The organism is Candidatus Pseudomonas phytovorans (assembly GCA_029202525.1).
GTDB classification, from domain to species: Bacteria; Pseudomonadota; Gammaproteobacteria; order Pseudomonadales; family Pseudomonadaceae; genus Aquipseudomonas; species Aquipseudomonas phytovorans.
In genome coordinates this window covers 2,029,689-2,087,359 of record CP119325.1, presented here as the reverse complement: position 1 = coordinate 2,087,359, position 57,671 = coordinate 2,029,689, and the positions used below count along the sequence as shown (strand labels likewise).

Sequence of the window (57,671 nt, the reverse complement as noted above, 5' to 3'; positions counted from 1 at the left end):
CAGCGGCCTTTTTCTTACATCAGCGACGACGCGGTTGGCGCTTGCGCTGTTCTTCATCAGTCGGAATCGGTACCGGCTGCAAAGGTGGTGGAATCAGCCCCAAGGCAACAGCCAGGTCGTGGAGCCAGTTGAACAGTGGTTTATTCATAGTCGCCCCCTTTACGGGTCAGCCTCACGGCAAATCAATTCTGCGATGTTTCATACAGATCATAGCCCGATGTCCTGTACAACGCATGCCTCTACTCTTACAGATAAGGGCCATTTTGACCCGGATCAAGCCGTAGCGGCGCATTCCGACGACTGGTTAATCGTTTCGCTTTGTTGCAGGTCGATCCACGCCTGCAGATTCGCCCCACGCATGCCCTGGCGCCACATCAACCAGGTGACGGCCTGATCGAACGGGGCCTGCAGCCGGTGCACCCTTACCTGATTGCGCCCAGGCAGGCTGTCGAGCATCGATTGAGCCATCATCGCCACGCCTGCGCCAGCGATCACACAGGCCAGCATGCTTTGATACGACTCGATCTCCATGACCCGGCCCATTGGCGTGTGGGCATGGGCATACCACGCCTCCAGGCGCATGCGGTACGAGCAGCCCTGGCGGAAGGTGAACACCGCCTTGCCCGCCACGTCCCTGGCGGTGTGCACCGCCGGGTGCTCGGGGCTGGTAATCAGCACCAGTTGCTCATCGCACAGCGGCACGCCATCCAGCCCGGCCAGGTTCAGCGGGCCGTCCACAAGGGCCGCGTCCAGCTTGTGACCAAGAAGGCCTTCGATCAGCTCGCCGCTGGGGGCTGCGCGCACCTGCAGGTTCACCGCCGGGTAGGCCTGGTGATAACGCGCCAGCAACGCTGGCAAATGCGTCGCGGCAGTGGAATACATGGTGCCCAGTACGAAGTCCCCGGCTGGCTGGCCGCCACGCACCGCAGCCAATGCTTCGTCGCGCAGGGCCGACATACGGCTGGCGTAGTCCAGAAGCACCTTGCCGGCAGGCGACAGTTGCAGGCGTTGGCGTTCGCGCAAGAACAGCTCGACACCCAGTTGCTCCTCGAGCTGGCGCAAGCGCGTCGACAAGTTTGACGGCACCCGATGCAGGCGTTCTGCAGCGCGGGTGATAGACCCTTCCTCGGCTACAGCCTGGAAAATACGCAGCTGGCTGAACTCCACAACATTCTCCAAAACAGAACAACTTGATCATCATTATTCAATTTTATTGAAAATGAAACAGCCCTACCCTGCCAGTCATCGCTTGGTTCTGCGCAGGAGACCTATCATGTCGCCCCTCATTCAACTGCTGGCCAGCGCCGTGGCGCTGATGATGGCCATGGGCATCGGCCGATTCGCCCTCACCCCGCAACTGCCACAACTGATCGCCGAAGGGCAGTTCGACCTGACGGTCGCCGGGCTGGTCGCGGCCGCCAACTATCTGGGTTATTTCATTGGCGCGGTCGACGCCATGTTCGCCCGCTCACCCGGCCAGGTGCGCCTGCGCCTGCATGGCGGGTTATGGCTGTGCGTACTGCTGACCCTGGCCTCATGGGCCGCCGATGGTTTCTGGAGCCACCTGCTGCTGCGCTTTGGCACCGGCGTGGCCAGTGCCTGGGTGCTGGTGATGATCACCAGCCTCAGCCAGCAGGTGGCCAACGCCCACAACCGCCAACGGCTGGGTGCCCTGGTGTTTGCAGGGCCCGGCCTGGGCATCGCCGTGACGGGGCTGTTGGCACTGGTGGCGCATCTGGCTGGGCTGGGCTCGGCAGCGCTGTGGCTGATCTATGCCGTGGCAGCGCTGTTGATGCTGCTGGCCGTCCGCCCTTGGTTGCCACGCGCACTGCAAGCGGCCCCAACCCCGTCGCCGGCGCGTCAGGGCCAGACCCGCAACATTGGCATTGGCCGCCTGGGGCTGGTGTACGCGCTGTACGGCGTGGGTTACATCCTGCCAGCCACCTTCCTGTCGCAGATGGCCAACCAGCAGTTCCGCGGGCAGTGGCTGGCCGACCTGTTCTGGCCGGCGTTTGGCCTGGCGGCAGCGCTGGGGGTGCTGCTGGTAAGCCTGCGGCGCGGCGGCCGCACCTCGGCATGGCTGACCGCCACCCTGTGGTTGCAAGGGCTGGGTGTGCTGGCCTGCCTGATGGGCGGGGGTGTAGGGCTGGCGTTGGGCGTGGTGCTCTGCGGTGGACCGTTCCTGGCCTGCATGCAATTGGTGATGCAGCGCTCACGGGAACTGGCGCCGCATGCCACACAGCGCAATGCCGGGATGCTGACTGCGTGCTTTGCCCTGGGGCAGTTGAGCGGGCCGTTGCTGGCTACGGTCAGCAGCCACTTCAGCGGCGGGCTGCATCCGGCGCTGATGCTGGCGGCGGGTGGGCTGCTGCTGGCCGGGGGGCTGGTGCAATTGGTGGGTAATGTACAGCAAGGCAGTGCCTGTCAGGCCGGGGTTTCATCCTGAATCCAGGTTGCCTGTACCGGCCTCTTCGCGGGCGTGCCCGCGAAGAGGCCGGTACAGGCAAAAACATCAGCCTACATACCTGCGCAATTGCCGCTTCACCCAAGGCTCGGCACTCACCAGGATCACCCCCAGCAGCACCATCAGCGCTCCGATCACGAAATTGAAGCTTAATGGCTCATCCAGCAGCAGCACCCCAAAGGTCACCCCGAACAGCGGAGTAATGAACGAGAACACCGCGAGGTTCGACGCCAGGTATTTGCGCAACAGCCAGAACCAGGTCAGGTAACTGACGAACGACACCACAATCCCCTGGAACAGCACACTGCCCATCGCCAGCGGCGTCAACGACACCGCGCCGATCTGCCCGCTAAGCAACGCAATCAGCAACAAGCCGGCAAAGCCGACCGCCAGTTGATAGAACAAGGTCAAGGTTGCCGGTGCTTCCGACAGCCGCGAGCAGCGCACCACAACGGTGGTCGCGCCCCAGGCCAGCCCGGCGATCACGCCAAAGGCATCGCCCAGCAGCATGCGGCCATCCATCTGCTCGAACGACATGCCGCCGGCAAACGCCATGGCAATGCCACCGAATGCCAACAGAATCCCCAGCCACTGCAACAACCGCAGGCGCTCGCTGGGCAGCCGGAAATGCAGGCCCAATGCCGTGAACACCGGTGCGGTATAGAGGAACACAGACATGTGCGCCGCCGACGTCAGCTTCAGTCCCTCGGCGATGAACAGGAACTCCACGCCGAACAGACCGCCAGCGAGCAACCCGGCACGCCAGGTGTTGCCAACTTGCTCCCAGCCACCGCGCCAACACAGCATCAGTGCCACCAGTACGGCGGCGATGCCATTGCGCAGCGCTGCCTGCATCACTGGCGCGATATCGACGGCGGCGGTTTTGATCAGCACCTGCTGGCAACCCCAGATCAGGCACAGCCCCAGCATCACCTGAAAGGCGAAGGCGTCAGGGTTCTTGCGGACCGCACTCATAGGCGGGCCTCTGGGGTGATCGAAGGCATGGGCATAGGCTCGGCAGTATTCAGAAGCTACCGATTATCGGGTTTGCGTACCCGATCTTGCCAGCCTCAAAACGACCTCAAGCGATCTGCGCCTTGGAAGACACCTGCTCGAAGGTGGCTTCATCCAGCGCATCCGCCTGTTCGTCCAGCACCTGGCGCGGGTGCTCGAAGCCCGGGATGCTGCTGTCGATCAGGCTCAGCAAGCGTAAACCGCGCTCGGTCAGCACGAAGTTCTCGCCATTGCCGCCCTCTTCTTCAGGCCGGCTTTCGATGAAACCCCGCTTGAAAAGCAGCTTTTCGTACTCGCAGGCATGGGTTTTCAGATGGTCCAGATCGCCCACCGGCTCACCCTTGGCGGCCTGCGCCGCGGCGTGCTGTTCGGCATAGGGGCGTGGCGTAAAACTATGACCGGCGCCGTTCTGCACCTCGTGCAGCAAGCGTTCGATCAGGTCCCAGTCGTAGGCGATGCTCATGGTGATGGGCTCCAGCTGTGGACGGAAGGGGTACACAGGTTGGGACCCGCTGATGAAGGGTGATGTTCCGAAAGATATTGGTGGGTGAAGTCAGCGGGCCTGAAGCCAATGAAACGGCAATAGGCAGAAACCAGTTGCTGGCACGCCAGCTGTAGTTTATAAACTACATTCACTCGATGAAGAAAATCGAATCCAGCAGTTTCAGACATTGGGTGACCGGCCTCCGGGACGTTACCGCCAGAGCCCGAATCATTTCTCGTATCAACCGGTTGATGGAGGGCCTACCTGGCGACGTGTCCCCGGTTGGCCACGGCATCAGTGAGCTCAGGGTTCACTATGGGCCTGGTTACCCGGTGTATTTCCATCAGGCAGGCAGCACATTCGTCATTCTGCTTTGCGGCGGCGACAAAAGCGGCCAACAGCGAGACATCAAGGCAGCCCACCAGATTCTGCGTTCGTGGAGGATGCAAAATGACTGAAACTTTCTCTGAATTCGATCCCGCTGAATACCTCACAACCCCAGAAGCGATCGCGCTGTTCATGACCGACGCCCTCGAGACCGGGGATGCCAGCTACGTAGCCAAAGCCGTCGGCGTGGTCGCACGCGCCAAAGGAATGAGCGAGTTGGCAAAGGAAACGGGCCTGTCCCGTGAACAGCTCTACAGGTCTTTCAGCGAGCACGGCAATCCGACCCTGAAATCGTTCTTGACCGTGATGAAAGCACTGGGGATAGACATGACGGCGCGGCCGCATCTCGCTGGCTGATCATCGGTTTCGTCCATCGGTCGCGCGCGCTGAACTCCCCCGAACTTTCGGCCATCCACAGCGCATAGCAACCGCTGGAGGTAGAAAGGATGAAACCGCTACTGCCCATTACTTGCGCCATTGCGCTGACCTGCGCCCTGCCCGCTTGGGCCTGCACACCGGAAGAAGCCACGCAGAAACGTGAAGAACTGGCCGCACTGGTAACCCAGTTGACCGAACAGAACCCGCAGAAGGCCAAGGAGATCAATGACGAGCTTCAGGGGATGGATCTGGAGACAGCGAGCAAGGACCTGCCCGATAAGTGCCAGTTGATTGACCAGCGGATCAAGGAGCTGAAAACAGCGGAGAAGAAGGCTGAGTGATGGGTTGTCTGTAATGGCCCTATCGCCGGCAAGCCAGCGATAGGGCCTTGATAACTACTTATTCAGCAGCAGGCTTGCGCTTTTTCAGCGGCGCCAGGCCGTCGGCGCTGGCCAGTGGTGCATTGGCTCTCGGTTTGGCAGTCGGCTTGCGCTTGGCGGCGGTTTTCTTATCGCCGGTCTTCTTGTCGACCTTCTTCTTTTTGGCGCCGACAGCCTTGCCCGACGCTTTCACCTTCTTAGGCCCGTTGTAAGTACCTTTCACTTCCTTGATCACACGGCGCTCGAACTGCTGCTTGAGGTAGCGTTCGATGCTCGACATCAGGTTCCAGTCGTTGTGGGTGATCAGCGAGATCGCCAGGCCTTCGCCACCGGCACGGCCAGTGCGGCCCACACGGTGCACGTACTCGTCACCGCTACGGGGCATGTCGAAGTTGATCACCAGGTCCAGGCCGTCGATGTCCAGGCCGCGAGCCGCCACGTCGGTAGCCACCAGCACCTTGGAGCTGCCCTGCTTGAAGCGCTCGATGGCCAGCTTGCGGTCCTTCTGGTCCTTCTCGCCGTGCAGCACGAAAGCCTTCACGTCCTTGGCCACCAGGTGACCGTAGATGCGGTCGGCCATGGCGCGGGTGTTGGTGAAGATGATCGCCTTGTCGAAGGTTTCATTGGCCAGCAACCACTGCGCGATGTGCTCTTTGTGCTGGTCGTGGTCGGCAGTGATGATCTGCTGGCGGGTGCCTTCGGCCAGCTGCGAGACGCTGTTGAGCATCAGGTGCTCAGGGTCTTTCAGCACCTTGCCGATGATGTCGCGCAGGGCCGCGCCACCGGTGGTGGCAGAGAACAGCAGGGTCTGTTCGCGGTTCTCGCACTCCTTGCACAGGCGCTCCATGTCTTCGGCAAAGCCCATGTCGAGCATGCGGTCGGCTTCGTCGAGAATCAGCACTTGCACGTGGGACAGGTCCAGGTTGCCAGCGTTGAGCTGCTCAAGCAGGCGGCCCGGGGTGCCGATCAGCACGTCCGGTACCTTGCGCAGCATGGCGGCCTGTTCCTTGAAGTCTTCGCCGCCGGTGACCAGGCCTGCCTTGATGTAGGTGAACTGCGAGAACAGCTCCACCTGCTTCAAGGTCTGCTGGGCCAGCTCGCGGGTCGGCAGCAGGATCAGCGCACGGATCTCGACGCGCCCGCCTTTGAGGTCAACCAGGCGGTTGAGCAGCGGCAGCACGAAGGCCGCCGTTTTGCCACTGCCGGTCTGCGCGGTCACACGCAGGTCGCGCCCTTGCAGGGCCAGGGGGATGGCCGCGGCCTGCACCGGGGTCGGCTCGACGAATTTAAGCTCGGCCACGGCTTTAAGCAGGCGTTCATGCAGGGCGAATTGGGAGAACACGGAGGTAACCTCAGGCAAGTGCGGGAAATTCAGTTGCATAGGGTAACGTTTTCTGCCGCCGGAGCCGAATTTCTTTTGGCGGGACTGTCCTAAATTTTGTGTTCGGGCATAACATGACGAAAAAGGTGCAGGTATGCCCACAAAGAAAATGCCCGGCAACGTAATATGGTTAACTGGCCTGTCCGGCTCTGGCAAGTCCTCCCTGGCCACTGCGCTGGCATTGCGCCTCGAAGCCCTGGGCCACCCCTGCTACATCCTGGACGGCGATATCCTGCGCAACGGCCTGAATGCCGACCTGGGCTTCTCTCCCACCGACCGCCACGAAAACATTCGCCGTACCGGCGAAGTGGCCGCCCTGTTCGCCGATGCCGGGCTTATCTGCATCGCCGCGCTGATCTCGCCCTACCGCGCCGACCGCGCAACCGCACGTCGGGCGTGCAAGACCGGGTTCCACGAGGTTTACGTCAAAGCCGACCTGGCCACCTGCGAGGCACGCGACCCCAAAGGGCTGTACCGAAGGGCACGCGCAGGAGAGATCAAGGCGTTCACCGGGATCGATGCGCCCTATGAGGTGCCAGAACAGCCTGACCTGGTAGTGGACACCGGCCGTATCAGCCTTCAAGCGTCGCTGGCGCAGCTGCTGGGCTACGTGCTGGAGCAGGTACTGCCCCAGCACGCTTGAGCCGTGCGGTCAGGAGCCCGGCGCGATCTCACCGCGCTGCCAGCGGGCTTCGCTGCTGCTCAGCGCCTGGGCAATGTCAGTCAGCTCGCCAGACGGCAGGGTTTCCGGCAGCGGGTCGAGGCCGGCGCTGGCGAACACCTGGCCGTAGCTGTTACGCAGTTCGGCGTATGCCAGGTCGCGGCGCAGGTCGGCTTGCAAGGCGTTCAGCTCGCCCTGGATCAGCTCCAGCTCGCCAATGCCTTGAGCCTGATGGCGGTTGCGCAACTGCTCGACAATCTGCTGGTCGAGCGCAACCATTTGCTGGCTGGTGGCAAACTGGCGGCGGGCTTCACTGTAGTTGGCATTGGCCACGTACAGTTGCGCCAGGATTGCCATCGACATCGCCTGACGACGCGCTTCGACCACCTGCTCTCCGGCCTTGGCCACATCGATGGAGGCCGGGCCGGACAACACGTTGAACAGGTTCCAGGTGACCTTCACGCCGTAATCGGCCCAGTGCTGGTTGGTCAGGAAGCTGTTGCTGTCGTAGTGGCCACCGGCGGAAAACTCAAGGCCCGGCAGCATGCGCAGCATCGACTTGCGCACCTCGGCCGCGCTAATGCGCGCCTGGTAATCCTGCTCGCGCAGTTCCGGGCGGGCGGCCAAGGCTTGTTGCTCCAGTGTGTCCAGGCCAACCTTGAGCTCCGGCACGCTGTAGTCGTCGTTGCTGGCCAGCGTCAGCTCGGTGCCTGGCGGCAGGTTGATCAGTGCGCCCAGCTCGGTCTTGGCCAGCGACAATGCGCGGCGTTGCTCTTCCAGCTGGCGGGTGGCTTCGATCAGCGATCGCTGGTAGTTCAACGCCTGGATCTGGTCACCGATGCGCTGTTCGCCCATACGCTGGCTGTTGTCACGGGCCTGTTCGACCCGCACCATCAGGGTATCGATCTGCTTGAGCAGGCGTTCGGCGGCGACTGCGCGCCAGTAGGCCGAGCGGACGTCCTGAATGATGGTCTGCACCACCTTGCGCCGGCGCTCCTGCACGATCAGGCGCTGGTCACCCTGCTGCTTGGCGCTGACATAGCTGACACCAAAGTCCAGCACGTTCCAGACCATGGTCAGGTCAGCGACGTCACGGTCGCGGTCCTGAGAGGTGGAGGGTTCCAACGACTGGGTGTTGGTCAGCACGCTGCGGCTGCTGGCGGCGTTGGTGTTGCTGCGCCCTGCGTAGCCTGCGGACATTGCCATGCGTGGCAACATATCGAAGGTGGCCAGGTCGACCTGGCGCTGCGCCAGCGCTTCTTCCATCACCTTCAGGCGTGCTTCCAGGTTGTACTTCACCGCCCGGGCCATCGCCTGATGCAGGGTCAACGGCCCTTGTAGTGCCTCCTGGCCTTTGAACATGCTCGACAGATCGTCCCGCGCGCGCTGCTCGCTGACGCTGCGTTCGATCGGTTGGGTCTTGACTGCACACCCCGTCACAGCCAGTGCCAGCATGCTTATCGCAAATATCCTTGATGCTTTATTCATCCCTGCCGCCCCCTGGTACGGCCTATTGATTTCTACTGTCCTGTTGTCATGCTTGCCGAGGGCTCACGCCTCGGTCCTGGCTGCTTCGATCTGCCCCAGCGCCAATTCCAGATTCCTGGCGTGGCGCTGCTCACTGTCCTTGAAGGCCTGCAATTGCTGGCCCAGGGTTGGTGCCCCAGACAGCGCCCTGCCGGCAGCGCCGTCAATGCTCGTTTGCGGCGGTTTACCACCGGTCAGCTCATTCGGGCCGCCATCGCCCGGTATCGTCTTGACGAAAATATTGGCCAGGGTACTGCCGCCGAACACATTGGCCTCGCCGCCACCGAAACCGAAGTGGCTCGCACCGGAGTCGTTGTCGATGCCGCCTTGCTGCCCGGCGAATACCTGGGCCAGGTAGCTGGGCGCCAAGCCGCCACTTCGAATGAAAATGCTGCCGAGCGGCGGCAGGTTGCCACCGACGCTTGGTACGTCGAACAGCGGTGCGGGCAGCAGCGGCGACTGGAACGGCGCCAGTGCAGGCCCAGGTACCGCCACAACCGGCACACCCTGGGCGGCAAAGCCTGGCTGGGCACTCGTGTATGCGCGGAACAAGGGGTCGCCATCGGTGGACTGCAACGCCCTGCCCTGGCCAACGAACCCGCCTTGCAGCACATTGCCGGCAACATCGCTGATGCCCGTGCCACTGGCCTTCAAGGCCAGTGCCAGGCTGCCGGTGCCGGCCACACCGGCGACATTGACCTGCCAGGTTCGGCCATCGATCTGTACCAGAGACTGCAGGCTGCCGACGGCATTGCCGGTGGCGACCAGTTCGAAATCGCCCAAGTCGACGCCGCGCACATTTTCACTGAAGGTGACGGTGAACGATTGGCTGGCGGAGCCGGCAACCGGTGCCGGCACGATCGACTCGACACTCGGCAGGCGGGTGTCAACAACCACCCCTCGGCTGTCGCCGACGGCGTTGAGCCCAGGGTTCAGGGCATTGCCCGTGGCGTCGCGCAAGGCGGCACCGTTGGCGGCAAGGCCTACCACCTGAATACCATCGGCATCGTTGTCGCCCGCCTGGATGCGGTACTGGAACACCAGTGTGGGTGTGCCAGACCCTGCCACGAAATCGGCGAAGACGGTACGCCCGCCGATATCCAGCGCCAGACGCGGGGCGCCATCGACAATAACGGCCTCGCTGGTGTTGACCACGAAGGTCAGGGTGTCGCCCGCGTTGTACGGTACCCCGACCGGCACACTGACGCTGCTGACCGTCGGCACGTCGCGATCGATGCTGTACACCGGCCCCGTCAGGCCACCGCCAAGCAAGTTGCCGCCCACATCGCTGATGCCCGTGCCACTGGCGTTGAGATTCAGGCCCAACGTACCGGTACCGCTTACGTTATTGACGGTAATTTCATACACGCCATCGCTGACCAGACGCACACCACTCAGCACGCCGCTGGCGGTACCGCTGAGGGCCAGGCTGAAGTCGGACAGGTCCACGCCATTGACGCGCTCGCTGAAAGTAACGGTGAAGCGCACGCTCTGAGCGTTGCTTGGCGACGGATCGAGGGTGACGATGCCAATGGCCGTCGGTACCTGAGTGTCGATCAGCACATGGCCGGTATCGGCAATGCCGTTCAAGGTCAGGTCCATGGCGTTGCCCTGGGCGTCGCGCAAGGTCGCGCCATTGGCCTGCAACCCGGTCACGCTGATGCCTTTGCTGTCGTTGTCGCCGGCCTGGATGATGTACTGGAACACCAGGGTAGGCGTGCCGGCCCCCGCCGTGAGCTCCGCGAACACCGTGCGCCCGCCTACGTCCAGTACCAGTCGGGGCGTACCGTTGACCTCGACGGCCTCGCTGGCGTTGACCACGAACACCAGGGCATCGCCGGCGTTGTAAGTCACTCCGGCGACAGGCACACCCACGCTGGTCACGCTTGGCGCACGGGTATCAATCAGGTAGTCGTTGGACTGCACGGTACTGTCGCCATGGTTGCCCGCGGCGTCGGTAAGCGTGCGGGTGTCGAGGGTAATCCGGTTACCGCTGCTTTGGTTGCCGGCCACCGGGGTCAGCACTGCCGTCCAGGTCACACCACCATCGGCGGTTTGCAGCCCGCTGAGGCTTGCGTTGCTGACGATCAGGTCGCTCACTGACAGGTTGCTGACGGCTTCGCTGAACGTGATGGTTGCAGTGCCCGTCTGGCCGGCAATGAGGTTGCCAGTGACAGTAATCTGCGCGGTGGGGCGCTGAGTGTCGATAGCAAAGTTGTTGGAGTCGGTGGTGCCGACGCCGGCGTTGCCAGACTGCGCGCCTACTATACCGGTGTTGTCCAAGGTGATGATGTTGGTCCCATCTTGAACATCGCTCGCCGGGGTAAAGGTGGCGGTCCAGGTGACGCCGCCATCCGCGCTGCTGACCGCGCTCAAGGTACCGTTGGCAAGGGTGAGGTCGGCATTGCTGAAGCCACTTACCGCCTCGCTGAAGGTGATGGTCACCTGGCTGCTTTCACCCGCGCGCAGCGCCGGGTCGGCAACGATGATGGTGGCGGTTGGCACCACGGTGTTGACCGAGAAGTTGGCCGAGTCGGTGGTGCCGACGCCGACGTTGCCAACCTGATCGGCAACACCGCTGTTGGCCAGCGTGACCAGGTTGTTGGTGGCCCGCACGTTGGCAGCTGGGGTCAGGGTCGCGATCCAGACGATGCCGTCGACACTGCTGAGGTTGCTCAAGGTACCGTTGGTTACGCTCAGGTCTTCCAGGCCAAAACCGCTCACCGCTTCGCTGAAGGTGATGGTCACCGTGGCGGTTTCGCCCACCGTAAGGTCGGTGTCGCTGACGCTGATGGTCGCCGTTGGGCGCTGGGTGTCGATGGCGTAGTTGTTGGACTCGGTGGTGCCGGTGCCGGCGTTGCCGGCCTGGTCGCTCACGCCCGCGTTGTTCAAGGTGATGACGTTGCCGGTATCGCTGATGTTGCCGCTCGGCTTCAGGGTCGCGGTCCAGGTGATGCCGCCGTCGGCGCTGCTCAACCCGCTGATTACGCCATTGGCCACGTTCAGGTCGAGGGTGGTGAAGCCGGTCACCGCCTCGCTGAAGGTAATGGTCACCAGGCTGGTCTGGCCGATGCTCAGGCTGCTGTTGGCGACCACGATGGTCGCCGTTGGGCGTTGAGTATCGATGGCGAAGGTGTTCGAGTCGGTAGTGGCGCTACCGCTGTTGCCCGCCTGATCGGTCACACCGGCGTTGTTCAAGGTGATGACGTTGGCCACATCCTGAACATCGTTCGCCGGGGTGAAAGTCGCAGTCCAGACGACACCGTCGGCACTGCTGAGGTTGCTCAGGGTGCCGCTGGCTACGCTCAGGTCTTCCAGGCCAAAGCCGCTCACTGCCTCGCTGAAGGTGATGGTCACCGTGGCGGTTTCGCCCACCGTAAGGTTGGTGTCGCTGACGCTGATGGTCGCCGTTGGGCGCTGGGTGTCGATGGCGTAGTTGTTGGAGTCGGTGGTACCGGTGCCGGCGTTGCCAGCCTGGTCGCTCACGCCCGCGTTGTTCAGCGTGATGACGTTGCTGGTATCGCTGATGCTGCCGCTCGGCGTCAGGATTGCGGTCCAGGTGATGCCACCGTCGGCGCTGCTCAACCCGCTGACGACACCGTTGGCCACGCTCAGGTCTTCCAGGCCGAAACCGCTCACCGCCTCGCTGAAGGTAATGGTCACCAGGCTGGTCTGGCCGATGCCCAGGCTGCTGTTCGCAACCACGACCGTCGCGGTTGGGCGCTGCGTGTCGATGGTGTAGGTGTTCGAGCTGGTAGTGCCGCTACCGCTGTTGCCCGCGTGATCGGTCACCCCGGTGTTGTTCAAGGTGATGACGCTCGCCGCATCCTGAACATCGTTCGCTGGGGTGAAAGTCGCAGTCCAGACGATGCCGTCGGCACTGCTGAGGTTACTCAGCGTACCGTTGGTTACGCTCAGGTCTTCCAGGCCGAAACCGCTCACCGCCTCGCTGAAGGTAATGGTCACCAGACTGGTCTGGCCGATGCTCAGGCTGCTGTTGGCGACCACGATGGTCGCCGTTGGGCGTTGAGTATCGATGGCGAAGGTGTTCGAGTCGGTAGTGGCGCTACCGCTATTGCCCGCCTGATCGGTCACACCGGCGTTGTTCAAGGTGATGACGTTGGCCACATCCTGAACATCGCTCGCTGGCGTGAAGGTCGCAGTCCAGACGATGCCGTCGACACTGCTGAGGTTGCTCAGGGTACCGTTGGTTACGTTCAGGTCTTCCAGGCCAAAACCGCTCACCGTTTCGCTGAAGGTGATGGTCACCGTGGCGGTTTCGCCCACCGTAAGGTCGGTGTCGCTGACGCTGATGGTCGCCGTTGGGCGCTGGGTATCAATGGCGTAGTTGTTGGACTCGGTGGTGCCGGTCCCGGCGTTGCCAGCCTGGTCGCTCACGCCCGCGTTGTTCAAGGTGATGACGTTGCTGGTGTCGCTGATCTCCTCGCTCGGCGTCAGGGTCGCGGTCCAGGTGATGCCGCCGTCGGCGCTGCTCAACCCGCTGACCACGCCATTGGCCACGTTCAGGTCGAGGGTGGTGAAGCCGCTCACCACTTCGCTGAAGGTTATGGTCACCAGGCTGGTCTGGCCAATGTTCAGGCTGTTGTTCGCAACCACGATGGTGGCGGTCGGACGCAACGTGTCGATGGCGAAGTTGTTGGAATCGGTAGTGCCGACCCCGGCGTTGCCAGACAGCGCCCCTACGACACCGGTGTTGTCCAAGGTGATGACGTTGGTCACATCCTGAACATCGCTGGCAGGGGTGAAGGTGGCGGTCCAGGTAATGCCACCGTCCACGCTGCTGACCGTGCTCAACGTACCGTTGGCAATGCTCAGGTCAGCATTGCTGAAGCCACCTACCGCCTCGCTGAAGGTGATGGTCACCTGGCTGCTTTCACCCGCGCGCAGCGCCGGGTCGGCAACGATGATGGTAGCCGTCGGCACCATGGTGTTGACCGTGAAGTTGGCCGAGTCGGTAGTGCCGACGCCGACGTTGCCAACCTGATCGGCAACACCGCTGTTAGCCAGTGTGACCAGGTTGCTGGTGGCCCGCACGTTGGCAGCCGGGGTCAGGGTCGCGATCCAGACGATGCCGTCGACACTGCTGAGGTTGCTCAGAGTGCCGTTGGTTACGCTCAGGTCTTCCAGGCCAAAATCGCTCACCGCCTCGCTGAAGGTGATGGTGACCGTGGCGGTTTCGCCCACCGTGAGGTCGGTGTCGCTGAGGCTGATGGTCGCCGTTGGGCGCTGGGTATCGACGGCGTAGTTGTTGGACTCGGTGATGCCGGTGCCGGTGTTGCCGGCCTGGTCGCTTACGCCCGCGTTGTTCAAGGTGATGACGTTGCTGGTATCGCTGATGTTGCCGCTCGGCGTCAGCGTGGCCGTCCAGGTGACGCCGCCATCGGCACTGCTCAAGCCGCTCACCACGCCGTTGGCCACGTTCAGGTCGAGGGTGGTGAAGCCGCTCACCGCCTCGCTGAAGGTGATGATCACCTGGCTGGTCTGACCGATGCTCAGGCTGTTGCTCGCAACCACGATGGTGGCGGACGGGCGCTGAGTGTCGATGGCATAGTTGTTGGAGTCGGTAGTGCCGGTGCCGGCGTTGCCGGCCTGGTCCGTCACACCGGTGTTGTTCAACGTGATGACGTTGCTGGTATCGCTGATATTCCCGCTCGGCGTCAGTGTCGCGGTCCAGGTGATGCCGCCGTCGGCGCTGCTCAACCCGCTGACGACGCCGTTGGCCACGCTCAGGTCTTCCAGGCCGAAACCGCTCACCGCCTCGCTGAAGGTAATGGTCACCAGACTGGTCTGGCCAATGCTCAGGCTATTGTTCGCAACCACGATAGTGGCAGTCGGGCGCAGCGTGTCGATGGCGTAAGTGTACGAGTCGGTAGTGCCGCTACCGCTGTTGCCCGCCTGGTCGGTCACACCGCTGTTGTTCAAGGTGATGACGTTGGCCACATCCTGAACATCGCTCGCTGGGGTGAAGGTCGCAGTCCAGACGATACCGTCAGCACTGCTGAGGTTGCTCAGGGTACCGTTGGTTACGCTCAGGTCTTCCAGGCCAAAATCGCTCACCGCCTCGCTGAAGGTGATGGTCACCGTGGCGGTTTCACCGACGGTCAGGGCGGTGTCGCTGAGGCTGATGGTCGCCGTTGGGCGCTGGGTATCGATGGCGTAGTTGTTGGACTCGGTGATGCCGGTGCCGGTGTTGCCGGCCTGGTCGCTCACGCCCGCGTTGTTCAAGGTGATGACGTTGCTGGTATCGCTGATGTTGCCGCTCGGTGTCAGCGTGGCCGTCCAGGTGACGCCGCCGTCGGCGCTGCTCAACCCGCTGACCACGCCGTTGGCCACGTTCAGGTCGAGGGTGGTGAAGCCCGTCACCGCTTCGCTGAAGGTGATGGTCACCTGGCTGGTCTGGCCGATGCTCAGGCTGCTGTTGGCAACCACGATGGTGGCGGTCGGGCGCAGCGTGTCGATGGCGAAGTTGTTGGAATCGGTAGTGCCGACGCCGGCATTGCCGGCCTGGTCCGTCACACCGGTGTTGTTCAACGTGATGACGTTGCTGGTATCGCTGATATTCCCGCTCGGCGTCAGTGTCGCGGTCCAGGTGATGCCGCCGTCGGCGCTGCTCAACCCGCTGATTACGCCATTGGCCACGCTCAGGTCTTCCAGGCCGAAACCGCTCACCGCCTCGCTGAAGGTAATGGTCACCAGACTGGTCTGGCCAATGCTCAGGCTGCTGTTGGCGACCACGATGGTCGCCGTTGGGCGGTGAGTATCGATGGCGAAGGTGTTCGAGTCGGTAGTGCCGCTACCGCTATTGCCCGCCTGGTCGCTCACACCGGCGTTGTTCAAGGTGATGACGTTGGCCACATCCTGAACATCGCTCGCTGGGGTGAAGGTCGCAGTCCAGACGATACCGTCAGCACTGCTGAGGTTGCTCAGGGTACCGTTGGTTACGCTCAGGTCTTCCAGGCCAAAATCGCTTACCGCCTCGCTGAAGGTGATGGTGACCGTGGCGGTTTCACCGACGGTCAGGGCGGTGTCGCTGAGGCTGATGGTCGCCGTTGGGCGCTGGGTATCGACGGCGTAGTTGTTGGACTCGGTGATGCCGGTGCCGGTATTGCCGGCCTGGTCGCTCACGCCCGCGTTGTTCAAGGTGATGACGTTGCTGGTATCGCTGATGTCCCCGCCCGGCGTCAGGGTCGCGGTCCAGGTAACGCCACCGTCGGCGCTGCTCAAGCCGCTCACCACGCCATTGGCCACGTTCAGGTCGAGGGTGGTGAAGCCGCTCACTGCTTCACTGAAGGTGATGGTCACCAGGCTGGTCTGGCCGATGCTCAGGCTATTGTTGGCGACCACGATAGTGGCGGTCGGGCGCAGCGTGTCGATGGCGTAATTGTTGGAGTCGGTGGTACCCGTACCTGGGTTGCCGGAGCTCGCCCCTACCACGCCGCTGTTGTCCAGGGTGATGACGTTGGTCACATCCTGAACATCGCTGTCGGGGGTAAAGGTAGCGGTCCAGGTGACGCCGCCATCCGCGCTGCTGACCGCGCTCAAGGTACCGTTGGCAAGGGTGAGGTCGGCATTGCTGAAGCCACTTACCGCCTCGCTGAAGGTGATGGTCACCTGGCTGCTTTCACCCGCGCGCAGCGACGGGTCTGCAACGATGATGGTGGCGGTTGGCACCACGGTGTTGACCGAGAAGTTGGCCGAGTCGGTGGTGCCGACGCCGACGTTGCCAATCTGATCGGCAACACCGTAGTTGGCCAGCGTCACCAGGTTGTTGGTGGCCCGCACGTTGGCAGCTGGGGTCAGGGTCGCGATCCAGACGATGCCGTCGACACTGCTGAGGTTGCTCAAGGTACCGTTGGTTACGCTCAGGTCCTCCAGGCCAAAACCGCTCACCGCTTCGTTGAAAGTGATGGTGACCGTGGCGGTTTCGCCCACGGTAAGGTCGGTGTCGCTGACGCTGATGGTCGCCGTTGGGCGCTGGGTATCGATGGCGTAGTTGTTGGACTCGGTGATGCCGGTGCCAGTGTTGCCGGCCTGGTCGCTCACGCCAGCATTGTTAAAGGTGATGACATTGCTGGTATCGCTGGTGTTGCCGCTTGGCGTCAAGGTCGCGGTCCAGGTGAGGCCACCGTCCAAGCTGCTCAACCCGCTGAGCACGCCATTGGCCACGTTCAGGTCGAGGGTGGAGAAGCCGGTCACCGCTTCGCTGAAGGTGATGGTCACCAGGCTGGTCTGGCCGATGCTCAGGCTGTTGTTGGCGACCACGATGGTAGCGGTCGGGCGCAACGTGTCGATCGCGTAATTGTTGGAATCGGTGGTGCCCGTACCTGGGTTGCCGGAGCTCGCCCCTACCACGCCGCTGTTGTCCAGGGTGATGACGTTGGTCACATCCTGAACATCGCTGTCGGGGGTAAAGGTAGCGGTCCAGGTGACGCCGCCATCCGCGCTGCTGACCGCGCTCAAGGTACCGTTGGCAAGGGTGAGGTCGGCATTGCTGAAGCCACTTACCGCCTCGCTGAAGGTGATGGTCACCTGGCTGCTTTCACCCGCGCGCAGCGACGGGTCGGCAACGATGATGGTGGCGGTTGGCACCACGGTGTTGACCGAGAAGTTGGCCGAGTCGGTGGTGCCGACGCCGACGTTGCCAATCTGATCGGCAACACCGTAGTTGGCCAGCGTCACCAGGTTGTTGGTGGCCCGCACGTTGGCAGCTGGGGTCAGGGTCGCGATCCAGACGATGCCGTCGACACTGCTGAGGTTGCTCAAGGTACCGTTGGTTACGCTCAGGTCCTCCAGGCCAAAACCGCTCACCGCTTCGTTGAAAGTGATGGTGACCGTGGCGGTTTCGCCCACGGTAAGGTCGGTGTCGCTGACGCTGATGGTCGCCGTTGGGCGCTGGGTATCGATGGCGTAGTTGTTGGACTCGGTGATGCCGGTGCCAGTGTTGCCGGCCTGGTCGCTCACGCCAGCATTGTTAAAGGTGATGACATTGCTGGTATCGCTGGTGTTGCCGCTTGGCGTCAAGGTCGCGGTCCAGGTGAGGCCACCGTCCAAGCTGCTCAACCCGCTGAGCACGCCATTGGCCACGTTCAGGTCGAGGGTGGAGAAGCCGGTCACCGCTTCGCTGAAGGTGATGGTCACCAGGCTGGTCTGGCCGATGCTCAGGCTGTTGTTGGCGACCACGATGGTAGCGGTCGGGCGCAACGTGTCGATCGCGTAATTGTTGGAATCGGTGGTGCCCGTACCTGGGTTGCCGGAGCTCGCCCCTACCACGCCGCTGTTGTCCAGGGTGATGACGTTGGTCAGGTCCTGCACATCGCTGTCGGGGGTGAAGGTGGCGGTCCAGGTAATGCCACCGTCCCCGCTGCTCAACCCGCTCACCACGCCGTTGGCGACGTTTAGATCAAGGAGGGTAAAACCGCTCACCGCCTCGCTGAAGGTGATGGTCACCAGGCTGGTTTCGCCTGCGCGCAGCGCCGTGTCGGCAACGAAGAGGGTGGCGGTAGGCTGCCGGGTATTGACGGAATAGACGTTCGACAGGGACAGGCCACTGCCGGTATTGCCCACCTGATCGACCACACCGGTGTTGTTCAACATCACGATGTTGCCATTGGCCTGAACGTTCACGTCCGGGGTCAGGGTGGCAGTCCAGGTGACGCCGCCATCGGCGCTGCTGAGGTTGCTCAAGGCACCGCTGATCGCCGACAGGTCAGTCAGGGTGAAGCCCGTCACCGCCTCGCTGAAGGTGATGGTGACCGTGGTGGTTTCGCCGGCCGTCAGGTCGGTATCGCTGACAACGACGGTCGCCGTTGGGCGCTGGGTATCGATGGCGTAGTTGTTGGACTCGGTGATGCCGGTGCCAGCGTTGCCGGCCTGGTCGCTCACGCCAGCATTGTTCAAGGTGATGACGTTGCTGGTGTCGCTGATGTCCCCGCTCGGCGTCAGGGTCGCGGTCCAGGTAACGCCGCCGTCGGCGCTGCTCAACCCGCTGACCACGCCGTTGGCCACGTTCAGGTCGAGGGTGGTGAAGCCGGTCACCGCTTCGCTGAAGGTGATGGTCACCTGGCTGGTCTGGCCGATGCTCAGGCTGCTGTTGGCAACTACAATGGTGGCGGTCGGGCGCAGCGTGTCGATGGCGAAGTTGTTGGAATCGGTGGTGCCGGTGCCGGTGTTACCCGCCTGATCCACCACACCCGTATTGTTCAACGTGATGAGGTTGCTGGTGTCACTGATGCTGCTGTCCGGTGTCAGAGTCGCGGTCCAGACGATCTGGTCGGAAGTGCTCAGGCCACTCAAGGTACCGTTCTGCACGCTCAGGTCGGCAAGGTCAAAGCCGCTGACCGCCTCGCTGAAAGTAATGGTGACCAGCGAAGTCTCACCCACGATCAAAGTACTGTCGGCCACCACGATAGTGGCGGTTGGGCGCTGGGTGTCGATGACGTAGTTGTTGGAGTCGGTGGTGCCCGAGCCGGCGTTGCCTGCCAAGTCGATCACGCCAGAGCTGTCCAGGGTGATCACGTTGCTGGTATCGCTGATACCGTTGGTCGGGGTAAAGGTCCCGGTCCAGGTGATACCACCGTCCGAACTGCTCAACCCGCTCACCACGCCGTTTTCCACGTTCAGGTCGAAGGTGGTGAAGCCGCTCACCGGCTCGCTGAAGGTGATGGTTACCTGCGAAGTCTCACCAACGGCCAAGACACTGTCGGCCACCACGATAGTCGCGGTTGGGCGCTGGGTATCGATGGCGTAGTTGTTCGAGTCGGTAGTGCCGCTGCCGGCATTACCTGCTGCATCGAACACCCCACTGTTGTCCAGGGTAATCAGGTTGGTGGTGTCGCTGATGCCGCTGGTCGGGGTGAAGGTCGCGGTCCAGGTAATGCCACCATCGGCACTGCTCACGGCGCTCAAGGTGCCGTTTTCAATGGTCAGATCAGCATTGTCGAAGCCGGTCACGGCCTCACTGAAGGTAATGGTCACCGTGGCGGTATCGCCAATTTTCAACGTCGTATCGCTAATGCTGATGGTGGCGGTTGGCGGCACGGTTTCGCGCACGGCGACCACCACCGAGGCGGCGCTGGAAGTGCCCCCGTCGCCATCGTTGACGGTAATCGTCAGCCCACGGCTGACCTGGCCGATGCCATTGCTGGCGTTGCTGTTGTCGTAAGTGACGCTGCGCACCAGCGCCTGTACGGCGGTAACGGTGGCATTGGCGTTGAAGGTGACGACCAGGTTGGCCCCGCCAGTACCGCCGGCAACCGTACCGATGGTCACGCCAGCGTAGGTCACGTCGGTGCCAGACACGCTGATCTGGCCGGCACTGCGGATGCCCAGTATGTCTTCTCCGGTCACGCCATTGCTGCTGATCTCGACCGTCAGGTTGCCACCGGCAAAATCGACGGAGTCGATGTCGCTGACCGTGGCATTGCCACCCGCATCGATCAACACGGCACCGCCGCCCTGGGTGAAGGTCAGGCTGTCACCGTTGAGGTTGCCGATCACCGGCGCGCTATTGGGAGGCACTACCACCACCGAGGCGGTGCGGTTAGTGCTGCCCATGTCGTCATTGACACTGACCGCCACGCTTCGCGCACCTGCGGTATAGCTACCAGTGGAGTTGGCGTACGCCACCGAGGCGAGCACGGTGTTGTAGTTCCCCAGGGTGGAGACGCCGCTCAGCGTGAGCACAGCAGTACCCGACCCGCTCACGGTGATGCCGTAGCTGGCCGCCAGGGCGATCTGCGCAGTGCTCAGCGACAGCGTTTCGTTGGCGCCATCCGCGATGCCCGTAAGGTTCAACGTGGCGCCGCTCACTTGGGTATCGCCATCGGTCTGGGTAATGCTGATGTTGGGCATGATCGCCACCGGCGTACCGGTGAAGTCGACGCTGCTGTTGTTGCCGCCCGTGCCGGTGTCCAGGTCGACCACCGGGGGCGCCGAATACAGCACCTCGTAGGCACCAATGTCCACGGCGCCGCCCCGTGGCCGCTCGAAACCGCGCAGGTCAGTGGTGGGCGCCCCGCCAAGGGTGCCTTGGTCGATAGCGTTGGTGGCGCTGGCGGCCAGGCGATAATCGCCCCCAGCCGCATTGACGAAGTTGACCGTGGAGCCGATCACGTTGGTGATACTGGCGTAGCCGGTACCGGCGCCACTGTTGGTGGCTGCATCGGCGGCCGCACCGTTGACGGTATTGCCAGTAAGAATGCTGTTTTGCACCGTCACCGTGCCAGCAGCGCCTACGGCCCAACCCAGGCCAGCCGAGTTGATGGTGCCGCTCGCGGCGGTGAAGGTGTTGTTGGCGATGGTGCTGTTGATGATGCGCACCGTGCCACCGGAGTTGGTCACCACGATCACCGAGCCAGCCGCTACCGTGGTACCCGCACTCAACGTACCGCTGTTGTTGTAGATCGCCACGTTCTCCAGCACGTGGTTGTTGGGACCACCCAGGCGAACCAGCGAAGACATGGCCGAGGTGCCGACCACAGTGGTGCTGTTGTCATGGATCGTGGTGTTACGCACGATCAGCGTGGAACCTGAAGTCGTCGCCGAGTTGATCGCCGTGCCGGCATTGTTCTGGAAGTTCGAGTCCTCGATGGTGACCGAGCCCGAGTTGGCGCGAACAGCACCATTGGCGAGGTTGCCAGAGAAATAGCGGAAGTCCAGGTTGCGCAAGGTCAGCACACCACCGGCGTTGCTTTGCAGGCCGGCAGACTCTGCCGCATCGCGCGTACCGTTGTTGTTGACGTCGCCGCTGAGGATGATGTCGCCCTGGCCGTCCCCGTCGACATCGCCATTGATGGTAATGTCGCTGGTGACCAGCAGTGCGGAGGCGCTGGACCAGCGAATGGTCTGCCCTTTGAGCGACTCATGGAAGACGATGATATCGCTGCCGCTGCCCGCAGCGGAGCCGTCCACCGACGCGTTGGTATTGGCCGCCTGGATGGCCTCGGCCAGCGAAACCTTGCCATTGACCGCCAGTGAGGAGGCATCGGTGTCGGTGACGGTAATGGTCGCCAGCGAGGTATCGAAGGCCGACAAGTCGCCGCGCTGCACGCCCACGCCACTGGCCACCACACCGGATACGGTTTCCAGTTCCCAGTCCTCGCCCGCGCGATTGCCGGTGGAATCCGAAGAAGCGCCTACATCGGCACCGCTGAGCCGCGCCACTTCGCTGACGAACAGCGCACCCTCGCTGCCGGCCCCCGTATTACAGGCGAAAAAGCGAATGTCGCCACCGTCCACCAGGCTGGCGCCAATGCGCGCAAGGTCCGCGCTATGGCTGGCCAGTTGATCGGCCCAGATGGCGTTGCCCGCCAGGTACACGTAGCCACTGTCGCCGTGGCTGATGATATCGATAGAGGCCACATCGCTGCGGCCATCAAGGTAATCGGCAATCTGCTTGAAGCCGTCCTTGCCACTTTCCAGCACCACCACCTCGACCCCTTCGGGGAGGCCGGCGATGAGCTTCTGGTAGTCGCTGACGGCAGAGTCGATGAACACCACCTCGTGGCTGCCGGCCGCCGTGGTGGCCGGTGCGGTGCCGGGGGCTGCCTCCTGCGCCGCTTCATGGGTCGCAGTGTCTTGCGTGTTGGCCGCATCGTTGGCCGTGCTGGTGTCTTTGCTGGTGGCGGCTGCCGCTTCTGCGGCCTGGGCGCCCTGGTCGGCCACGATGGCCACCGAGGCGTCGAACATCATACGCGGCTCCAAGGCCTGGATAAGGCTCGGCCGGCTCACGGAAACGGTGGGTTTTTCGTTCTGCGGGGTTCGTTTCCAGAATGCCATGTCGACCTCGTTCAGCCTTGGGGCTGGTTGATCCTGCAACTGCGCCAATGACTAGCGGCGCGTCCTTGTTGTGAGTGCTGAACGCATTGCGGGGCGCCTGCCGGCTCCCCGCGATGGTTTGTAGCGCCCGCTGTTTTTCAGTTGCGGCTTGGGTAATAGCCCTCAACGCAAATGATGAAGTTCAGACCCAGGTAAGGGTTTTGCACCGAGAACGGTTGCGAGGCACCCACAACGTTCGCGTTGACCGCGGCAGTGGTGACGTTGAAAGGCTTTAGCGTGGTGGTGGACGGATCGCTGGAGTAAACGTCAATAACGGAGCCCACGCCCCCCGAGTCGTTGGTCTTGGCAAGTACCGCGCCAGTAGACGGCGCACTGGCGTTGCCAATGCCCTCTACTGCAGGAATGGCGACCGGGAAGGTCTGACCAGGGATTTGCACAGCATGTGAAGGCAGGTTCAAGGCATTCAATTGCTGGGTGTAGGCGCCGTCCTTATCCCCCGGATCCACAGGAGTTTGCCCCAACCCAGGGCCAAGGCCGGTCCCAAGCGGCAAGCGACCACGCAAATCAGGCAAGGCGAAAGTATTCTGCCCATCGCCACCGTAAGTCGTACCCAGAATCGAGAACAGCGCGGTGTAAGTCCTCAGGTTCAAGATCTGCCCCTGACACAACATCCAGCCACGCGGTGCGAAGTTGCCCGCGAACATCCGAATTTCACCCAGGAAACCTTCAGCCATTTACTACTCTCCCATGAGGACAGACAGGGTGGGCCGGTGGCCCACGGACTTTGTTGGCATTGCAGTAGCAAGCGCCGGGCGGCGCATTGTCAGGTACAGGCCATCATCGACGATGACCTGGAAGCCGCTGCGCTGATAAAGGCGCAGGGCTGGGTTGTAAGCGGTCACTTGCAAGCCGGCGCTGAGGCCCTGCTGGTCGGCACGCGACAGCCACTGGCCAATCAGCCGAGCGCCAATGCCCTGGCCTTGCCAGGCGGGCAGCAAGGTGATGTCGACGATTTGCAGGTGGCTGTCGGACCAGTGCAGGTAGGCACGGCCGATGCGTTCGCTGGCGGTTTCGATGATGGAGAAGCAGGCGTCGGGGAAGTGCGCCTGGTAGTGCATGTGCTGAGCGCGGAACTGCTGATCGAGGAAGGTTTCGATCGTGGCCTGATCCCAAGGCGCCATGGCCATTTCAGCAGCCCGGCTAGTGCCATACAAGGCACGCAAGAACGCCAGGTCAGCGTCCACCATGGGACGAAGAAGCACCTCGGGGCTCGCCATCGGATTACGCTTCCCTGCATAAGTTACCCCATGGTGAGGGGCGCACATCCATGCGAATATTCCTGCCAGATGGCGTGCAGCCTAGCCGAAGAACAAGGCAAATCGCCACCACCTTGTAGGACAATCTTCGGCTTTTTTTCAAACGGGTGTTCGAGGCTTTTTGACACCCGTTTCTATGCAGTTTGCAAGCGTATGGATTCCAAGGCGTTGTACGCCTCCGAGGCCCACTGCCGCACGCCATCGCGTGCTTCATCGCTGGCCTGCTCGCGCTTTCGCTGGCTGTCGCCAGTGAAGTTCATCCCCGGCTGCTTGGCATCGAAGGCCGCCACTTCGCGCAACTTGGGCTCATCACCGGGTTGCACGCCAAACTCAGGCGCGAGCCGGCCCCAGATGGCATCGGGCAATTCGGTGTAGTTGACGGCAATGCCGCCATGTTGCTGGCACAGCACCAGGCCCGCCTTGAGGATCTCGCCTATCATCCGGCAGCTGTACTCCACCACGCCCATTGCCTGGGCGTCGGGCAACAAGGTATCGAGCCGGGACGGGCCAAGCAGGCCCGGCACCCGATGCATACCCGCCTGGCGCAATTGCGAGACGACGATTTCCAGCGGGTCGCGGTACAGGAACAGCTTCGGCACCTGGGGATACAGCTCGGCCAGCAAGGGCGCCTCAAAAACGCTCCAGGCATCGAGCTTGATCACCAGTTGCCGCTCATCGCCCTGCCGCCGCTGGCCATAAGCCGACATCAACGCGCTTACTGCATCGGCCTGCCAGGCCGTAGCACCTGGGTCTTGCAAGGGGGCGCGCAGCAGGTTGTCCAGCGGGGGCGGCTCCGACAGCACGATGTTGTGCGCCTGGCTGGCGAGCAACTGCGCGATCAGGGTCGAGCCACATCGTGAGGCATGAAACACCAGCGCCGATGGCGCAAGGCCCGGGCTGCGTGCCTGCCAGTCGAGCAGCGCCTGGATATCGGTGTCACGCCGCAGCGCCTGGTTGAATGGCAGGCGCAGGGCCCGGTCGACATCGTCGCGCAGAAACGGCAGGGTCAGACGCTGCTGGCCGAACCAGCACCAGTCCACACGCCACTCGCCTTCACGCTGCCAGAGGCGAATGGGTAGCCAACCCTGGAAGTCGGCTGGGGCATTCAGGCTCGCCATTGATCGCTCCACGCTCGCTTGCCCTGGCGCATGGCGCTCAGGACTTCTGCCTCGGTAAATACCAGACCCTGGGCCACGCCAAGGCCGATGGCCTCGGCCACGAATGCACTCGGTGCCTCAAGCCGTTGCAGGCGTGCGGCCAGTGCAGGGTCTTGCGCCACCAGCAAGCGAAACTGCTCGAACGCCTGCCCCGCCTTGCCCAGGCGCAATGCCGGGGTTTGCCCACGCCCTTGCTCGATCAGGCCAAGCAACCAGGCATCGGCAATGCAATCGAGCACCAGATGCACGCGCTCGCCAGGCCCGGGGTTACTTACCCGGTGTGGGCGCGACAGGTCGATGAACCAACACTCCCCCGGGCCCATGGGCACCTGCAGGCCGTCGACCAGAAATTCCACACCGGGCGGGCTCAGCAACGGTACATGCAGGCGCAGGCAACCACCGGGCCGGCCCAGGTCGGGGTCGCGGTGCTCGTGAATCTGCGCGCCCGCACCCAGGCGCAGCAAGCGCGCCGCCTGCAGCGATGCCAGGAAGGGCGCCAGCACGGCTTGCCACGCCGCCTCTTGCTGCCACCAGCTCAAGTGGACTGCCGCCCCTTGGCCCGGCGCCAGCGGCAACAGCGCATCCTCGCTGGTAACCAGGGCTACGCCACTCCATTCGCCCTGGTGATTGCTGCTGTTGAAATGGGCCAGCCAGCTTTCTGCAGTCACCCGCTGCAATGCCTGCAGCAAGCCCTCCAAGTCGATGGCCAGCGGTAACCGGGCACAGCGCGGCAGCTTCACATCGGACATGTCCACTCCTTCTGGTGCGGGTTCTAGAATCCACTCTCACGAATGCCCAGCGCGGCCAGTCGACGCCAGGCCGCGCCCAGCAGTGACTCACGGTCACCCTCGAGCACCACCACCCCGCGCACCGGCTGCGGCACATCAGCTGATCCAGTCAGTGGTACCAGGTGCACACCGTACTGGGCCTGGAGCGGTTCGGCGCGCTGCTGGCCATCACGGCGCACGGCAATCGGGCCATGGCGATCAGAGGCCAGTGCCTCCTGCTCCAGGTAAGCCACACCGGTGGCATCCACCTGCTGCACACGCACCGCCAGCGCCGACCGGGCCGGGTCATCGGCAATGAAGCGGCCCTCGCTGCCTGCCGCGACCCGCCACAAATCAGCCTCGGCCAAGTAGCCGCGCAAGCGCAGCCCAGGCTCCACGATACGCCCCAGTGTCTGCGCCGGATTCAGCCACTGCCCCGCCGCGAGCCCAGGGGGCAGATCGCGAAGCACGCCTGTCCGTGGTGCACGCAGCAGCAGGCGCTCACGCCGTGCGGCGAGCCCGCGGTACTCGGCCACCGCCTCGGCCAATTGCTGTTCGATCACCCCGGCATCGCTGGCGGTGGCGCTTCGTCCGGACTGGCGACGCAACAGCAACTGCAGTATTTCGATTTCACGCCGGACGATGGCCTGACGTGAATCCAGGTCCGGCGACTCCAGCTCCAGCAGCAGCTGGCCTTGACTGACGGGCTGGCCATCCTGCACCTGCAGGCTTTTCAAGCGCGCCGCCACGGGGGCATGCAAGGCACTCACCCGCGACGCCTCGAGCATCGCCGGCACCTCCACTGCGCCGCGCCACGGCACCACCAGCAGCATCAGCAACAACAGCAGGCCGATGCCCAGGCGCATGGCCTTGAGAGGTTGTGCCTGAGCGCGTCGCTGCCACCAATGTTGCAGTTCCTTCCACACGGGCAAACCGATGAACCACACCAGCTCAACCACCATCAGGAAAATGCCGAGCACTTTGAAGAACAAGTGGTACACCGCCAGGGCGATGCCGAAAAACAATACCGCGCGCCAGATCCACGCGCCGTACCCCCACAGCAACAGGCGCCGGCGCATCGGCGGCGACCAGGCCTCGGGCACCGGCTCACCATAACCGAACAGCGCCTCGCGCAGGCGCCAGCGGCATAAGGCGAAGGCGCGCTGCTGCAGGTTTTCGACACTCCACAGGTCGCTGATCAGGAAGTAGCCGTCAAAGCGCATGAACGGGTTGAGGTTGACCAGCAAGGTAGTGATCCAGGTGGCGCTGGCCAGCATGAACGCCGCTGTGCGCAATGGCCCATCGGGCAGCAGCGACCAGGCCAGCAGCGCCAGCACCGCCAACACAAGTTCGGCGAATACCCCCCCCGCATCGATCAACAGCCGCGAACGCCGGTCGCTGACGCGCCAGGCATCACTGACATCGGTGTAGAACATCGGCAACATCACCATGAATGCCAGGCCCATGCTCTGCACCCGGCAGCCGGCGCGTTTGGCCATGTAGGCATGGCCAAACTCATGAAAAAGCTTGGCAAAGGCCAGTGCCAGACCGAAGGCAAGCATGCCGCCAAAGCTGAACAGGTGCGGAAAGGTGGCAATGAAGCGCGACCAGTCGCGCATGACCAGAAACAGCCCAAGCACCAACAATACTGGCAAACCGATACGCAGCAGCCAGCCACCGTGGCGCTCCAGCACCGGCCAGGTACGGTTGAGAAAGGCGTCCGGGCGCCACAACGGAATGCGAAAGAACAAATACTGGTGCAGGGCCTTCTTCCAGATGCCCTGCCGCGTGGCGGCGGCCTTGCTGGCATAGCTCTGGCGCTGGAGAGGGTCCTGGGCGCTCAGCAAGTCATGGTGGCCCAAAAAGGCCAGCAGCTCGTCCAGTGCCTCGGCATCCAGCGCCAGGCCCGGTTCGGCATTGGCGGCATCCAGCACCTGCTGCGGCTCGCCCAGTTGCCAGTGGCGCAGCAAGCGCACGGCGGCGGCCCCCAGCTTGAAATAGCGGCCACGCAACGGGTCGGCCAAGGTCCATTGTGCAGTCCCATCGAGGGCCGCCGCCGCCGGCGACAGCTGCAAGTCTTCACGCAGCGCCGGCAACATCAGAAGCCCAGCCCTTGGCGCATGGCCGCCAGTGGCCGGCGCAACAGGTAATAGGCCAGCGGCGCACGCTCGCCATAGAGCTTGGCAGTGCCGCGCAAGCCGATGCGCGGCGGCTCGTCAACGAAGGCCGCATCCAGCCGATAGGCCAACTGCCCAGCGGCGGTGGCTTGAGCTTCGTATGCAGCACGCTCGAGCTTGGCGTCGTGCCGATGCAGCGGGTCGCTGTCCAGGAACAATGCCACTTCGGCCCCCGGTTGCAGGGCAACGGCATCGCCGACCGGCAGCTCCATGCGCAGGTCGGCCTTGGTTGGGTCAGCCAGCTGCATCAGGCGCTCGCCGGTCTGCACAGGCTTGCCGGTCCAGCGCTCGGCGTCGGCGAACACCGCAATGCCGGCGCGTTCGGCGTGGATTTCGCTGCGGGCCAGCAACTGGCGGGCATAGTCGAGTTCGGCGCGTTTCTGTTCGACCCGCGCGGCCAGCAAATCAAGGCGCGCGCCGGAGTCGGCATCAGAAAAGGCGCGCTGGGTGCTGGCCTTGAGCTCTGCCTCGGCCACCCCCAGCGTGCGCTCGGCTACATCGGCCTGGGCCTTGAGTGTGGTGGCGTCGAAGCGCACCAGTAGGTCACCCGCCGCCACTGTCTGGTTGGGCTTGACCAGAAACTCGGCGATGACACCATCCAGCGGAGCCGCCACCACCCAACCGCCACGTGGCACTACTTCGGCGGGCGCCAGTGCCGACTGGCGTACGGGAATCAACAGCAACAGCAGCGCCGCGGCGAGCACTGCAAACAACCGCCGCCGTGGCCAGCGCAAGCGCCAGGGGCGGACAGGGTTCAGGGCCTGCCAGGCATGTGCGTAGGTTTCGCCCAGTTGAGCCAGCAGGGCCTGCTCGGCCGGGTTGAAGGCATGCTCACGGGCCAGCCACAAGCCACCAAAGGCCTCGCCCTGGCGATTGTGCAGGGGCAGCCAGAACGCCTGCCCTGCCGACAGTTCCTGCCAATCAGCGAGCGCCTGGGCGTCCAGCAGGCTCGGCTCGACCGGCGCAGCCTGGCCGGCGACACCCGCCGCCTGCAGCTTGCTTGCGGCGCGCTCGACGAATGCCACGAACGGCGCGTTGGCCTCGACCACGCTGATACCGGTCAACGCCTGCACCTTGCCGGTTATCAGCAAGGCGGCATGGCGAAAGCCGAACAGCGCCTGGCCATCATTGACCATGGAATACGCCAGTTGCTCGGTGCTGCCAGCCTGCCGAGCCTGGCGCTCCAGCCCAAGAAACAGCGCAAAGGCACGCTCCGCGACACCGTTAATGGCAGCGGTCATGGCTGTTCCGGGAAGGTGGCCGTGCCGCTCATGCCGGCCAACAGGCCGCGGGCGTCACTCGGCAGCTCGCCGATCAGCAGCAGCGTCTGGCTACCTTCATCGATGCGCGCGCCCACCCGCTTGACCTTGGCACCCAGCGGCTGGCCGGTCTCATCGGGGGTGAACTGGAAGGTTTGCCCCGGTTTGAGCCGGGCGAGCCAGCGCGATGGCACCAGCAGCTGGATTTCCAGCGAACGGTTGTCCACCACTTCCAGCAGGGGCGCGCCGTTGGCGACGCTTTCGTGGGGTTGGGCACGGCGTTGCACAACCCGGCCATCGAAGGGCGCGGTGACCACGCAGCGTTTGACTTGCACCTGGTACACCTGGGCTTCAGCCTGGGCCTGGGCCTGCTTGGCATCGGCCAACGACACCTCGAACTGCCCCACCGACTTGAGCGCAGCCAGTTGGCGATTGTGGTTGAGTTCCTCGCGGGCAGCGCGCACCGAGGCCTGGGCAGCATTGAGCTGGGCCTGATAGGCCGAGCAGTCGAAGCGCGCCAGGGTGCTGCCTTTCTTGAAGTCTTCGCCGTCGGTGTAAGGCATCTCGACGATGCGCCCCGCCAGCTCACTGGCCAGCATCGCCTGATCGCGGGCGCGCAGCACGCCACGGGCATTGTTGCCGTTGCCTGCATTGCCCAGGCTTGGCGTATCAAGCAAAGGGTCGCCAGGCACCTCACTGCCCCACGCCAGCGGCAGATGCAGCACAGTCAAGACCAGCGCCAGTCGGATTCCGCGACACATATCCCACACTCCCTTGCAAGCTAAGTGGCCGGAGTGTACGTAAAAAGTGATGGCACGGATATATCACGCCAGCGCAAGAAGTTCAGTCGCATCGGGAAACGGTTTCTGCCGCCGTAGCCGAATTTCTTTTGGCAACTTTGTCGCCATCCGCGCTCTAATGGCACTTCGTTTCGCAACAAGACTGTACGCAACCCCATGGATATACAAAGAATCTGGCGTGACTCCCTCGACCTGTGGGGCACCCTCGACCAACACCCGATGCTGCACGCCGCCATTGGCCTGGCGGTGCTGCTACTGATTTCCCTGGTACTCGGCCGCCTGGCGCGCTTCCTGATGCTGCATGGCGCGCGCCTGCTGGCTCGCCAACCGGCACTGAAGTGGCTGGACGACCTGCGCCACAACAAGGTGTTCCACCGCCTGGCGCAGACCACGCCATCGCTGGTGCTCCAGTTCGGCCTGAAACTGGTACCGGAGCTGTCCGACACGGCCCAGCACTTCCTCGGCAACGTTGCCCTGGCCTTTACCCTGCTGTTCATGACCATGGCGCTGTCATGCCTGCTGGATGCCCTGCTCGACATCTACGCCCGCACCGAACACGCCCGCACCCGCTCCATCAAGGGCTATGTGCAACTGGCCAAGATGATGCTGTGGATCTTCGCCTCCATCGTCATCGTCGCCACCCTGATCGACCGCTCGCCGTTGCTGCTGCTGTCGGGCCTGGGTGCCATGTCGGCGGTGCTGCTGTTGGTGTACAAAGACACCCTGCTGTCGTTCGTTGCCAGCGTGCAGCTCACCAGCAACGACATGCTGCATGTGGGTGACTGGATCGAAATGCCGCAGGTGGGTGCCGATGGCGACGTGGTGGACATCACCCTGCACACGGTGAAGGTACAGAATTTCGACAAGACCATTGTCTCGATCCCCACCTGGCGCCTGATGAGCGAGTCGTTCCGCAACTACCGCGGCATGCAGCAGTCCGGTGGCCGGCGGATCAAGCGCAGCCTGTTCATCGATGCAGCCGGGGTACGTTTCCTCACCCGCGATGAAGAACAGCGCCTGACCCAGGTGAGCCTGCTGGGCGACTACCTGGCCAGCAAGCGCCAGGAGCTGCAGAACTGGAACGAAGCGCTGGGCCCGGTGGCCGAGCTGTCGGCCAACCGCCGCAAGCTGACCAATATCGGCACTTTCCGCGCGTTTGCCCTGGCCTACCTGAAGAACCACCCCAACGTGCACCCCAACATGACCTGCATGGTGCGGCAGATGCAGACCACGGCCGAGGGTGTGCCGCTGGAGATCTACTGCTTCACCACCACCACGGTATGGGCGGAGTATGAGCGGATTCAGGGGGATATTTTCGACTACCTGCTGGCGGTGTTGCCGGAGTTCGGGTTGAGCCTGTATCAGCAGCCGAGTGGCAATGACATGCGGGTGGGGTTGGCGGGGCGGGTTGTGGAGCCGGTATCGCGGCGGCTTGAAGAGCTGAGTGAGGCTTGAGATTGCCGGGGCTGCTTTGCAGCCTCTTCGCGGGGCAAGCCCGCTCCCACAGGTTCAGCGTCTGCGCGGTCATTGTGGGAGCGGGCTTGCCCCGCGAAGAGGCCCTCAGCTACCCCGCGTAACCCAGCAGGTACAACAACCCGGTCAAGGTCACCAATGAGGCCACGGTCGACAACAGAATGGTCCGCGAAATCAGCCCCGCCTCGCGGTTGTAATACTCTGCCAGCATGAACGGCCCGGTCCCGGTCGGCAGCGCCGCCAGCAGCACCGCCGACGCCGCCCACATGGTCGGCAAGCTGAACACCTTAAACGCCAGCACCCAGGTCAGCGCTGGCTGCCCTACCAACTTCATGGCCACCAACGGCCACGGGCTGGCCTGCGACCCTGTACGTTTTTCAGCCAGAAATGCACCCAGCGATATCAGCGCACAAGGCGTGGTCGCCAGCGCCAGCATGTCGAGAAAGTGCATCATCGGTTCCGCCAGGCCCAACCCGGACACCGCCCAGGCAGCGCCTGCCAGTGGTGAAATCACCAACGGGTTCTTCGCCAGCGCCTTGCTCACCAGCAATATGGCGCGGCCAATGTGCCGCTCCTCTTGTAGCCCGACTTCGATCAGCGTCAGGGAAATGGCAAACACCAGGCACACCACGATCAACGATGAGATCAATGCTGGCTGCAAACCCGCCTGGCCGAACAGCAGCAGACACAACGGAATGCCTATATAGCCGGTATTGGCATACCCCGCACTGAGCCCGTCGATGCTCGACGCCACCAGGCCATGGCCAGTGTTCAGGCGCCACAGCAAGGTGACCACGAACATGGCCAGGGCGCCCGTACCAAAGGCCACGATGAAGCCGGGGTGCCAGATTTCGCTCCAGGTGGCGGTGGCCGTCACCTTGAACAGCAACGCCGGCAGGCACAGCCACACCACCATCTTGTTGATTTCGGCGGCGGCCTTGTCGCCCAGCTTGTTGGTTTTGCGGCACAGATAGCCAACCAGGATCAGGGCGAAGATCGGCGCAACAATGACGAAGATGGTGTGCATGTCAGGCCTTGCCGGCCAGCGGCGTCTGCGCGCGTGCGCCCAACCGGCTCAGCCACACCGACGCGAGGATGATCGCACCGCCGATGAACAGCCGGCCCAGCGGCTCGTGCTGATTCCAGATCAGCAGGTTCAGCAGCAGCCCCACCGGTACATGCAGGTTGTTCATCACCGCCAGCGTGCCGCCAGAAACCAGGCAGGCGCCCTTGTTCCACCAGTAAAGGCCCAAGGCGGTCGGACAAAGGCCCAGGAACAGCAGCACCAACCATTGCACATCGGTACTCGGCAAATGCTGGGCGTTCCCGAACAGCAGGAAGGCCGGCAGCACGACCAGCAAGGCACCCAGATAGAAGTAGCCAAAGCGGGCGTAGTGCGGCAGGTCACTGGGGTGGCGTGCGACCAGATGGCGGTACAGCACCTGGCCGGCGGCATAGGTGAAGTTGGCCAGTTGCAGCAGCAGGAAGCCGATAAAGAATTCGCCACTGATGCTGTCGAAGCGGATCACCGCAGCACCGGCCACAGCCACCAGCGCAGCCAGCAGCGCCCATGGGTTGAAACGCCGGTTCATGGCGTCTTCGATCAGCGTCACATGCAGCGGCGTGAGGATGGTGAACAGCAGCACTTCCGGCACGGTGAGTACGCGGAAGCTCAAGTACAGGCAGACGTAGGTAATGCCGTACTGCAGGGCACCGATCAACAGCATCGAGCGCATGAAGCGCGGTTCGACCTGGCGCCAGCGGGTCAATGGCAGGAACACAAGGCCAGCCAGCAGTACCCGTGCGAGCACGGCGAAGTAGCTGTCGACGTGCCCGGCCAGGTACTCGCCGATCAGGCTGAAGGAAAACGCCTGGATCAGCGCGACGATTATCAGGTAGCCCATGGTTGCCTCTCGTAAATCAAGGCCGCGACCTTAGCGGGTTGCGGCGAATGAGTTCAACCATGAGGAATGTAGGGGCTGTGCCGGCCTCTTCGCGGGCTTGCCCGCTCCCACAGGTCACCGCAGGCCTGAATGCTGCAATATTCCTGTGGGAGCGGGCAAGCCCGCGAAGAGGCCGGCACTGGCACCCACAAAATCCCAGGCATAAAAAAGCCCGGCCATAAGGGCCGGGCAGGTACACCCAAAGGAGCAAAAACAGGTGTCAGGTTTGGGAATTCAGTAAGCCTCAGGCCACCGCCGCCAGCTTGGCCTTGGCCTGGTTGACGCCCTTCTCGTGGAACTCGCCGCTCATGTTCAAGCCTTCGGCATGGATGAAGTCGACATCGTGAATGCCGATGAAGGCCATTACCTGGCGCAGGTAGGGTTCCTGATGGTCGCTGCTGGCACCGGCGTGAATACCGCCGCGAGCCGTCAGGACCACGGCGCGCTTGCCGGTCAGCAGGCCTTGCGGGCCGGTCGGGGTGTACTTGAAAGTGATGCCGGCACGCAGCACGTGGTCTAGCCAGGCCTTGAGGGTGCTGGGAATAGTGAAGTTGTACATCGGCGCAGCCATCACCAGCACGTCGGCAGCCAGCAATTCATCAGTCAATTCGTTGGAACGGGCCAAGGCCTCCAGTTCCGCGGCACTGCGCTGCTCTTCGGGCTTCATCCAGCCACCGAGCAGGTTGGCATCCAGGTGTGGCACCGGGCTTACCGCCAGGTCGCGCACGGTGATCTGATCGGCTGGGTGGGCAGCCTGCCATTGCTGGATGAAATCCTTGGTCAACTGACGTGAAACGGAATCCTGCTGGCGGGCGCTGCTTTCGATGATCAGTACGCGGGACATGGGATGCCTCCATCGGCAAAAAGGGTGCGATTCGATGGAGGTGAGATTAAGGCTTGACCTATCGATAAAAAAGCGTAAAAAGTGGGTTCAATCAATCGATTAATCAGTTTATTCCGCACTGCAGTTCAAGGCGATCCGCAGTTTGATGATCTGCCGATTGAATTTGGCCGTGACATCGACGCTTTTACCGGCAGGAACGTTCACCCGGCGTACCCGCGGTGCTTCCGGGCCATTGCGAAAGGTCACTTTGCACGCTGCCGGTACTTGCCCATAGTTGTTGAGGGTAATGGCCCCAATGTCGTAGGCCGTGTCATAGGCGGTGTAGTCGAGCTTGACCCCGGTCAGTTCCTTCTCCACATCGATGGGATAGGCCATGGCCCCGAGGGGCAGGCACATCAGTATTGCCGCACAACATTTCTTCATGGGCCGCTCTCCTTGCAAAGAGCGCAGCTTAGGACAACAGGAGCGAAAGATGAAAGCGCCGCGCGTAACCCTTGACCAGTGGCGAACCCTGCAAGCAGTGGTCGATCACGGCGGGTTTGCCCAGGCCGCCGAGGCACTGCACCGCTCGCAGTCCTCGGTCAGCTACACCGTGGCCCGCATGCAGGAACAACTGGGCGTGCCACTGCTGCGCATCGACGGCCGCAAGGCGGTGCTCACCGAGGCGGGCAACGTGCTGCTGCGCCGCTCGCGCCACCTGGTCAAGCAGGCCAGCCAGCTCGAAGACCTCGCCCACCACATGGAACAAGGCTGGGAAGCCGAGGTGCGCCTGGTGGTCGATGCCGCCTACCCCAGTGCCCGCCTGGTACGTGCCCTGGCGGCGTTCATGCCGCAAAGCCGCGGCTGCCGGGTGCGCCTGCGTGAAGAAGTGTTGTCTGGCGTAGAAGAAGTGATGCACGAAGGCATCGCCGACCTGGCCATCAGCAGCTACAGCATTGGCGGCTACCTGGGGGCCGAACTGAGCGCGGTGGAGTTCGTCGCCGTCGCCCACCCCGAGCACAGCCTGCACCGCCTGGGCCGGGAACTCACCTTCCAGGACCTGGAAAGCCAGTTGCAGGTGGTCATTCGCGACTCGGGCCGCGCACAGCCGCGCGATGTCGGCTGGCTGGGTGCCGAACAACGCTGGACCGTCGGCAGCCTGGGCACCGCCGCCACCTTTGTGAGCAGTGGCCTGGGCTTTGCCTGGCTGCCCCGGCACATGATCGAGCGCGAGCTGAGTGAAGGCGTGCTCAAACCGCTGCTGCTGGATCAGGGTGGCAGCCGTCACCCACTGTTCTACCTTTATTCGAGCAAAGAGAAGACCTTGGGCCCGGCCACGCAGATTCTCATCGACCTGCTGCGCAACTTCGACACCGCGCCACTGGACGTGCCCTTCGCAGCCCCCCCGCAAGCCTGAGAGGACCGCGCCCATGGCCTATTTCGAACACGAAGGATGCGCACTGCATTACGAGGAATATGGCCAGGGCGAACCCCTGGTGTTGCTGCACGGGCTGGGTTCCAGCTGCCAGGACTGGGAGCTGCAGGTCCCGGAGCTTAGCCGCCACTATCGGGTGATCCTCATGGACATCCGCGGCCACGGCCGCTCAGACAAGCCGCGTGACGGGTACCAGATCGCCACCTTCAGTGCCGACCTGCTGGCCCTGCTCGAACACCTGCACACAGGCCCCGTGCACTTCGTCGGCCTGTCCATGGGCGGCATGGTGGGCTTCCAGTTTGCCGTCGACCACCCGCAATGGCTGCGTAGCCTGTGCATCGTCAACAGTGCCCCCGAGGTCAAGCGCCGCACCCGCAGCGACTGGCTGTGGTGGCTCAAGCGCTGGGGCCTGGCACGCATCCTCAGTGTCGAAACCGTCGGCAAGGGCTTGGCGCAACGGCTGTTCCCCAAACCCCAGCAAGCTGACCTGCGGCAGAAGATGGCCCAGCGCTGGGCGCGCAACGACAAACGCGCCTACCTCAAAAGCTTCGACGCCATCGTCGACTGGGGCGTGCAGGAACGCATCGGGCAGATCCACTGTCCCACCCTGGTGATCGCCGCCGACCACGATTACACGCCGATACAACTGAAACAGCACTACGTAGCCCTGATGCCCAACGCCAGGCTGGTCGTCGTCGAAGATTCCCGGCACGCTACGCCCCTCGATCAACCCGAGGTCTTCAACCAGACCCTGCTGCAGTTCCTCGCAGCCGCTTCCACCTCTCAAGGATCTTTGAGCCCATGCTGAAAAAACTTCTTCTCACCGCCTGCTCGATGGCCTTAGCCACCAGCGTCATGGCCTCCGACAAGACCCCGCACGTTATGCTGGACACCAGCTTCGGCCAGGTCGAAATCGAACTGAACGCCGAGAAGGCACCGATCAGTACCAAGAACTTCCTGCAGTACGTCGACAGCGGCTTCTATAACAACACCATCTTCCACCGCGTGATCCCGGGCTTCATGGTCCAGGGCGGTGGCTTTACCGACCAGATGGCGCAAAAAGACACTAAGGATCCGATCAGGAACGAAGCCAGCAACGGCCTGCTGAATACTCGCGGCACCCTGTCGATGGCGCGTACCTCGGACCCGAACTCGGCCACCAGCCAGTTCTTCATCAACGTGGCCGACAACGACTTCCTCAACCCGGGGCGTGACCGTGGCTACGCCGTATTCGGCAAGGTGACCAAGGGCATGGAAGTGGTCGATCAGATCGTCAATTCACCGACTACCGTCAAAAAAGGCATGCGCGATGTACCGGCCGACCCGGTCTACATCAAGTCAGCCAAACGCATCGACTGACCGCAGGCTTCACAGGGACGTGAAACCGCCTGAGGGTCGGATGGAACAGGAGTGTCGCTACCCATGCTGTACCGCCGTTTCGAGCAACTGATCGACATTTTCCGCGACGCGCCTAGCGAGTCGCCCCCCAGCCAGGTATGGCCCTTTTACCTGTATTACCTGCGCCAGGTGTGGCCAAGCTTTTTAGCGCTGCTGGTGGTCGGCCTGTTCGCCTCGCTGATCGAAGTGGCGATGTTCAGCTACCTCAGCCGCATCATCGACCTGGCCCAAGGCACGCCGAATGCCAACTTCTTCAGTGAGCACAGCGGCGAACTGATCTGGATGCTGGTGGTGATCCTGCTGCTGCGGCCGTTGTTCTTCGGCCTGCACGACCTGCTGGTGCACCAGACCATCAATCCTGGCATGACCAGCATGATCCGCTGGCAAAACCACACTTACGTGCTCAAGCAGAGCCTGAACTTCTTCCAGAGCGACTTTGCCGGGCGTATTGCCCAGCGCATCATGCAGACCGGCAACTCGCTGCGTGACTCCGCCGTGCAGGCGGTGGACGCGCTGTGGCACGTGCTGATCTACGCCGTCACTTCACTGGTGCTGTTCGCCGAGGCCGACTGGCGCCTGATGCTGCCGCTGCTGGCCTGGATCGCCAGCTACATCGCCGCGCTGCTCTACTTCGTGCCACGGGTCAAGGAACGCTCGGTGATTTCCTCGGACGCCCGCTCCAAGCTGATGGGGCGTATCGTCGACGGCTACACCAACATCGCGACGTTGAAGCTGTTCGCCCATACCGACTACGAGCAGCAGTACGCGCGTGAAGCGATCCGCGAGCAAACCGAGAAAACCCAGTTGGCCTCGCGGGTAATCACCAGCATGGACGTGGTCATCACCACACTCAACGGCTTGCTGGTGGTCGCCACCACGGGCCTGGCGCTGTGGTTGTGGAGCCAGTCGCTGATTACTGTTGGCGCCATCGCCCTGGCCACCGGCCTGGTGATCCGCATCGTCAACATGTCGGGCTGGATCATGTGGGTGGTCAATGGCATCTTCGAGAACATCGGCATGGTCCAGGATGGCCTGCAGACCATCGCCCAGCCGGTTACCGTGACCGACCAGCCCAACGCGCCGCCGCTCAAGGTCAGCCGCGGTGCGGTGCATTTCGATGATGTCGACTTCCACTATGGCAAGGCTGCCAATGTGATCGAAGGGCTCGACCTGAACATACGCCCAGGCGAAAAAATCGGCTTGATCGGCCCGTCCGGGGCGGGCAAGTCGACCTTGGTCAACCTGCTGCTGCGCCTGTATGACGTGCAGGGCGGGCGCATCCTCATCGATGGCCAGAACATTGCCGAAGTCAGCCAGGCCAGCCTGCGCGCACAAATTGGCATGATCACCCAGGACACCTCCCTGCTGCACCGCTCGATCCGCGACAACCTGCTGTATGGCCGCCCCGACGCCAGCGAGGCGGAGTTGCACGAGGCGGTTCGTCGCGCCCGCGCCGACGAGTTCATTCCGCAGCTTTCAGACGCCCAGGGGCGCACCGGCTTCGATGCCCATGTAGGAGAGCGCGGGGTCAAGTTGTCGGGGGGTCAGCGCCAGCGCATCGCCATTGCCCGGGTACTGTTGAAGAATGCGCCGATCCTGATCATGGACGAAGCCACTTCGGCGCTGGATTCGGAGGTGGAGGCAGCCATCCAGGAAAGCCTGGAGACGCTGATGCAGGGCAAGACGGTGATCGCCATCGCCCACCGGCTTTCCACCATTGCCCGGATGGACCGGCTGGTGGTGCTGGACAAGGGGCGCATTGTCGAGAGCGGCAGCCATGCCGAGTTGCTGGAACAGCAAGGGCTGTATGCCCGGTTGTGGCACCACCAGACCGGGGGTTTTGTCGGAGTCGACTGAGTCCTGTACTGGCCCTATCGCCGGCAAGCCAGCTCCCACAAGGCCCCCACAGACTTCAAGGCCGGTGGTAATCCTGTGGGAGCTGGCTTGCCGGCGATAGGGCCAGTACAGGCAACACAAATCCCTCAGTCCCGACGATACGGCAACATCCCTCGCGCCTCCTCGGCATACCCCCTCACCCCTTCCCGCTCCTGCACCAGGAAGTCCTCCACCGCCCGCCGCAACCCCGGGTGCAGCAGGTAATGCCACGACCGTGTAATCACTGGCTCAAACCCACGTATCAACTTGTGCTCGCCCTGCGCCCCGGCATCGAAACGCTGGTAACCCTCGGCAATGGCAAAGTCCATACCTTGGTAGAAACACGTTTCGAAATGCAGCCGGTCGAATTCATCCAGGCAACCCCAGTAACGGCCAAACAGGCTGTCGCCCCCGACCAGGCTCAAGGCCATCGCCACATCACGCCCACCCTGCCGGGCCATTACCACACGCAGCGCCTCGGGCATGCGCTCGGCCAGCAGGCTGAAAAACTCACGGGTCAGGTAGGGCGCGCGGCGGCGCACCGCATAGGTATTGGCATAGCAGCGGTAGACGAAATCCCACTGCGCCTGGTCCAGTTCCCCACCGCGGTACCAACGGAACTCGATGCCCTGCCCGGCCACCTGCTCACGCTCTTTGCGCATCTGCTTACGCTTGCGCGAACTCAGGCTGTCGAGAAAATCCTGGAAGTCGCGATACCCACGGTTTTGCCAGTGAAACTGGCAACCCAGGCGTTCCATCCACCCTGGCAGGCCCGCCAACTGCGCGTCCAGCGCCGGGTCGGTAAAGTTGATATGCGCACCGGAAAGCCCGCCCTTGCCCAGATACTCCGGCAGGGCCTGCAGCATCAACAAACCGTCAGCCGGATCAGCCGCCAGCAGGCGTGGGCCGCTGACCGGGCTGAACGGCACAGCGCCGAGCAGCTTCGGGTAATAGGCGATACCCGCCCGCTCACACGCATCGGCCCAGCCATGATCGAACACATACTCGCCAAACGAGTGCCACTTGCGGTACGCCGGCAACAGTGCCCGTACCTGCCCGTCACGCTCCAGCACCAGGTGCTCGGCGGCCCAACCGGTGCTGCGCGTGACACTGCCACTGTCCTCCATGGCACTTAAAAATCCATGGCGCAGAAACGGTTGGCCAGCCGGTACCAAGGCATCCCAGGTGGCCGCCGGAAGATCACGCAAATGGGCAAGGCTGTGCAGGCTGGTCACGGTTTCGACTCGCTGTCTGAAGGCATTCAGTATCCCCAAGGAAGGCTCGCCACTCAAACGACGAATGTCGGGCAGATCCTTTCATTCTCAATTACTTAACAACAGTGCCACTAATTAGACATTAATCTGTCATTGGCCCCCGCAATACTTGCGCCTGTTTTCCGGAACCCCAGAACCTGTCTAGTCAGGCCCTTTCCGAAGACATGCCAACGCAGGGGCAGGCGCTAAGCCTCCCCCATTTTATTCAGTAGGGAGAACCTTATGCGTCTTGTTTCTACACTTACCGGAGTAAGCCTCACCGGCATGATGCTGGCCCTGAGTGCCCCGGCCAGTGCTGCTGTCGACGCCAAGCTGCTCGAAATGCTCCGCGCCAACGGCTCGATCAACCAGGCGCAGTACAGCGAACTGCAAGGCGACCTGGCAAAAGAAACCAAGGAAAAGGCCGACCAGAAAGCTCAGTCCGAACGTATGAGCTCCTTTGAACAAAAAGTGGCATGGGCCGCCAAGACCCAGATCAAGGGTGATGTGCGCCTGCGTTACGAAGACGTCAACGTCGACAACCCGATCTCCCGCAGTGGCAACCAGGACCGTGAGCGCGTGCGTGCCCGTGTCGGCTTCTACAGCGAGATCAACCCGCAGGTCGACGCCGGTGTGCGTGTGGCCACCGGTAGCAGCGCCGATGCCCGCTCGACCAACCAGAGCCTGGACAACTACTTCGAGAAGAAGTCGCTGTGGGTCGACCTGGCCTACCTCGACTGGCACCCGACTGCAGTGCCTAACCTGCACCTGATCGGCGGCAAGATGAACCAGCCATGGGTGAGCATGGGCGACATCATCTGGGACAGCGACATCAACCCGGAAGGCGTGGCGGCTACCTACAAGACCAACCTCGGCCCGGCCGAAGTGTTCGGCAGCATCGGCCACTACAACCTGAAGGACAACGTCGACGGCGACGGCGTACAGTTCAAGCACGACGCGCAGCTGTATGCGGCCCAGTTGGGTACCAAGTTCAACGCGGCTGACACCGTCAAGATCACCGTTGGCGGCAGCATCTACGGCTACGACAACGACAAGGCCTCGGCCGCCCTGCGTTCGCTGGGCAACACCACTGACGAGTTCAACCTGGTTGAAGGCTTCGGTCAGGTCGACTTCACCGGCTTCGCCATCCCATTGTCGGCTTACGGCCAGTTCGTCAAGAACACCGAAAGCACCGACGGCAAGGACAAGGCCTGGCTGGCTGGTGTGAAGAGCAAGATCGGTGCCTGGAGCCTGGACTACAACTACCGCGACGTACAGCGTAACGGTGTAGTCAGCCTGTTCACCGACTCTGACTTCGGTAACGGCTTCACCGGTTCCCGTGGCCACAAGTTCAAAGTGGGTTACGAAATCGACAAGAACTTCGCCCTCGGCGCGGCCTACCTGATGGCCAAGACCGACTACTCCAACCTGCCGAACAGCGATGCTGACGTAGACACCCTGCAGGTGGACCTGGAAGCCAAGTTCTAAGCGACACCCTCCTCTGCTTCATTCTGCAGCGGGAAATGCCGACCCCATCCGGCATTTTCCGCTTTTTTTTGCCTTGCAGAAATGCGCCGGCCCCTTCGCGGGCAAGCCCGCGAAGGGGCCGGTACAGGCGCCAAAAAACTCAACGCTTGCGCAGAATCACGCTACCAATCGAATACCCCGCACCAAACGAGCTCAACACGCCCAGCGAGCCCTTGGCCAAGTCATCCTGATACAGATGGAAGGCAATCACCGACCCCGCCGAACTGGTGTTGGCATAACGGTCGAGAATCACCGGCGCATCTTCCTCGGCCACTTCACGCCCAAGCAGCTTCTTGACGATCAGGTGGTTCATGCTGAGGTTGGCCTGGTGCAGCCAGAAACGCTTCACATCACTCGGTTGCAGGCCATTCTCCTGCAGGTGCTCACCGATCAGCTCGGCCACCTTGGGGCAGACTTCGCGGAATACTTTGCGACCTTCCTGGATGAACAGCTTGTCCGACGCGCCTTCGCCCTCTTCCGCCGCGCGGTTGAGGAAGCCGAAGTTGTTGCGGATATTGTTGGAGAATTCGGTCCACAGCTTGCTGCTGACGATGTCGAACTGATGTGCCGAGGTGGCCTGATCGGCTCGTTCGAGCAACACCGCCGTAGCGGCGTCACCAAAAATGAAGTGGCTGTCACGGTCACGGAAGTTCAGGTGGCCGGTGCACACCTCTGGGTTAACCATCAGCACCGCGCGCGCCTGGCCCAGGGCCACGCTGTTGGCGGCGGTCTGAATGCCGAAGGTGGCCGACGAGCAGGCCACGTTCATATCGAAGGCAAACCCCTGGATGCCCAACGCCTGCTGCACTTCGATGGCAATCGCCGGGTACGGGCGCTGCAGGTTGGAACAGGCAACGATCACCCCATCGACATCGGCCGCCGTGCGACCGGCACGCTCCAGGGCCTGGCGGGCGGCGGCCACGGCCATTTCGCAGAGCACCGACGGCTCGTCGTTGGAACGCTCCGGCAGGCGTGGTTTCATGCGCTGCGGATCGAGGATGCCGGCCTTGTCCATGACGAAGCGGCTCTTGATGCCCGAAGCCTTTTCGATGAACGCCGCGTCGGACACCGGCGCCGCTTCGACTTCACCGCGCTCGATGGCGGCGGCGTTATCCTGGTTGAACTGCTCCGACCACTCGTTGAAGGATTCCACCAGTTCTTCGTTGGAAATGCTCTGGGTCGGGGTGTACAGGCCGGTGCCGCTGATCACGACGTTATGCACGGTCGTTCCTCTGGTCAAAGGCCATCGCCACGGGGCGCTGGCTGGGAATATGACAGGCTAATGGCACTTTAGTACCAATTCCAGGGCGAGGGCTGCGCCCTCGTTCGCGGGCACGCCCGCTCCCACAGGTACAGCGCAGGCAGCGAACCTTGCTCATCACCTGTGGGAACGGGCGTGCCCGCGAAGGGCCGCAAAGCGGCCCCAAACTCACTGAAGTGTGCCACAAATCAAGGAAGTTAGCCTTCCACCTGGCTCCACTGTTTGCTCAATCTTTTGTCGGAAATCGGCACCTTGGTCCCCAGTTGCTGGGCAAACAGCGACACCCGGTATTCTTCCAGCCACCAACGGTACAACGTCAGTTGCTCATCACGCTTGCCCTCTTGGGCATGCTTGTCGGCACGGGCCTTGTACTGCGCCCAGAGGTTGCTCAGCTCGCCGCTCCATACCCGGTCCTTCTGCACCTGCGAACCCAGCTTCTCCAGGCGCAGCTCCACCGCCTTGAGGTAGCGTGGCAGCTCCTTGAACCAGGCCCCAGGCGTTTCGCGCACAAAGCCTGGATACACCAGGTTGGCCAACTGCTGCTTGATATCGTTCAGCGCCACCGCCTGGCTCAGGTCGATCTTGCCCTTGAAGCGCTTCTGCAGCCCATGCCACAGCTTCAGCACTTCCAGGGTCTGCCTTGCCAGGCGCTCGGCATGCTCGGCCCAGCCGCCACGCTTGCGTTCGGCCAACCCGGCCAGCGCCGCGCCATCGCGTGGCAGCGGCTGTTCGCCTTCAAGGATGCAGCTGTCCAGGCTGGCCAGCAGAATGTCCTCGACCAGCGCTTCGACCCGCCCAAGTTCGCGGTACAGCAGGCCCAACTCGGTCAGCCCTGGCAGCTTGCCACGCAGGAACTTGGCCGGTTCGGCCAACTGTTGCAACAGCAGGCGCTGCAAGGCGCGGCGGTGCTGGAACTCGGCCTCGGCCTGGGTCGAGAATCGCCCTTCGCGCACGGTACCGTTCTCGTCCACCAAGGCCGGATAAACCGTCATCGAGAGGCCGGCGATTTTCTGCTGAGTACTCTGTGCCACTTCGCTGAAGGCTTTGGCTTGTACCGGCTTTTCGGTGTCCGCACTGCGTGGTACGGCCAGCGCCGCCTGGCTGGCGGCGACAAAGCGGGCAGTCAGCTCTGCCAGGTCTCGGCCTTCACCCAGGAATTTGCCTTGGCCATCGACCACCTCGATGTTCATGCGCAAGTGGCCTTCGACCAGATTGACGGACTCGGCCCACGCCTCATCAGACACGCGCACACCGGTCATGCGCAACAGCTCCTGGCCCAGGGCCTGTGGCAATGCGCCCTGGCCAAAGGTCATGCGCGCCAGCGACGCCTTGACGAAGTCGGGCACCGGCACAAAGTTCTTGCGCAGGGCCTTGGGCAGGTTACGCACCAGCGCCACGCACTTGGCTTCGAGCAAGCCCGGCACCAGCCATTCCAGTCGTTCGCCCGGCAGGTTTGGCAACAGCGGTGCAGGAACGCGCACGGTCACGCCATCACGGGGGTGGCCCGGTTCGAAGTGGTAAGTCAGTGACAGGCGCAGCTCGCCCACCTGCAGGGTGTCGGGGTATTGCGCCGCAGTGACTTCGCTGGCCTCGCGGGCCAGCACGTCCTCTTCACGCATGATCAGCAGGTTGGCGTCCTTCTGGCTACCCATGCGGTACCAGGCATCGAAGGTCGCGGTCTGGTGAACCTCTTCGGGCAGGCGCGCTTCGTAAAACGCATACAGCGTCTCTTCATCGGCCAGGATATCGCGCCGACGCGCTTTGGCCTCCAGCTCATCGAGCTGCTCCAGCAGGCGCTTGTTGGCCGCCAGGCACTTGGCCCGGGACTGGATTTCGCCGCCCACCAGGCCTTCACGGATGAACAGCTCGCGTGAGGTGACCGGGTCGATCGGGCCGAAGTGCACCGGCCGGCGACCGACCAGAATCAGGCCGTACAGGGTGATCTGTTCAAAGGCCACCACCTGCCCGCGCTTCTTCTCCCAGTGCGGTTCGAAGTGGTTCTTCTTGACCAGGTGGCCAGCCAGCGGCTCGATCCAGTCAGGTTCGATCTTGGCGACCATGCGCGCGTATAGCTTGGTGGTTTCGACCAGCTCGGCAGCCATCACCCACTGCGGGCGCTTGCGCCCCAGGCCTGACGACGGGTGCACCCAGAAGCGCCGCTGACGGGCACCTTGGTAGTCGCCCTCTTCGGTCTTCTGGCCGATCTGGCTGAGCAGGCCGCTGAGGATGGCCTTGTGCATCTTCTGGTAGTCGGACGGTTCCTTGTTCACCGTCAGCTGCAGTTCACGGCAGATCAGTGCCAGCTGGCGATGGGCATCGCGCCACTCGCGCAGGCGCAGGTAGTTGAGGAAGTTCTTCCGGCACCAGCTGCGCAGCGGGTTGGCGGTCAGTGCCTGGCGCTGCTCTTCAAAGCCGCGCCACAGGTTGACCAGCGCAGCGAAATCGGAGTCCACATCCTTCCACTGCGCGTGCGCTTGGTCGGCTGCCTGCTGGCGCTCCGGCGGGCGTTCCCGCGGGTCCTGCACCGACAGCGCACTGGTAACGATCAGCACTTCCTGCAGGCTGCCCTGGCGGGCGCCCTCCAGCAACATGCGGCCCAGCCGCGGGTCGATCGGCAAACGCGCCAGCTGCCGGCCAAGCGGGGTCAGCTGGTTCTCGCGGTTGACCGCTGAAAGCTCCTGTAGCAAGTTGAAGCCGTCGCTGATGGCCTTGCCATCTGGCGGCTCGATGAACGGGAAAGCATCGATCGCGCCCAGGCGCAGGTGCAGCATCTGCAGGATCACTGCCGCCAGGTTGGTGCGCAGGATCTCTGGATCAGTAAACGCTGGTCGGCCGTTGAAATCCTCTTCGCTGTACAGGCGCACGCAGATGCCCGGTTCGACCCGGCCGCAACGGCCCTTACGCTGGTTGGCGCTGGCCTGCGACACAGCCTCGATCGGCAGGCGTTGGACCTTGGCGCGGTAGCTGTAGCGGCTGATACGCGCGGTGCCGGTATCGATCACATAGCGAATGCCAGGCACAGTCAGCGAGGTTTCCGCGACGTTGGTGGCCAGGATTACCCGGCGCCCAGTGTGCGACTGGAAGATGCGCTGCTGCTCGGCCGGTGACAGGCGTGCATACAGTGGCAGGATCTCGGTATGGCGCAATTGCGCCTTGCGCAGGATCTCGGCGGCATCGCGGATTTCCCGCTCGCCCGGCAGGAAGATCAGTACATCGCCTGGCCCCTTGCCCTCACTGCGTTCATGCTGCGCCAGCTCATCCAGGGTCGCGAGAATGGCCTGGTCGACGGTGAGGTCGTCCTCGATCTGGTTGCCTTCCTCGTCCTGCTCGCTGGTCAGCGGGCGATACCAGGTTTCCACCGGGAAGGTACGCCCGGATACCTCGATGATCGGCGCGCCGTCGAAGTGTTTGGAGAAGCGCTCCAGGTCGATGGTCGCCGACGTGATGATCAGCTTCAGCTCTGGCCGGCGGTGCAGCAGGGTCTTCAGGTAGCCGAGCAGGAAGTCGATGTTCAGGCTGCGTTCGTGGGCTTCGTCGACGATGATCGTGTCGTAGCGCTCGAGGAAGCGGTCGTGCTGGGTTTCGGCCAGCAGGATGCCATCGGTCATCAGCTTGACCAGGGTGTTCGCATCGCTCTGGTCTTCGAAACGCACCTGGTAGCCGACCAGCCCGCCCAGCGGCGTGCCCAGCTCTTCGGCAACCCGCGCCGCCACGCTGCGCGCGGCGATCCGGCGCGGCTGGGTATGGGCGATCAGGCCATGGCTGCCACGGCCCAGCTCCAGGCAGATTTTCGGCAACTGGGTGGTCTTGCCTGAACCGGTTTCACCGGCGATCACCAGCACTTGGTGTTCGGCCAGGGCCTTCTTGATTTCATCACGCTTGGCGGCGATCGGCAGGTTGTCGTCGTAGCGCACGGTCGGCACGCTCTGCTGGCGCGCGGTGACTTTGGCACAAGAGGCCTGGACCTTTTCCACCCACTGCGCCAGCTTCGCCTCGTCGGGGCGCTTGCGCAGTTCGTGCAATTGCCGGCGCAGGCGATGGCGGTCGGCGATCATGGCGTGGTCGAGGTTTTGCAGCAGTTTGTCGATGGCGTGGTCAGTCATGGGGCTTTTTAGTGATGCAGGTGAGCCTGCTTTTTCATGATCGGCATTCGGAAAGTCGGGCGATTGTCGCAGATTTGCGGATTCTCTGCTGCCTGTGCCGGCCTCTTCGCGGGTAAATCCGCTCCCACAGAGACCTCATAGGATTCAGCCCTGATGCAATTCTGTGGGAGCGGGTTTACCCGCGAAGAGGTCATCTGCAACGGCACAAATGTTTAGCCAAGTACGATGTAAAGGTTGCCATTCACTGCTTTAATCAACCTTATGCCGCATGTGAGTATCAAAGGCATGACTCCCGCCCAGCCCATTGCCCCACCGTCTTCCCGCCCTTCGCTTCCGAAGGCCCGGAGCCGTGCCGGGGAAAACCCGCTGGTGCACATCATCCTCGCCTTCTGGGCTTTGTGGCACTGCCGCCACGCGCGCCCACCAGACACTTCGCCCACGCCATTTTGACCAAACCCGGCCTGCGTCTGGCCGTTTGACTCAACTGGACCGCGCTATTTGCGCGAAAGTCCTGTGCGCCCGTGAGCGAAATCATCATGCACTTTGCACCTGTAGAGCAGGCTTCCCGTTTCCTGGCTGAAAACCCCGATATCGAGCTGTTCGAACTGTTCATCCTCGACGCCAATGGCGTACCGCGCGGCAAGCTGTTGCATCGCGAGGAACTGCTGGCCGTGTACCAGAGCGGCCGGCCGTTGCCCAGCACCATCCTCGGCCTGACCATGAACGGCGACGACGTGGAAAACTCCGGCCTGGTGTGGGACGTGGGCGATATCGACTGCCGCGCCTACCCGCTTGAAGGCAGCCTGGTACGCCTGCCGTGGCGCCGGGTGCCAACCGCCGCCGTGCAGGTCAGCATGCACCCGAGCGAAGGCCTGCCAGCCAGCATCGCCGACCCGCGCCACGTTCTGCTGCGCACTATCGAGGCACTGAAGGCCGACGGCTACCACCCGGTGATGGCCTGCGAACTGGAGTTCTACCTGCTCGACCAGAAGCGTGACGCCCAGGGCCGCCCGCAACCGGCACTGGACAATGATGGTGGCCGCCCGCGTAGCACCCAGGTCTATGGCCTGCGTGAACTGGAGCAGATCGAGCCATTCCTGGCCGACCTGTACGCCGCCTGCAAGGCCCAAGGTATTCCGGCGCGTACGGCAATTTCCGAATACGCTCCCGGCCAGGTTGAAATCACCCTCGAACACGGCGATGCCCTGCAGGCGATGGATCAGGCCGTGCGCTACAAACGCCTGGTGAAAGGCGTGGCCCACGCCCACGGCATGCAAGCCTGCTTCATGGCCAAGCCGTTCGCGCAACAGGCCGGAACGGGCATGCACATGCACCTGAGCCTGGCCGACAGCGCTGGCAACAACCTGTTCGCCAGTGAAGACAAAGCCGGCACCCCGCTGCTGCGCCAAGCGGTGGCTGGCATGCTGCGCCACCTGCGCGAATCGCTGTTGCTGTTCTGTCCCAACGCCAACTCGTTCCGCCGCTTCCAGGCCAACAGCTATGCACCCCTGGCGCCCACCTGGGGCGTCGACAACCGCACCGTGAGCCTGCGCGTGCCAGGCGGCCCGGCCAACAGCCGGCATGTGGAACACCGCATTTGCGGCGCCGACGCCAACCCCTACCTGGCTGCGGCGGCAATACTTGCCGCCAGCCACCGTGGCATCCGCGAACAACTGGATCCAGGTGCACCGGTGGAAGGCAACGGCTATGCCCAGGCCACCGAACACCTGCCCACCGACTGGCTGACCGCCCTCGACGCCCTGCAGCATTCGCATTGGGCCCGCGAAGCATTGGGCGAGGACTTCCTAGGCGTGTACCTGAAGGTCAAACGCGCCGAGTACCGCCAGTTCATGGCCGAAGTCAGCGAGCAGGACTGGCGCTGGTACCTGCACCAGGCCTGAGCCCCTACATAACAAGGAACACCCATGAACGCAGCATTGAACAAAGGCCCGGCGCAGCGTGCGCCGTCCTACTACAGCGCCACCCTCAACGACCACACCGAGTACCCGCAGCTCAGAGGCACGGTGCAGGTGGATGTGGCGATCATCGGCGGGGGCTTCACCGGCGTGGCCACGGCAGTGGAACTGGCCGAACGCGGCCTGAAGGTCGCCATCGTCGAAACCAACCGCATCGGCTGGGGCGCCAGCGGCCGTAATGGTGGCCAGGTCACCGGCAGCCTGTCGGGCGACGAGGCCATGCGCACGCAGATGCGCAACCACCTGGGCGCCGAGGTCGACGACTTCATCTGGCACCTGCGCTGGCGCGGGCACCAGGTGATCGAACAGCGCGTGGCGCGCTATGGCATCGACTGTGACCTCAAGCACGGCCACCTGCATGCGGCAATGAAACCCTCGCACATGAACGAGCTGCGCGCATTCGAGGCCGAGGCCCGCCGCCGGGGCATGGGCGAGCAGGTGCAGTTGCTCGACCGCGCTGCAGTGGCCGAGCACCTGCAAAGCCCGCTGTATCTAGGCGCGTTGAAGAACCTGCGCAACCTGCACCTGCACCCGCTCAACCTGTGCCTGGGTGAGGCCCGCGCTGCCCATAGCCTGGGCGCACTGATTTTCGAGAACTCCGAGGTGCTGGACATCGTCCACGGCCCACGCCCGGCAGTGGTCACTGCCCACGGCCGGGTCGAGGCACGCCAGGTGATGCTGGCCGGCGATGTGTATCACAAACTGGAAAAACGCCAGCTCAAGGGCAAGATCTTCCCGGCCATGGGTGGCATTGTCACCACCGCGCCGCTGGGTGACCTGGCCGAGCAGATCAACCCGCAGGACCTGGCGGTATACGACTGCCGGTTCGTGCTCGACTATTACCGCCTCACTGCCGACAAGCGCCTGCTGTTCGGCGGCGGCGCCAACTATTCCGGCCGTGACTCACGGGATATCGAAAGTGAGCTGCGCCCGTGCATCGAACGCACCTTCCCGGCATTGAAAGGCGTGCCGATCGAGTTCCAGTGGAGCTGCGCCATGGGCATCGTGGTCAACCGCATTCCGCAGCTGGGCAAGCTGTCGGACAACGTCTGGTACTGCCAGGGTTATTCGGGGCACGGCATTGCCACCAGCCACATCATGGGCGAGATCATGGCCGAGGCGCTGACCGGGACGCTGGAGAAGTTCGACACCTTTGCCCAGTGCAAGCATGTGCGGGTGCCGATGGGCGACTTGCTGGGGAACCCGCTGCTGGCGGCGGGGATGTGGTATTACCAGATGCTTGAGAAACTGCGCTGATTTCACTGGCCTTTTCGCGGGTAAACCCGCTCCCACAGGATTTGCACAACCTTTGAGAGTTGCACAGAACCTGTGGGAGCGGGTTTACCCGCGAAGAGGCCAGTAAAGCCAGCCGAGATTCAGAAGGTCAGGCGATCTTCTTCAGGCCCTGCTTTTTCAGCTCTTCATCACGCAGTTCGCGACGCAGGATCTTGCCCACATTGGTGGTCGGCAGCACGTCACGGAACTCGATCAGGCGCGGGACCTTGTAGCCGGTAACGTTGGCACGCATGTGCTCCATCACCTGCTCTTTGGTCACGGTCATGCCGGGCTTGACCACGATGAACACCTTGATCACTTCACCCGACTTCTCGTCCGGTACGCCGATGGCCGCGCACTGCAACACGCCCGGCAAGGCCGCCAGCACGTCTTCCAGCTCGTTGGGGTACACGTTGAAGCCCGAGACCAGGATCATGTCCTTCTTGCGGTCGACAATGCGCATGTAACCGTCCGCCTGGATCAGCGCGATATCGCCGGTCTTCAGCCAGCCTTCGCTGTCGAGGATCTCGGCGGTGGCGTCTTCGCGCTGCCAGTAGCCCTTCATCACTTGCGGGCCCTTGACGCACAGCTCGCCCACTTCGCCAAGCGGTAGCTCGTTGCCGGCATCATCGATGATCTTGCACAGGGTCGATGGCACCGGAATGCCGATGGTGCCCACCTGGTTCGCTTCTGCCGGGTTGACCGCCGCCACAGGACTGGTCTCGGTCATGCCATAGCCTTCGCAGATGGCGCAGCCGGTAACGGCCTTCCAGCGCTCGGCCACGCTCAGTTGCAGGGCCATGCCGCCCGACAGGGTGATTTTCAGCGCCGAGAAGTCCAGGGCACGGAACGCCTCGTTGTTGCACAGGGCAACAAACAGGGTATTGAGGCCGACGAAGCCGCTGAACTTCCACTTGCCCAGTTCCTTGACCATGGCCGGCAGGTCACGGGGGTTGCTGATCAGTACGTTGTGGTTGCCGATCAGCATCATGGCCATGCAATGGAAGGTAAAGGCATAGATGTGGTACAGCGGCAGCGGAGTAATCAGGATTTCGCAGCCTTCGTGCAGGTTCGAGCCCATCAGCGCCCGGCACTGCAGCATGTTGGCCACCAGGTTGCGGTGGGTCAGCATCGCGCCTTTGGCCACGCCGGTGGTGCCGCCGGTGTACTGCAGCACGGCCACGTCGTTGGCCTGCGGGTTGGCCTCGGTCACCGGCTGGCCCTTGCCCAGGGCCAGGGCGTCATTGAAGCGCACGGCGCGCGGCAGGTTGTAGGCCGGCACCATCTTTTTCACATACTTGATCACACTGTTGATCAGCAGGCGCTTGAGCGGCGGCAGCAGGTCGGCCACTTCGGTGACGATAACGTGCTTGACCTGGGTCTTGGGCACCACCTTCTCGGCCAGGTGGGCCATGTTGGCCAGGCACACCAGGGCCTTGGCCCCGGAGTCGTTGAACTGGTGTTCCATCTCCCGCACGGTGTACAGCGGGTTGGTGTTGACCACAATCAGCCCGGCACGCATGGCACCGAAAACCGCGACCGGGTATTGCATGACGTTGGGCAATTGCACGGCAATGCGGTCACCGGGCTTGAGGTCGGTATGCTGCTGCAGCCAGGCGGCAAATGCCCCGGACAGCGCATACAGCTCGCCATAAGTGATAGTCTTGCCCAGGTTGCTAAAGGCCGGTTTGTCGGCAAAGCGTTGGCAGGATTGCTTGAGTACCGCCTGGATATTGGGGAATTCGTCAGGATTGATTTCCGCCGTGACCCCGGCTGGGTACTTATCCTTCCAAAAATTTTCGATCATGGAAGCCCACTCCTTCAGCAACAGCGAAGTTCGATTGGCGCGTCGATGCGCTTATTATTGATATGCGATGCCGGTTCGTTGCAAACCGGATCATCTGAATGCGGGCCGAGCGTAACAGCTTTGAATGGGGTCGCCTAGAGGCCAGAACAGGCTTGGCGGTCACAAAAATGACTCAATGAACAATACAAGTCATTTTTAGAGTAATTATCCAAAATGTCGCAGATTGGGCTGTAATTGGCCTGCCAGACCGGTTCAGAGGCATTCGCGGGTGAACCCGCTCCGACAGGATCACCACAATGTCCGATGTTGTGGTGATCCTGTGGGAGCGGGTTCACCCGCGAAGAAACCAATCCGGTATCAGGCTATATCACGCAGCTCCCGCCGCAGGATCTTGCCCACCGGCGTCATCGGCAACGACTCGCGCAGCACGATGTGCTTGGGCACCTTGTAGCCGGTGAAGTTGGCCTTGCAGTAAGCCTTGAGTTCTTCAACACTCAGCCCGTCGCGCGGCACCACAAACAGCTTCACCGCCTCGCCGGAGCGCTCGTCCGGCACGCCGATGGCTGCACAGTTGGCGACCTTGGGGTGGCCCATCACCACGTCCTCGATCTCGTTGGGGTACACATTGAAACCCGAGACGATGATCATGTCCTTCTTGCGATCGACGATCCGGGTGAAGCCGTCCGGGTCGATGATGGCGATATCACCGGTCTTGAACCAACCGTCTGCATCCAGGGCCTGGGTCGTGGCCTCGGGCTGCTGCCAGTAACCCTTCATCACCTGCGGCCCCTTGATGCACAGCTCGCCCCGCTCGCCCAACGGCAATTCGTTGCCGTCATCGTCGATCACCTTGAATGCGGTACCCGCCACCGGGATGCCCACCGTACCCAGGCGCGCCAGATGGCCATAGGGATTGGTGCTGGCCACCGGCGAGGTTTCAGTCAAGCCATAGCCTTCGACAATGCGGCACCCGGTAAGGGCTTCCCAGCGTTCGGCGGTGGCCTTGACCAGCGCCGTGCCACCCGAGTTGGTCACCTTCAGGGCCGAGAAATCCAGTTGGCGGAAACCCGGATGGTCCATCAACGCAACAAACAGGGTGTTCAGCCCCAGTAGCGCGGAGAAACGCCACTTGCCCAGCTCCTTGATGAAACCGGAGATGTCCCGTGGGTTGGTGATCAGGACGTTGTGGTTGCCGGTGACCATCATGCACATGCAGTTCGCGGTAAAGGCATAGATGTGGTACAGCGGCAGGGGCGCGATCATCACCTCCTGGCCGTCCTTGAGCAGCTTCTGCCCGTCGGGGCCATGCTGCGAAAAACAGGCCAGCACCTGCAACATGTTGGCGACCAGGTTGCCATGGGTGAGCATGGCGCCCTTGGCCAGGCCGGTGGTACCGCCGGTGTACTGCAGCACGGCAATGTCGTCCAGGCTCAACGGCACCGGCTTGGGCGACTGCTCGCGGCCCTGGCGCAGCACCTGCTTGAACGATATCGCCTGGGGCAGCTGATAAGCCGGCACCATCTTCTTGAGCTTGTCGACCACCGTGTTGATCAGCCAGCCCTTGGCGGCGGGCAACAGGTCGCCCATCTTCGCCTCGATCAGGTACTCGATGCCGGTATCGGGCAGCACCTCCTGTACACGCTTGCCGAACATGTTCAGGTACACCAGCGCACGTGCGCCACTGTCCTTGAACTGATGGCGCATTTCCCGCTCGGTGTACAGCGGGTTGGTGTTGACCACGATCAGGCCGGCACGCATGGCACCGAACACGGCGATCGGGTATTGCAGCACGTTGGGCATCTGCACGGCGATGCGGTCGCCGGGTTTGAGGTCGGTGTGCTGCTGTAACCAGGCAGCGAAGGCTGCCGAGTGGCGCTCCAGCTCTGCGTAAGTGAGGGTTACGCCAAGGTTGCTGAACGCCGGGCGGTCGGCAAAGCGCTTGCAGGAGCGCTCGAACACCTCGACGACCGAGGCGTAGGCATTGATGTCGATGATGGAAGGCACGCCCGCCGGGCGCTTGTCATTCCAGAAGTCGGCTTGCATTTATTATTGTTCCTCTGCCTGGACCTGCACTGCGTCCTTTAGTCCTTTACCTGATCGCCTGCTGGCAAAAAGGCGTTGATCCGACGTTAGCAGGTAAGCCCGAGGCGGCATATACGCCAAGTGCCGCCATTAACATTGTGAATCTTATTTGTGCCCTTCCTGCAATCCGCCCGGTTGTGCATACACTGTTCGGGTAACTGTGCGCACAAGGACCCGCCATGCCCCACGACGCCTTTTGGCTGCCCGCCAGCGAGCACTGCAGCCTGCACGTGCACCAATGGCTGCCGGCCACACCGGTAAAAGCCGTGGTGTTGCTGGCCCATGGCATGGCCGAGCATGCCGGGCGCTACCAGCGCCTGGGGCACGCACTGAGCGAGGCCGGCTTTGCCCTGTTCGCTGCCGACCAGCGCGGCCACGGCCGCACCGCCGAACGGGGCAGCCTCGGCCTGTTCGCCCGCCATCATGGCTGGAATGCCGTAGTCAACGACCTCGGTCTGCTGGCCCAGCACATCGGCCAGCAGTACCCGTGCACACCGCTGTTTCTGTTCGGCCACAGCATGGGCAGCTATATCGCCCAGGCCTACCTGCTGCACCACAGCGCCAGCCTGCACGGGGCGATTCTCAGTGGTTCCAACTACCAACCGGCGGCGCTGTACCGCGTGGCGCGGCTGATTGCCCGGCTGGAGAGCTGGCGCCAGGGGCCGCAGGGCAAGAGTGCGCTGATCGAATGGTTGTCGTTCGGGTCATTCAACAAAGCCTTCAAGCCCAACCGCACGGCGTTCGACTGGCTCAGCCGCGACCCCACCGAGGTCGACCTGTACGTCAACGACCCCTTGTGCGGCTTTCGCTGCAGCAACCAACTGTGGCTCGACCTGCTGCAAGGCTTGGCGCAGATCAGCCAGCCGAGTAACCTCGCGCAGATCGATCCGAACCTGCCCATGCTGGTGATCGGCGGTGAATGTGATCCGGTCAGTGCCGGCAAGCGTCTCACCCATCTGGCCGACGCCCTGCGCGCGACCGGCAATAGACATGTACAGCTGCGCGTCTATCCTGAGGCGCGGCATGAAGTACTCAACGAAACCAACCGTGACGAGGTCACCGCCGATATTCTCGGCTGGCTTGAACAGGCGCTGGCCCTTGGCCGCCCTGTGCGCAGTGAATGATAGCCGCCCTCGCCCGACGCTTAAGGAAGCACCGATGTCCCAGGTCACCAACACGCCTTACGAAGCCCTCGAAGTTGGCCAGACGGCCGAGTACAAGAAGTCCGTTGAAGAACGCGACATCCAGCTGTTCGCTGCGATGTCCGGTGACCACAACCCGGTTCACCTGGATGCCGAGTTCGCCGCCAAGAGCATGTTCCGCGAGCGTATTGCCCATGGCATGTTCAGCGGCGCGCTGATCAGTGCAGCCGTGGCCTGCACCCTGCCAGGCCCAGGCACCATTTACCTGGGCCAGCAGATGAGCTTCCAGAAGCCGGTAAAAATTGGCGACACCCTGACCGTGCGCCTGGAAATCCTCGAGAAGCTGCCCAAGTTCAAGGTGCGGATCGCCACCAATGTGTACAACCAGAACGATGAGCTGGTCGTTCAGGGTGAAGCCGAGATCCTGGCGCCGCGCAAGCAGCAGACCGTCGAACTGGTGTCGCCGCCGAATTTTGTGGCTAGCTGAAGATTGATGTAGCCAGTGCCGGCCTCTTCGCGGGCATGCCCGCTCCCACAGGGACCTCACAGGATTCAGCCCTGAAGCAATCCTGTGGGAGCGGGCGTGCCCGCGAAGAGGCCGGCACTGCAAACATCATTCGGTGACCTGTAACCGCCGCTCGATATGCCTGCGCTCCGGCGCCTGTCGGGTCAGCGCCAACGCCTGTTGCCAGGCCGCACGCGCCTCCTCCACCTGCCCCAGCTGATAATGCAACTCGCCCCGCGCCGCGTGCGCCAAGTGATAATCCAGCAGTTCACCGCGCGCCAGAATCCCCTCGACGGCCCGCAAGCCAGCCTCCGGCCCGTCCCGCTTCGCAAGCGCCACCGCCCGGTTCAGCTCCACCACCGCTGACGGCCAATGCCGCTGCAACACGTCATACAGCCCGACAATCTGCGCCCAGTCCGTTTCTTCAGCCGTTGCTGCTTCAGCGTGCACCGCGGCTATCGCCGCCTGCACGGTATAGGCTCCAAACGCCCGGCTTTGCAGGGCCTGGCGCACCAGCACGCAGCCTTCGTCAATCCGTTGCCGGTCCCACTGGCGGCGGTCTTGCTGTTCCAACACCACAAGGTTGCCTTGGGCATCGGTGCGCGCTTGCTGTCGGGACGCCTGCAGCAGCATCAGCGCCAGCAGGCCGACCGCTTCCGGGTCAGGCAGCAGCTGCACCAGCAACCGCGCCAGGCGGATGGCTTCATCGCTCAGCGCTTGCTGCAGCAGCGCCTCGCCCGATGACGCCGAATAGCCTTCGTTGAACACCAGATAGATCACCCGCAACACACTTTCCAGGCGCTCGGGCAGTTCGTTCAGTTCCGGTACCTGGTACGGGATGCCGGCATCGCGGATCTTGGCTTTGGCGCGGACGATACGCTGGGCGATGGTGGCGGGGCTTTGCAGGAAGGCGCGAGCGATTTGCTCGGTGGTCAGGTCGCAGACTTCGCGCAGCGTTAGCGGCACCTGGGCATCGGCCGAGAGTGCCGGGTGGCAGCAGGTAAAAATCAGCCTCAAGCGGTCATCCGCCAGCAGCTCTTCTTCGCTGGGGTCCTGTGCCTGGCTGTCGAGCAGCATACTCAGGTCTGCCTGGGAACGGTCGAAACGGGCGCGTCGGCGCAGCGCATCGATGGCCTTGAAGCGCCCGGTGGAAACCAGCCACGCCCGTGGGTTATCGGGGATGCCGTCGCGCTGCCAGCGCTCGACGGCGATGAAGAAGGCATCATGCATGGCCTCCTCGGCCAGGTCGAAGTCACCCAGCAGGCGGATCAACGTCGCCAATATACGTCGCGACTCCCGCCGGTACACCGCCTCGACTTCGGCGCGCACTTGCGCCAGTGCCGTCATCAGTCGGGCATCCGCTGGGTCACCACCTCCACCAGGCGGTCCAGGCTTTCTCCCCAGCCTTGGTAGAAGCCCATTTCTTCATGGGCGCGGCAGTCAGCGGCATTCCAGTGCCAGGCGCGGGCGGTGTAGCGGGTTTTGCCCTGCTCGTCGTCAAAGCTGATCACGGCGGTCATAAAAGCCTTGTCCGACGGTACCCAACCGGGGCCAAAGGCATCGGTGAATACCAGGCGGCGCGGCGCGGCAATTTCCAGAAATACGCCCTGGGTCGGGTATTCGCTGCCGTCCGGAGCCCGCATCAGGGTGCGAAAGACACCGCCGGTCCACAACTGCATCTCGCACTCCGGGGTGGTCATGCCGTGCGGCCCCCACCACTGCATCAGCCACTGGGGCTCGGTCCAGGCACGAAACACTCTCGCTGGTGGTGCGTCGATCAGCCGGCTGATAGCCAACTCGTGTTGCGCTTGCGCGGGGTGTGCAAGGCTCATGCTGAGGGTTCT

40 protein-coding genes are annotated in these 57,671 nt (G+C 62.9%); 15 read left to right on the top strand and 25 right to left on the bottom strand.

The features are described 5' to 3' along the window. Positions 1-19: 19 nt before the first annotated feature. Positions 20-148 (bottom strand): hypothetical protein, encoded by a 129-nt coding sequence (locus P0Y58_09320; GenBank protein WEK32373.1) that lies wholly within the window; start codon positions 146-148, stop codon positions 20-22. Between the two features lie 125 nt (positions 149-273). Beyond that, entirely contained in the window at positions 274-1,167 is an 894-nt protein-coding gene (locus P0Y58_09315) for a LysR substrate-binding domain-containing protein (GenBank protein ID WEK32372.1), read from the bottom strand. 106 nt (positions 1,168-1,273) lie between these two features. Between P0Y58_09315 and P0Y58_09310 the strand changes: the two genes are divergently transcribed. Further along, positions 1,274-2,446, top strand: coding sequence for an MFS transporter (locus P0Y58_09310; GenBank protein ID WEK32371.1), 1,173 nt, complete (start codon positions 1,274-1,276; stop codon positions 2,444-2,446). Between the two features lie 66 nt (positions 2,447-2,512). Here P0Y58_09310 and P0Y58_09305 read toward each other — a convergent pair whose 3' ends face one another. Further along, on the bottom strand, positions 2,513-3,439 hold the full coding sequence (locus P0Y58_09305) for a DMT family transporter (GenBank protein WEK32370.1): 927 nt from the start codon (positions 3,437-3,439) through the stop codon (positions 2,513-2,515). 106 nt (positions 3,440-3,545) lie between these two features. After that, positions 3,546-3,941 carry a transcriptional regulator gene (locus tag P0Y58_09300; protein ID WEK32369.1) on the bottom strand — a complete coding sequence of 132 codons (396 nt, stop codon included), beginning with the start codon at positions 3,939-3,941 and terminating at the stop codon, positions 3,546-3,548. Between the two features lie 176 nt (positions 3,942-4,117). On the opposite strand from P0Y58_09300, the gene P0Y58_09295 reads away from it, so the two are divergent. The 3 genes from P0Y58_09295 to P0Y58_09285 all read left to right on the top strand — a co-directional run bounded on the left by P0Y58_09295 (position 4,118) and on the right by P0Y58_09285 (position 5,068). Continuing rightward, positions 4,118-4,420: a type II toxin-antitoxin system RelE/ParE family toxin gene (locus tag P0Y58_09295; GenBank protein ID WEK32368.1), complete on the top strand. Its 303-nt coding sequence runs from the start codon at positions 4,118-4,120 to the stop codon at positions 4,418-4,420. After that, positions 4,413-4,706 (top strand): putative addiction module antidote protein, encoded by a 294-nt coding sequence (locus tag P0Y58_09290; protein ID WEK32367.1) that lies wholly within the window; start codon positions 4,413-4,415, stop codon positions 4,704-4,706. The genes P0Y58_09295 and P0Y58_09290 overlap by 8 nt, the downstream gene beginning before the upstream one ends. Positions 4,707-4,795: 89 nt before the next feature. Next, the gene (locus tag P0Y58_09285; protein ID WEK32366.1) at positions 4,796-5,068 is read left to right on the top strand and encodes a hypothetical protein; all 273 of its coding nucleotides are present in this window, start codon (positions 4,796-4,798) and stop codon (positions 5,066-5,068) included. Between the two features lie 58 nt (positions 5,069-5,126). Here the strand turns inward: P0Y58_09285 and P0Y58_09280 are convergent, their stop codons facing one another. After that, positions 5,127-6,488: a DEAD/DEAH box helicase gene (locus P0Y58_09280; protein ID WEK32365.1), complete on the bottom strand. Its 1,362-nt coding sequence runs from the start codon at positions 6,486-6,488 to the stop codon at positions 5,127-5,129. A gap of 94 nt (positions 6,489-6,582) precedes the next feature. Here P0Y58_09280 and cysC point away from each other — a divergent pair, with 94 nt between their 5' ends. Then, a complete protein-coding gene (gene cysC / locus P0Y58_09275) occupies positions 6,583-7,131 on the top strand; it encodes an adenylyl-sulfate kinase (protein ID WEK32364.1) in 549 nt (182 codons plus the stop codon). Positions 7,132-7,140: 9 nt separating this feature from the next. Here the strand turns inward: cysC and P0Y58_09270 are convergent, their stop codons facing one another. The 9 genes from P0Y58_09270 to P0Y58_09230 all read right to left on the bottom strand — a co-directional run bounded on the left by P0Y58_09270 (position 7,141) and on the right by P0Y58_09230 (position 29,910). Next, the gene (locus P0Y58_09270) at positions 7,141-8,637 is read right to left on the bottom strand and encodes a TolC family protein (protein WEK32363.1); all 1,497 of its coding nucleotides are present in this window, start codon (positions 8,635-8,637) and stop codon (positions 7,141-7,143) included. Positions 8,638-8,700: 63 nt separating this feature from the next. Beyond that, positions 8,701-22,473 (bottom strand): Ig-like domain-containing protein, encoded by a 13,773-nt coding sequence (locus P0Y58_09265; GenBank protein ID WEK32362.1) that lies wholly within the window; start codon positions 22,471-22,473, stop codon positions 8,701-8,703. Positions 22,474-22,610: 137 nt separating this feature from the next. Beyond that, positions 22,611-23,207 (bottom strand): tail fiber protein, encoded by a 597-nt coding sequence (locus P0Y58_09260; GenBank protein ID WEK32361.1) that lies wholly within the window; start codon positions 23,205-23,207, stop codon positions 22,611-22,613. 3 nt (positions 23,208-23,210) lie between these two features. Next, complete coding sequence (locus P0Y58_09255) at positions 23,211-23,720, bottom strand: GNAT family N-acetyltransferase (protein ID WEK32360.1); 510 nt, start codon at positions 23,718-23,720, stop codon at positions 23,211-23,213. A 203-nt stretch (positions 23,721-23,923) separates the two neighbouring features. After that, on the bottom strand, positions 23,924-24,907 hold the full coding sequence (locus P0Y58_09250) for a sulfotransferase family protein (GenBank protein WEK32359.1): 984 nt from the start codon (positions 24,905-24,907) through the stop codon (positions 23,924-23,926). Then, positions 24,895-25,695 (bottom strand): aspartyl/asparaginyl beta-hydroxylase domain-containing protein, encoded by an 801-nt coding sequence (locus tag P0Y58_09245; protein ID WEK32358.1) that lies wholly within the window; start codon positions 25,693-25,695, stop codon positions 24,895-24,897. The genes P0Y58_09250 and P0Y58_09245 overlap by 13 nt, the downstream gene beginning before the upstream one ends. Before the next feature lie 23 nt (positions 25,696-25,718). Next, entirely contained in the window at positions 25,719-27,815 is a 2,097-nt protein-coding gene (locus P0Y58_09240) for an HlyD family efflux transporter periplasmic adaptor subunit (protein ID WEK33299.1), read from the bottom strand. Then, entirely contained in the window at positions 27,812-29,131 is a 1,320-nt protein-coding gene (locus P0Y58_09235; protein ID WEK32357.1) for an HlyD family efflux transporter periplasmic adaptor subunit, read from the bottom strand. Before P0Y58_09235 ends, P0Y58_09240 begins: the two co-directional genes overlap by 4 nt. Continuing rightward, on the bottom strand, positions 29,128-29,910 hold the full coding sequence (locus P0Y58_09230; GenBank protein ID WEK32356.1) for an efflux RND transporter periplasmic adaptor subunit: 783 nt from the start codon (positions 29,908-29,910) through the stop codon (positions 29,128-29,130). The genes P0Y58_09235 and P0Y58_09230 overlap by 4 nt, the downstream gene beginning before the upstream one ends. Before the next feature lie 195 nt (positions 29,911-30,105). Here P0Y58_09230 and P0Y58_09225 point away from each other — a divergent pair, with 195 nt between their 5' ends. Continuing rightward, positions 30,106-31,404 (top strand): mechanosensitive ion channel family protein, encoded by a 1,299-nt coding sequence (locus P0Y58_09225; GenBank protein WEK32355.1) that lies wholly within the window; start codon positions 30,106-30,108, stop codon positions 31,402-31,404. 109 nt (positions 31,405-31,513) lie between these two features. Here the strand turns inward: P0Y58_09225 and P0Y58_09220 are convergent, their stop codons facing one another. The 4 genes from P0Y58_09220 to P0Y58_09205 all read right to left on the bottom strand — a co-directional run bounded on the left by P0Y58_09220 (position 31,514) and on the right by P0Y58_09205 (position 34,632). After that, positions 31,514-32,449, bottom strand: a complete 936-nt coding sequence (locus P0Y58_09220) for an AEC family transporter (GenBank protein WEK32354.1) — start codon at positions 32,447-32,449, stop codon at positions 31,514-31,516. A gap of 1 nt (position 32,450) precedes the next feature. Next, positions 32,451-33,326, bottom strand: a complete 876-nt coding sequence (locus tag P0Y58_09215; GenBank protein WEK32353.1) for a carboxylate/amino acid/amine transporter — start codon at positions 33,324-33,326, stop codon at positions 32,451-32,453. 283 nt (positions 33,327-33,609) lie between these two features. After that, positions 33,610-34,209, bottom strand: coding sequence for an FMN-dependent NADH-azoreductase (locus tag P0Y58_09210; protein WEK32352.1), 600 nt, complete (start codon positions 34,207-34,209; stop codon positions 33,610-33,612). 108 nt (positions 34,210-34,317) lie between these two features. Next, positions 34,318-34,632: a 3-phosphoglycerate kinase gene (locus P0Y58_09205; protein ID WEK32351.1), complete on the bottom strand. Its 315-nt coding sequence runs from the start codon at positions 34,630-34,632 to the stop codon at positions 34,318-34,320. 49 nt (positions 34,633-34,681) lie between these two features. Between P0Y58_09205 and P0Y58_09200 the strand changes: the two genes are divergently transcribed. The 4 genes from P0Y58_09200 (at position 34,682) to P0Y58_09185 (ending at position 38,878) form a co-directional block, all read left to right on the top strand. Further along, entirely contained in the window at positions 34,682-35,605 is a 924-nt protein-coding gene (locus P0Y58_09200) for a LysR family transcriptional regulator (protein WEK32350.1), read from the top strand. 13 nt (positions 35,606-35,618) lie between these two features. Next, complete coding sequence (locus P0Y58_09195; protein WEK32349.1) at positions 35,619-36,431, top strand: alpha/beta hydrolase; 813 nt, start codon at positions 35,619-35,621, stop codon at positions 36,429-36,431. Beyond that, entirely contained in the window at positions 36,425-36,982 is a 558-nt protein-coding gene (locus P0Y58_09190) for a peptidylprolyl isomerase (protein ID WEK32348.1), read from the top strand. Before P0Y58_09195 ends, P0Y58_09190 begins: the two co-directional genes overlap by 7 nt. A gap of 63 nt (positions 36,983-37,045) precedes the next feature. Further along, positions 37,046-38,878 (top strand): ABC transporter ATP-binding protein, encoded by a 1,833-nt coding sequence (locus P0Y58_09185; GenBank protein ID WEK32347.1) that lies wholly within the window; start codon positions 37,046-37,048, stop codon positions 38,876-38,878. Between the two features lie 125 nt (positions 38,879-39,003). Here P0Y58_09185 and P0Y58_09180 read toward each other — a convergent pair whose 3' ends face one another. Beyond that, complete coding sequence (locus P0Y58_09180) at positions 39,004-40,131, bottom strand: GNAT family N-acetyltransferase (protein ID WEK32346.1); 1,128 nt, start codon at positions 40,129-40,131, stop codon at positions 39,004-39,006. Positions 40,132-40,392: 261 nt separating this feature from the next. Between P0Y58_09180 and P0Y58_09175 the strand changes: the two genes are divergently transcribed. Then, positions 40,393-41,637: a putative porin gene (locus tag P0Y58_09175; GenBank protein WEK32345.1), complete on the top strand. Its 1,245-nt coding sequence runs from the start codon at positions 40,393-40,395 to the stop codon at positions 41,635-41,637. A gap of 139 nt (positions 41,638-41,776) precedes the next feature. Here the strand turns inward: P0Y58_09175 and P0Y58_09170 are convergent, their stop codons facing one another. Both P0Y58_09170 and hrpA read right to left on the bottom strand, forming a co-directional pair. Next, complete coding sequence (locus P0Y58_09170) at positions 41,777-42,898, bottom strand: beta-ketoacyl-ACP synthase III (protein WEK32344.1); 1,122 nt, start codon at positions 42,896-42,898, stop codon at positions 41,777-41,779. A 236-nt stretch (positions 42,899-43,134) separates the two neighbouring features. Then, a complete protein-coding gene (gene hrpA / locus P0Y58_09165; protein ID WEK32343.1) occupies positions 43,135-47,040 on the bottom strand; it encodes an ATP-dependent RNA helicase HrpA in 3,906 nt (1,301 codons plus the stop codon). Positions 47,041-47,576: 536 nt separating this feature from the next. On the opposite strand from hrpA, the gene P0Y58_09160 reads away from it, so the two are divergent. Further along, entirely contained in the window at positions 47,577-48,941 is a 1,365-nt protein-coding gene (locus tag P0Y58_09160; GenBank protein WEK32342.1) for a glutamine synthetase family protein, read from the top strand. Positions 48,942-48,965: 24 nt separating this feature from the next. After that, the gene (locus P0Y58_09155; GenBank protein ID WEK32341.1) at positions 48,966-50,273 is read left to right on the top strand and encodes an FAD-binding oxidoreductase; all 1,308 of its coding nucleotides are present in this window, start codon (positions 48,966-48,968) and stop codon (positions 50,271-50,273) included. Positions 50,274-50,400: 127 nt separating this feature from the next. Here the strand turns inward: P0Y58_09155 and fadD1 are convergent, their stop codons facing one another. Continuing rightward, positions 50,401-52,098, bottom strand: a complete 1,698-nt coding sequence (gene fadD1, locus P0Y58_09150; protein WEK32340.1) for a long-chain-fatty-acid--CoA ligase FadD1 — start codon at positions 52,096-52,098, stop codon at positions 50,401-50,403. Positions 52,099-52,455: 357 nt separating this feature from the next. Beyond that, positions 52,456-54,141 (bottom strand): long-chain-fatty-acid--CoA ligase FadD2, encoded by a 1,686-nt coding sequence (fadD2, locus tag P0Y58_09145; protein WEK32339.1) that lies wholly within the window; start codon positions 54,139-54,141, stop codon positions 52,456-52,458. A gap of 218 nt (positions 54,142-54,359) precedes the next feature. Here fadD2 and P0Y58_09140 point away from each other — a divergent pair, with 218 nt between their 5' ends. Beyond that, positions 54,360-55,304: a lysophospholipase gene (locus tag P0Y58_09140; protein ID WEK32338.1), complete on the top strand. Its 945-nt coding sequence runs from the start codon at positions 54,360-54,362 to the stop codon at positions 55,302-55,304. Between the two features lie 34 nt (positions 55,305-55,338). After that, positions 55,339-55,809, top strand: a complete 471-nt coding sequence (locus tag P0Y58_09135; protein WEK32337.1) for a MaoC family dehydratase — start codon at positions 55,339-55,341, stop codon at positions 55,807-55,809. 126 nt (positions 55,810-55,935) lie between these two features. Here P0Y58_09135 and P0Y58_09130 read toward each other — a convergent pair whose 3' ends face one another. Both P0Y58_09130 and P0Y58_09125 read right to left on the bottom strand, forming a co-directional pair. Beyond that, positions 55,936-57,174, bottom strand: a complete 1,239-nt coding sequence (locus tag P0Y58_09130; GenBank protein ID WEK32336.1) for an RNA polymerase sigma factor — start codon at positions 57,172-57,174, stop codon at positions 55,936-55,938. Continuing rightward, entirely contained in the window at positions 57,174-57,659 is a 486-nt protein-coding gene (locus tag P0Y58_09125) for an SRPBCC family protein (GenBank protein WEK32335.1), read from the bottom strand. The genes P0Y58_09130 and P0Y58_09125 overlap by 1 nt, the downstream gene beginning before the upstream one ends. Between the last annotated feature and the right edge of the window lie 12 nt (positions 57,660-57,671).

Excerpts from the sequence above, each read along its gene's own strand:
- P0Y58_09320 (WEK32373.1), bottom strand. The coding sequence starts at position 148 with ATGAATAAACCACTGTTCAACTGGCTCCACGACCTGGCTGTTGCCTTG.
- P0Y58_09310 (WEK32371.1), top strand. The coding sequence starts at position 1,274 with ATGTCGCCCCTCATTCAACTGCTGGCCAGCGCCGTGGCGCTGATGATG.
- P0Y58_09305 (WEK32370.1), bottom strand. The coding sequence starts at position 3,439 with ATGAGTGCGGTCCGCAAGAACCCTGACGCCTTCGCCTTTCAGGTGATG.
- P0Y58_09300 (WEK32369.1), bottom strand. The coding sequence starts at position 3,941 with ATGAGCATCGCCTACGACTGGGACCTGATCGAACGCTTGCTGCACGAG.
- P0Y58_09295 (WEK32368.1), top strand. The coding sequence starts at position 4,118 with ATGAAGAAAATCGAATCCAGCAGTTTCAGACATTGGGTGACCGGCCTC.
- P0Y58_09290 (WEK32367.1), top strand. The coding sequence starts at position 4,413 with ATGACTGAAACTTTCTCTGAATTCGATCCCGCTGAATACCTCACAACC.
- P0Y58_09285 (WEK32366.1), top strand. The coding sequence starts at position 4,796 with ATGAAACCGCTACTGCCCATTACTTGCGCCATTGCGCTGACCTGCGCC.
- P0Y58_09280 (WEK32365.1), bottom strand. The coding sequence starts at position 6,488 with ATGCAACTGAATTTCCCGCACTTGCCTGAGGTTACCTCCGTGTTCTCC.
- cysC (WEK32364.1), top strand. The coding sequence starts at position 6,583 with ATGCCCACAAAGAAAATGCCCGGCAACGTAATATGGTTAACTGGCCTG.
- P0Y58_09270 (WEK32363.1), bottom strand. The coding sequence starts at position 8,637 with ATGAATAAAGCATCAAGGATATTTGCGATAAGCATGCTGGCACTGGCT.
- P0Y58_09265 (WEK32362.1), bottom strand. The coding sequence starts at position 22,473 with ATGGCATTCTGGAAACGAACCCCGCAGAACGAAAAACCCACCGTTTCC.
- P0Y58_09260 (WEK32361.1), bottom strand. The coding sequence starts at position 23,207 with ATGGCTGAAGGTTTCCTGGGTGAAATTCGGATGTTCGCGGGCAACTTC.
- P0Y58_09255 (WEK32360.1), bottom strand. The coding sequence starts at position 23,720 with ATGGTGGACGCTGACCTGGCGTTCTTGCGTGCCTTGTATGGCACTAGC.
- P0Y58_09250 (WEK32359.1), bottom strand. The coding sequence starts at position 24,907 with ATGGCGAGCCTGAATGCCCCAGCCGACTTCCAGGGTTGGCTACCCATT.
- P0Y58_09245 (WEK32358.1), bottom strand. The coding sequence starts at position 25,695 with ATGTCCGATGTGAAGCTGCCGCGCTGTGCCCGGTTACCGCTGGCCATC.
- P0Y58_09235 (WEK32357.1), bottom strand. The coding sequence starts at position 29,131 with ATGACCGCTGCCATTAACGGTGTCGCGGAGCGTGCCTTTGCGCTGTTT.
- P0Y58_09230 (WEK32356.1), bottom strand. The coding sequence starts at position 29,910 with ATGTGTCGCGGAATCCGACTGGCGCTGGTCTTGACTGTGCTGCATCTG.
- P0Y58_09225 (WEK32355.1), top strand. The coding sequence starts at position 30,106 with ATGGATATACAAAGAATCTGGCGTGACTCCCTCGACCTGTGGGGCACC.
- P0Y58_09220 (WEK32354.1), bottom strand. The coding sequence starts at position 32,449 with ATGCACACCATCTTCGTCATTGTTGCGCCGATCTTCGCCCTGATCCTG.
- P0Y58_09215 (WEK32353.1), bottom strand. The coding sequence starts at position 33,326 with ATGGGCTACCTGATAATCGTCGCGCTGATCCAGGCGTTTTCCTTCAGC.
- P0Y58_09210 (WEK32352.1), bottom strand. The coding sequence starts at position 34,209 with ATGTCCCGCGTACTGATCATCGAAAGCAGCGCCCGCCAGCAGGATTCC.
- P0Y58_09205 (WEK32351.1), bottom strand. The coding sequence starts at position 34,632 with ATGAAGAAATGTTGTGCGGCAATACTGATGTGCCTGCCCCTCGGGGCC.
- P0Y58_09200 (WEK32350.1), top strand. The coding sequence starts at position 34,682 with ATGAAAGCGCCGCGCGTAACCCTTGACCAGTGGCGAACCCTGCAAGCA.
- P0Y58_09195 (WEK32349.1), top strand. The coding sequence starts at position 35,619 with ATGGCCTATTTCGAACACGAAGGATGCGCACTGCATTACGAGGAATAT.
- P0Y58_09190 (WEK32348.1), top strand. The coding sequence starts at position 36,425 with ATGCTGAAAAAACTTCTTCTCACCGCCTGCTCGATGGCCTTAGCCACC.
- P0Y58_09185 (WEK32347.1), top strand. The coding sequence starts at position 37,046 with ATGCTGTACCGCCGTTTCGAGCAACTGATCGACATTTTCCGCGACGCG.
- P0Y58_09175 (WEK32345.1), top strand. The coding sequence starts at position 40,393 with ATGCGTCTTGTTTCTACACTTACCGGAGTAAGCCTCACCGGCATGATG.
- hrpA (WEK32343.1), bottom strand. The coding sequence starts at position 47,040 with ATGACTGACCACGCCATCGACAAACTGCTGCAAAACCTCGACCACGCC.
- P0Y58_09160 (WEK32342.1), top strand. The coding sequence starts at position 47,577 with ATGCACTTTGCACCTGTAGAGCAGGCTTCCCGTTTCCTGGCTGAAAAC.
- P0Y58_09155 (WEK32341.1), top strand. The coding sequence starts at position 48,966 with ATGAACGCAGCATTGAACAAAGGCCCGGCGCAGCGTGCGCCGTCCTAC.
- fadD1 (WEK32340.1), bottom strand. The coding sequence starts at position 52,098 with ATGATCGAAAATTTTTGGAAGGATAAGTACCCAGCCGGGGTCACGGCG.
- fadD2 (WEK32339.1), bottom strand. The coding sequence starts at position 54,141 with ATGCAAGCCGACTTCTGGAATGACAAGCGCCCGGCGGGCGTGCCTTCC.
- P0Y58_09140 (WEK32338.1), top strand. The coding sequence starts at position 54,360 with ATGCCCCACGACGCCTTTTGGCTGCCCGCCAGCGAGCACTGCAGCCTG.
- P0Y58_09135 (WEK32337.1), top strand. The coding sequence starts at position 55,339 with ATGTCCCAGGTCACCAACACGCCTTACGAAGCCCTCGAAGTTGGCCAG.
- P0Y58_09130 (WEK32336.1), bottom strand. The coding sequence starts at position 57,174 with ATGACGGCACTGGCGCAAGTGCGCGCCGAAGTCGAGGCGGTGTACCGG.
- P0Y58_09125 (WEK32335.1), bottom strand. The coding sequence starts at position 57,659 with ATGAGCCTTGCACACCCCGCGCAAGCGCAACACGAGTTGGCTATCAGC.